At 56.2% G+C, this 57,671-nt stretch carries 54 protein-coding genes, 1 tRNA gene and 1 pseudogene (1 of these 56 running past the window's edge); 20 read left to right on the top strand and 36 right to left on the bottom strand.

The features are described 5' to 3' along the window. The 3 genes from RLO149_RS00270 to RLO149_RS23905 all read left to right on the top strand — a co-directional run. Positions 1-53, top strand: the 3' end of a protein-coding gene (locus tag RLO149_RS00270) for an HlyD family type I secretion periplasmic adaptor subunit (protein ID WP_013960033.1). Its footprint begins 1,309 nt before the window's first position; only the last 53 of its 1,362 coding nucleotides appear in the window; its start codon lies beyond the left edge, outside the window; the stop codon is at positions 51-53. Positions 54-1,234: 1,181 nt separating this feature from the next. Continuing rightward, the gene (gene tnpB, locus RLO149_RS24450) at positions 1,235-1,459 is read left to right on the top strand and encodes an IS66 family insertion sequence element accessory protein TnpB (protein WP_013960031.1); all 225 of its coding nucleotides are present in this window, start codon (positions 1,235-1,237) and stop codon (positions 1,457-1,459) included. After that, a complete protein-coding gene (locus RLO149_RS23905) occupies positions 1,372-1,566 on the top strand; it encodes a hypothetical protein (protein WP_162470488.1) in 195 nt (64 codons plus the stop codon). Before tnpB ends, RLO149_RS23905 begins: the two co-directional genes overlap by 88 nt. Before the next feature lie 318 nt (positions 1,567-1,884). On the opposite strand, the pseudogene RLO149_RS24445 reads toward RLO149_RS23905, so the two are convergent. The 5 genes and pseudogenes from RLO149_RS24445 to fliF form a co-directional block, all read right to left on the bottom strand. Further along, a pseudogene (locus RLO149_RS24445) lies at positions 1,885-2,127 on the bottom strand (IS3 family transposase); the annotation flags it as partial. A 562-nt stretch (positions 2,128-2,689) separates the two neighbouring features. Next, positions 2,690-3,421, bottom strand: a complete 732-nt coding sequence (gene fliP, locus RLO149_RS00260; RefSeq protein ID WP_013960030.1) for a flagellar type III secretion system pore protein FliP — start codon at positions 3,419-3,421, stop codon at positions 2,690-2,692. Between the two features lies 1 nt (position 3,422). Beyond that, on the bottom strand, positions 3,423-3,716 hold the full coding sequence (locus tag RLO149_RS00255) for a FliM/FliN family flagellar motor switch protein (protein ID WP_013960029.1): 294 nt from the start codon (positions 3,714-3,716) through the stop codon (positions 3,423-3,425). Continuing rightward, positions 3,709-4,308: a FliH/SctL family protein gene (locus RLO149_RS00250; RefSeq protein ID WP_013960028.1), complete on the bottom strand. Its 600-nt coding sequence runs from the start codon at positions 4,306-4,308 to the stop codon at positions 3,709-3,711. Before RLO149_RS00250 ends, RLO149_RS00255 begins: the two co-directional genes overlap by 8 nt. Beyond that, positions 4,308-5,927, bottom strand: coding sequence for a flagellar basal-body MS-ring/collar protein FliF (gene fliF / locus RLO149_RS00245; protein WP_013960027.1), 1,620 nt, complete (start codon positions 5,925-5,927; stop codon positions 4,308-4,310). Before fliF ends, RLO149_RS00250 begins: the two co-directional genes overlap by 1 nt. A 122-nt stretch (positions 5,928-6,049) precedes the next feature. Here fliF and RLO149_RS00240 point away from each other — a divergent pair, with 122 nt between their 5' ends. From RLO149_RS00240 to RLO149_RS00220, 5 genes are all read left to right on the top strand, one after another. Then, the gene (locus tag RLO149_RS00240) at positions 6,050-6,541 is read left to right on the top strand and encodes a flagellar basal body-associated FliL family protein (RefSeq protein ID WP_013960026.1); all 492 of its coding nucleotides are present in this window, start codon (positions 6,050-6,052) and stop codon (positions 6,539-6,541) included. Between the two features lie 10 nt (positions 6,542-6,551). Further along, positions 6,552-6,920, top strand: a complete 369-nt coding sequence (locus RLO149_RS00235; RefSeq protein WP_013960025.1) for a hypothetical protein — start codon at positions 6,552-6,554, stop codon at positions 6,918-6,920. An 11-nt stretch (positions 6,921-6,931) separates the two neighbouring features. Then, the gene (locus RLO149_RS00230; RefSeq protein ID WP_013960024.1) at positions 6,932-7,525 is read left to right on the top strand and encodes a MotE family protein; all 594 of its coding nucleotides are present in this window, start codon (positions 6,932-6,934) and stop codon (positions 7,523-7,525) included. Between the two features lie 66 nt (positions 7,526-7,591). After that, positions 7,592-8,461, top strand: a complete 870-nt coding sequence (gene motA / locus RLO149_RS00225) for a flagellar motor stator protein MotA (RefSeq protein ID WP_013960023.1) — start codon at positions 7,592-7,594, stop codon at positions 8,459-8,461. Then, positions 8,458-10,716, top strand: a complete 2,259-nt coding sequence (locus RLO149_RS00220) for a hypothetical protein (RefSeq protein ID WP_013960022.1) — start codon at positions 8,458-8,460, stop codon at positions 10,714-10,716. The genes motA and RLO149_RS00220 overlap by 4 nt, the downstream gene beginning before the upstream one ends. Positions 10,717-11,333: 617 nt before the next feature. Here the strand turns inward: RLO149_RS00220 and RLO149_RS00215 are convergent. The 4 genes from RLO149_RS00215 to RLO149_RS00200 all read right to left on the bottom strand — a co-directional run bounded on the left by RLO149_RS00215 (position 11,334) and on the right by RLO149_RS00200 (position 15,708). After that, positions 11,334-12,059: an alpha/beta fold hydrolase gene (locus RLO149_RS00215; RefSeq protein WP_245538098.1), complete on the bottom strand. Its 726-nt coding sequence runs from the start codon at positions 12,057-12,059 to the stop codon at positions 11,334-11,336. Continuing rightward, a complete protein-coding gene (locus tag RLO149_RS00210; RefSeq protein ID WP_013960020.1) occupies positions 12,056-13,597 on the bottom strand; it encodes an ABC transporter permease in 1,542 nt (513 codons plus the stop codon). The genes RLO149_RS00215 and RLO149_RS00210 overlap by 4 nt, the downstream gene beginning before the upstream one ends. Next, on the bottom strand, positions 13,594-14,649 hold the full coding sequence (locus RLO149_RS00205; protein WP_013960019.1) for a quaternary amine ABC transporter ATP-binding protein: 1,056 nt from the start codon (positions 14,647-14,649) through the stop codon (positions 13,594-13,596). The genes RLO149_RS00210 and RLO149_RS00205 overlap by 4 nt, the downstream gene beginning before the upstream one ends. Positions 14,650-14,742: 93 nt before the next feature. Beyond that, entirely contained in the window at positions 14,743-15,708 is a 966-nt protein-coding gene (locus tag RLO149_RS00200) for an ABC transporter substrate-binding protein (RefSeq protein ID WP_013960018.1), read from the bottom strand. Between the two features lie 305 nt (positions 15,709-16,013). Here RLO149_RS00200 and RLO149_RS00195 point away from each other — a divergent pair, with 305 nt between their 5' ends. Beyond that, positions 16,014-16,907: a LysR family transcriptional regulator gene (locus tag RLO149_RS00195; protein WP_013960017.1), complete on the top strand. Its 894-nt coding sequence runs from the start codon at positions 16,014-16,016 to the stop codon at positions 16,905-16,907. Here RLO149_RS00195 and RLO149_RS00190 read toward each other — a convergent pair. Genes RLO149_RS00190 through RLO149_RS00155 form a run of 8 tightly spaced genes read right to left on the bottom strand, consistent with a single transcriptional unit; the run spans position 16,904 to position 24,524 of the window. Continuing rightward, on the bottom strand, positions 16,904-17,674 hold the full coding sequence (locus RLO149_RS00190; RefSeq protein ID WP_013960016.1) for a LamB/YcsF family protein: 771 nt from the start codon (positions 17,672-17,674) through the stop codon (positions 16,904-16,906). The genes RLO149_RS00195 and RLO149_RS00190 overlap by 4 nt on opposite strands. A 12-nt stretch (positions 17,675-17,686) precedes the next feature. After that, entirely contained in the window at positions 17,687-18,709 is a 1,023-nt protein-coding gene (locus RLO149_RS00185) for a 5-oxoprolinase subunit C family protein (RefSeq protein WP_044025143.1), read from the bottom strand. After that, entirely contained in the window at positions 18,706-19,443 is a 738-nt protein-coding gene (locus RLO149_RS00180; protein ID WP_013960014.1) for a 5-oxoprolinase subunit B family protein, read from the bottom strand. Before RLO149_RS00180 ends, RLO149_RS00185 begins: the two co-directional genes overlap by 4 nt. A gap of 1 nt (position 19,444) precedes the next feature. Beyond that, positions 19,445-20,374: a hypothetical protein gene (locus tag RLO149_RS00175; protein WP_013960013.1), complete on the bottom strand. Its 930-nt coding sequence runs from the start codon at positions 20,372-20,374 to the stop codon at positions 19,445-19,447. Continuing rightward, positions 20,374-21,684 (bottom strand): TRAP transporter large permease, encoded by a 1,311-nt coding sequence (locus RLO149_RS00170; protein ID WP_013960012.1) that lies wholly within the window; start codon positions 21,682-21,684, stop codon positions 20,374-20,376. Before RLO149_RS00170 ends, RLO149_RS00175 begins: the two co-directional genes overlap by 1 nt. A 4-nt stretch (positions 21,685-21,688) precedes the next feature. Next, entirely contained in the window at positions 21,689-22,213 is a 525-nt protein-coding gene (locus RLO149_RS00165) for a TRAP transporter small permease (RefSeq protein ID WP_013960011.1), read from the bottom strand. A gap of 59 nt (positions 22,214-22,272) precedes the next feature. Next, positions 22,273-23,262, bottom strand: coding sequence for a TRAP transporter substrate-binding protein (locus RLO149_RS00160; RefSeq protein ID WP_013960010.1), 990 nt, complete (start codon positions 23,260-23,262; stop codon positions 22,273-22,275). A 20-nt stretch (positions 23,263-23,282) separates the two neighbouring features. Next, positions 23,283-24,524, bottom strand: coding sequence for an NAD(P)/FAD-dependent oxidoreductase (locus RLO149_RS00155; protein ID WP_044025487.1), 1,242 nt, complete (start codon positions 24,522-24,524; stop codon positions 23,283-23,285). Between the two features lie 134 nt (positions 24,525-24,658). Between RLO149_RS00155 and RLO149_RS00150 the strand changes: the two genes are divergently transcribed. Both RLO149_RS00150 and RLO149_RS00145 read left to right on the top strand, forming a co-directional pair. After that, on the top strand, positions 24,659-25,174 hold the full coding sequence (locus tag RLO149_RS00150; protein WP_013960008.1) for a winged helix DNA-binding protein: 516 nt from the start codon (positions 24,659-24,661) through the stop codon (positions 25,172-25,174). 31 nt (positions 25,175-25,205) lie between these two features. After that, on the top strand, positions 25,206-25,907 hold the full coding sequence (locus tag RLO149_RS00145) for an aspartate/glutamate racemase family protein (protein ID WP_013960007.1): 702 nt from the start codon (positions 25,206-25,208) through the stop codon (positions 25,905-25,907). On the opposite strand, the gene RLO149_RS00140 is transcribed toward RLO149_RS00145, so the two are convergent. The 4 genes from RLO149_RS00140 to RLO149_RS00125 all read right to left on the bottom strand — a co-directional run bounded on the left by RLO149_RS00140 (position 25,904) and on the right by RLO149_RS00125 (position 29,910). Further along, positions 25,904-27,115 carry a winged helix-turn-helix domain-containing protein gene (locus tag RLO149_RS00140; RefSeq protein ID WP_013960006.1) on the bottom strand — a complete coding sequence of 404 codons (1,212 nt, stop codon included), beginning with the start codon at positions 27,113-27,115 and terminating at the stop codon, positions 25,904-25,906. The genes RLO149_RS00145 and RLO149_RS00140 overlap by 4 nt on opposite strands. After that, a complete protein-coding gene (locus RLO149_RS00135) occupies positions 27,112-28,155 on the bottom strand; it encodes a LacI family DNA-binding transcriptional regulator (protein ID WP_013960005.1) in 1,044 nt (347 codons plus the stop codon). The genes RLO149_RS00140 and RLO149_RS00135 overlap by 4 nt, the downstream gene beginning before the upstream one ends. A gap of 285 nt (positions 28,156-28,440) precedes the next feature. Then, a tRNA-Arg gene (locus RLO149_RS00130) sits at positions 28,441-28,517 on the bottom strand. Between the two features lie 181 nt (positions 28,518-28,698). Then, entirely contained in the window at positions 28,699-29,910 is a 1,212-nt protein-coding gene (locus RLO149_RS00125) for a HAMP domain-containing protein (RefSeq protein WP_148264291.1), read from the bottom strand. Positions 29,911-30,142: 232 nt separating this feature from the next. Between RLO149_RS00125 and RLO149_RS00120 the strand changes: the two genes are divergently transcribed. Both RLO149_RS00120 and RLO149_RS00115 read left to right on the top strand, forming a co-directional pair. Further along, positions 30,143-31,783: an ABC transporter substrate-binding protein gene (locus tag RLO149_RS00120; RefSeq protein ID WP_044025142.1), complete on the top strand. Its 1,641-nt coding sequence runs from the start codon at positions 30,143-30,145 to the stop codon at positions 31,781-31,783. Positions 31,784-31,992: 209 nt separating this feature from the next. Further along, the gene (locus tag RLO149_RS00115) at positions 31,993-32,307 is read left to right on the top strand and encodes a hypothetical protein (RefSeq protein ID WP_013960002.1); all 315 of its coding nucleotides are present in this window, start codon (positions 31,993-31,995) and stop codon (positions 32,305-32,307) included. A 77-nt stretch (positions 32,308-32,384) separates the two neighbouring features. Here RLO149_RS00115 and RLO149_RS00110 read toward each other — a convergent pair whose 3' ends face one another. From RLO149_RS00110 to RLO149_RS00075, 8 genes are all read right to left on the bottom strand, one after another. Further along, positions 32,385-33,389, bottom strand: coding sequence for a DMT family transporter (locus tag RLO149_RS00110; protein WP_013960001.1), 1,005 nt, complete (start codon positions 33,387-33,389; stop codon positions 32,385-32,387). A gap of 111 nt (positions 33,390-33,500) precedes the next feature. After that, positions 33,501-34,607 carry a 3-isopropylmalate dehydrogenase gene (leuB, locus tag RLO149_RS00105; RefSeq protein WP_013960000.1) on the bottom strand — a complete coding sequence of 369 codons (1,107 nt, stop codon included), beginning with the start codon at positions 34,605-34,607 and terminating at the stop codon, positions 33,501-33,503. A 73-nt stretch (positions 34,608-34,680) separates the two neighbouring features. After that, a complete protein-coding gene (locus RLO149_RS00100) occupies positions 34,681-35,925 on the bottom strand; it encodes an endonuclease/exonuclease/phosphatase family protein (protein WP_013959999.1) in 1,245 nt (414 codons plus the stop codon). A gap of 65 nt (positions 35,926-35,990) precedes the next feature. After that, a complete protein-coding gene (gene leuD / locus RLO149_RS00095; RefSeq protein ID WP_013959998.1) occupies positions 35,991-36,596 on the bottom strand; it encodes a 3-isopropylmalate dehydratase small subunit in 606 nt (201 codons plus the stop codon). 205 nt (positions 36,597-36,801) lie between these two features. Next, the gene (locus tag RLO149_RS00090; protein WP_148264290.1) at positions 36,802-37,461 is read right to left on the bottom strand and encodes a Crp/Fnr family transcriptional regulator; all 660 of its coding nucleotides are present in this window, start codon (positions 37,459-37,461) and stop codon (positions 36,802-36,804) included. Positions 37,462-37,667: 206 nt separating this feature from the next. Then, positions 37,668-38,801, bottom strand: a complete 1,134-nt coding sequence (locus RLO149_RS00085) for a Gfo/Idh/MocA family protein (RefSeq protein ID WP_013959996.1) — start codon at positions 38,799-38,801, stop codon at positions 37,668-37,670. Positions 38,802-38,814: 13 nt separating this feature from the next. Beyond that, on the bottom strand, positions 38,815-39,711 hold the full coding sequence (locus tag RLO149_RS00080; protein ID WP_013959995.1) for a TIM barrel protein: 897 nt from the start codon (positions 39,709-39,711) through the stop codon (positions 38,815-38,817). Between the two features lie 19 nt (positions 39,712-39,730). Then, on the bottom strand, positions 39,731-40,834 hold the full coding sequence (locus tag RLO149_RS00075; protein ID WP_044025140.1) for a Gfo/Idh/MocA family protein: 1,104 nt from the start codon (positions 40,832-40,834) through the stop codon (positions 39,731-39,733). Positions 40,835-40,952: 118 nt separating this feature from the next. Here RLO149_RS00075 and iolD point away from each other — a divergent pair, with 118 nt between their 5' ends. The 5 genes from iolD to iolG are packed head-to-tail and all read left to right on the top strand — an operon-like array spanning position 40,953 to position 46,507. Next, a complete protein-coding gene (iolD, locus tag RLO149_RS00070) occupies positions 40,953-42,818 on the top strand; it encodes a 3D-(3,5/4)-trihydroxycyclohexane-1,2-dione acylhydrolase (decyclizing) (protein WP_013959993.1) in 1,866 nt (621 codons plus the stop codon). After that, on the top strand, positions 42,818-43,816 hold the full coding sequence (iolC, locus tag RLO149_RS00065) for a 5-dehydro-2-deoxygluconokinase (RefSeq protein WP_013959992.1): 999 nt from the start codon (positions 42,818-42,820) through the stop codon (positions 43,814-43,816). The genes iolD and iolC overlap by 1 nt, the downstream gene beginning before the upstream one ends. A gap of 4 nt (positions 43,817-43,820) precedes the next feature. Further along, a complete protein-coding gene (locus tag RLO149_RS00060; RefSeq protein WP_013959991.1) occupies positions 43,821-44,663 on the top strand; it encodes a 5-deoxy-glucuronate isomerase in 843 nt (280 codons plus the stop codon). Then, positions 44,660-45,490 (top strand): class II fructose-bisphosphate aldolase, encoded by an 831-nt coding sequence (locus tag RLO149_RS00055; RefSeq protein WP_013959990.1) that lies wholly within the window; start codon positions 44,660-44,662, stop codon positions 45,488-45,490. The genes RLO149_RS00060 and RLO149_RS00055 overlap by 4 nt, the downstream gene beginning before the upstream one ends. Positions 45,491-45,511: 21 nt before the next feature. Then, positions 45,512-46,507: an inositol 2-dehydrogenase gene (gene iolG, locus RLO149_RS00050; protein WP_013959989.1), complete on the top strand. Its 996-nt coding sequence runs from the start codon at positions 45,512-45,514 to the stop codon at positions 46,505-46,507. 45 nt (positions 46,508-46,552) lie between these two features. Here the strand turns inward: iolG and RLO149_RS00045 are convergent, their stop codons facing one another. Beyond that, entirely contained in the window at positions 46,553-47,986 is a 1,434-nt protein-coding gene (locus tag RLO149_RS00045) for a UdgX family uracil-DNA binding protein (RefSeq protein WP_013959988.1), read from the bottom strand. 1 nt (position 47,987) lies between these two features. After that, entirely contained in the window at positions 47,988-49,223 is a 1,236-nt protein-coding gene (locus RLO149_RS00040) for a putative DNA modification/repair radical SAM protein (protein ID WP_013959987.1), read from the bottom strand. 210 nt (positions 49,224-49,433) lie between these two features. On the opposite strand from RLO149_RS00040, the gene RLO149_RS00035 reads away from it, so the two are divergent. Further along, a complete protein-coding gene (locus tag RLO149_RS00035; protein ID WP_013959986.1) occupies positions 49,434-50,147 on the top strand; it encodes a cytochrome c biogenesis CcdA family protein in 714 nt (237 codons plus the stop codon). 21 nt (positions 50,148-50,168) lie between these two features. Beyond that, on the top strand, positions 50,169-50,579 hold the full coding sequence (locus tag RLO149_RS00030) for a thioredoxin family protein (protein WP_013959985.1): 411 nt from the start codon (positions 50,169-50,171) through the stop codon (positions 50,577-50,579). 98 nt (positions 50,580-50,677) lie between these two features. Here RLO149_RS00030 and gyrB read toward each other — a convergent pair whose 3' ends face one another. The 5 genes from gyrB to dnaA form a co-directional block, all read right to left on the bottom strand. After that, a complete protein-coding gene (gyrB, locus tag RLO149_RS00025) occupies positions 50,678-53,092 on the bottom strand; it encodes a DNA topoisomerase (ATP-hydrolyzing) subunit B (protein WP_013959984.1) in 2,415 nt (804 codons plus the stop codon). Between the two features lie 78 nt (positions 53,093-53,170). Then, complete coding sequence (locus tag RLO149_RS00020) at positions 53,171-53,791, bottom strand: LysE family translocator (RefSeq protein ID WP_013959983.1); 621 nt, start codon at positions 53,789-53,791, stop codon at positions 53,171-53,173. Continuing rightward, the gene (recF, locus tag RLO149_RS00015; RefSeq protein WP_013959982.1) at positions 53,788-54,888 is read right to left on the bottom strand and encodes a DNA replication/repair protein RecF; all 1,101 of its coding nucleotides are present in this window, start codon (positions 54,886-54,888) and stop codon (positions 53,788-53,790) included. Before recF ends, RLO149_RS00020 begins: the two co-directional genes overlap by 4 nt. A 57-nt stretch (positions 54,889-54,945) precedes the next feature. Continuing rightward, the gene (gene dnaN, locus RLO149_RS00010; RefSeq protein ID WP_013959981.1) at positions 54,946-56,064 is read right to left on the bottom strand and encodes a DNA polymerase III subunit beta; all 1,119 of its coding nucleotides are present in this window, start codon (positions 56,062-56,064) and stop codon (positions 54,946-54,948) included. A gap of 142 nt (positions 56,065-56,206) precedes the next feature. Next, positions 56,207-57,571 (bottom strand): chromosomal replication initiator protein DnaA, encoded by a 1,365-nt coding sequence (dnaA, locus tag RLO149_RS00005; protein ID WP_013959980.1) that lies wholly within the window; start codon positions 57,569-57,571, stop codon positions 56,207-56,209. Positions 57,572-57,671 lie beyond the last annotated feature (100 nt).

Below are 57,671 nucleotides of genomic sequence, written 5' to 3'. Positions count from 1 at the left end.
TCCTGCTCAAACCTTTACGTATAATTTCGGATCGCGCTTTGACCGAGGCATAAAAAGCCAGCACTAAAAATGGAACAGAATTCAATACAGTAGAGCGCAGCGCTCGGCACTTGACCTTCAGTCACAAACACCAAAGTAAATCACGTGTCTAAAGCGGCACCCAACCTCTTCAGTGACTAATCTTGCAGCACGCAGAAACTTCTCGCCTCGAACGAATTCAAGCTGGCCGCTGGGTGATTGCTCCGAAATTTGGGTATACTTACATATCGAATTTTCTCGAATGATTTCGGAGAAGTTACTCGTAAAGAGGTCAAACTACGGCAATGTGCGGATGGCGAAGATACTAAGCGAGGCTGAAAGCGGCGTCTCAGTTGCTGATTTGTACCGTGAACACAACATAAGCTGTAAACGCTTTCACAAATGTCGGTTCATATACAGTAGGATAGGTGCGAGCCCGATAACGCCGGCGAAAGCACTCAATGAAGAAAGCAAGCGGCTCAAAAAAATTTACCTAGAAGAGCCGGCAACGCTCTTTTCGCAAGGAAGCGCTTTGAAAAAAGCAGTGAGGCCATCCATCATCAATAGGACTCGCAACCAAAGTGTAAGCCATTATTCAAGTTAACACGGCTAAAAACTAAGGCTACCTCTATCTGCGCGACACAGCGGTTCCAATTGAGTGTAACCACCCGAATGAGATCGCTTGCCTGACTGCCGATTAGAAATGTAAGAGACATGCATAACGACGGGGTTATGATGCGTTTTGAGCGGAGGGTGTAACGCGACGCAGAGTTCTGGGGAGCTAAAGACGGTGGCAATGGAGTGATACAAGACGCCGTTGATTATATCATTCGTCGGGTTTGATGGGCAGCAGCAATTAGGCTTGCTCAAAGGAGCGACGTGACGCGCCAGCAAATTTACGCATCGCGGCGTGGTCCGAAGCAGTAGGGACTTTGGTCGCCGGAGCAAGCACGGCATCCGCGCCAGTCGATTTCCAGCTTGCCGACATGGCGCCACCTGATCCGAAAGCAGAGCGGCCTACTCCGGTCAAGCTTTGCTTGTCAAAACGGGCGCGGTCTTGGGTTTGACAGGGCCACGGACAAGATTGTGTTGAAGCGGCTGATGCACGCGGTGAAAAGAGCATAATCGGGCAAGACACCGGGGTTCAACAACATTTGACCTCTCGCGTGACGGCCATCGTCCAAAAGAACTGTGGTGTTGGCGACATTGACTCAGCATGCCCTGCACCGGAAGACCGACCATCGGGGCGGTATTTGCGTTCTCGGGCCAACGCGACGATCGGACCAAACTGCTAGATTGGGATGGCCAAGGCTTCTGCCTGATTTACAAAGTTTTACAACGGAGCCGGTTTTCATGGCCGAGCGCCAAAGATTGCTTTGCCCATCTGTCCTGCCCGCAGCTTTTGATGCTGTGGGAGAGGATCGATCGACGTTGTCTTTAATGGGGCGTATCGCCTGCACGTGTTGGGTGGTTTCGCGTCCGTATTTACGTTTTTTACATGGCGATCTGACCTTGCTTTTTGGTACTGAAACGTATGTAGAAGCCTGATAAAACCTCTCCTCCTCGGGAAAATGGCTTCGCTCAATGCCCTGCCGGGTAAACGGGTAACCCACAGAATGGAGCGCGATGAGCGCTGCATTGCAGGTTAAAATTGCCCGGATTGCACCTCAAACCGCCAAAATATCGGCGACTTCGCGAGTCCATGTTTCAATGGTTCAGGCGCTTGTCTTGTGGTGAGCGAAGATGTCAGCGAACTTCGCGATATGATCGCTGCCTTTCTTTGGCGTTCGTGGTTACTCGGTGAGTAGAGGGCTGAGTAACACCAGCCCCGGCCAATGATCTCGAAGTCGGTAAAATCTGTGTGCCAAACCGATAAAACGTGCTGCACTGTATGCCCAACATGTCGAGCGTCTGTTTGACCGGAAAATGCGATCCCTCAACCGTTCGGACGATCTTCAGTTTCTCGGACGCGGTGTATCTCAGTCTTCGAACTCCCCAGCCCCTGTCATGCTTTTTTTGGAGTAGGCGGTTCTCAGCCGTCAGGTCCGCCTCACGCTCATTCAATACCAGCGAGTCTGAACGAAGGTCTTTCACTTCCGGCGATGCGCTCTTCGCCACGCAATTTCGCTAAATCAATACAGAACCTCTCTCCCGCAGAATGGGTTTGCCGCGTCCTACGGTGAATGTTCTTGACCACTTTCTTGGCGGCGTCAGGGGTCTCCTGCCCATTCCCGTTTCGCAATCGATAGGATGAGCCCAAAAAACCTGCGTCGTCCAAACCCGCAAACCTACCACACAGGTGTTGACGGCAGATACACTAACCCAAGCTGCTGCGTTCTGGGTAGCCAGTCTTCTCAAAGTAAACCAGCGGCGAAGAAGGACACAACACGTATTGGATTGATCATTGTCGCCACGTTGTCAGGTTGACGTTGTTTCAACAGTCTCGCGACGGCTATTCGAACGGTGAAATTCCGTTCGAGTTGACAGAGTTGCAGCATCACATTTGGTTGTGTGGGATTGAACGTTTCAGTTCTGGCGAAAGGGTGCAGTCGTTGCTCAGGCTATTCAGCATACCTTGAGTGAGCTACCAACCTGTGATTTGCGCGTTCGGGCAAAGGCTGATCCGTTTCGCAGGAGAGATCAAAGCCTACGCCTTTGGCTTTTCAGCCACTTAAAAGTAGCTTTGAACCAGACTTCCGGCAATCAAATTCCATCCGTCGGCCAGCACGAAAAAGGCGAGTTTGAAAGGTAAAGATACAATGACAGGCGGGACCATCATCATACCCATCGACATAAGAACAGCAGCGACAACAAGGTCAATTATCAGGAATGGCAAAAACACCAAAAAACCGATCTGAAAAGCCCTTGAAATTTCGGAAAGCAGAAAACTCGGAACGAGCACAGACAAAGGCGCCTCTGCCGTCGGGGTCGCGTCAATTGTTTCTGATCTCAGTTCAGCCATTGCAAAGAATGTATCAGGGTCCAGACGAGCTGCCATAAAGCTCCGAAAAGGCTCAAGCGTACGGACGAATGCAGTTTCTGCGTCAATTGCATTGTCAGTTAACGGTTGAATACCGTTTTGCCATGCGGCCTGAAAAACAGGTTCCATTATAAAATACGTCAGAAACAATGCGAGACTGACGATCAGCATGTTGGGCGGCGATTGCTGCAATCCGATTGCCTGGCGCAATATCGACAGCACCGTCACCAAGAAAGGAAAACAGGTGATCATTATCGCCAGCCCCGGCGCCAGACTCAGCACAGTAATCAGAATAAACAGCTGAATGGTTCGCGCACTTAACGAACCATCATCGCCAAGAGAGATCGAGAGGTCTTGCGCAAAACTTACCGACGGGATGAATACTCCGGTCAGAAAAACTGCCAGTAGAACTACACGTGTCATTTCAGAGGCCAGATTTGAGATCAATCACTTCCGTCAATCGGACAATGAGCTGACCACTTTGATCTCCTTCTTTTTCTTCAAGCATACCGCGGGCAATGAGCCGGTCGCCGATATAGAGATCGACGGGATCGTCAACCGATTTATCCAAGGACAACACCGCGTTTTCACCAAGCGTCACCAAATCGCGGATGAGTGGCCGCGCTTTGCCAACGCAAACAGTCACCTCAATAGGAACTGATGTAAAAGGATTATTGGCGTCAAGACCGCCGACACTATCCATAGGACCTTCATCCATTTTCGATCTCCCTATGCGCTTCGTGGAAGAAGGCTTCTACAGCTTTGGACACACCTTCTATCAACGTATTAAGATCGATTTGTCGTTCCGTCGTGCCCAAACGAACAAATGCTTGCCCTTCACCCAAAGACGCCTCTGCGACAACATTTATTGAATCTTGAGAGGTCGTCTCGATAAGACTTGTAACGCGCTCGACGTTATCCGTGCTCACAACCACCTCAATCGGCCGGTCCGTTTGCGCGTCAACCAACGATGCCACCTGATCAAGAATATGCGCACTCAGAGCGGCGCGCATAGCTTCCGGTAATAGCTTTTCGACGATGACCTTCATAATCGGCTCAATGGACACCGTTAGTTCAGATAGCGCTTCCTGATATGTAAACTTCATATCGATCAGGTTCTGTCCCAACTCTGCCGTGATCCGCTCCTTTTCATCGGTCTGCGCTTTTGTCGCATCGTCCCAGCCAGCTTGATACCCGGTCTCAAACGCCTGCAGCTTTTGATCTTCGGTCGCCTCTGAATGTGAGTTCGATTTTTCGGTTGATGTTTGTTTGGTACCGGCAAAATTCTTGTATCGATGTGAAACGGCCATTACACGCTCTCCTCTTTGTCTTCCAACCAGCTGCGCAAAATCTCAACGGTCTCATCTTGCCGCTCACCGATCATTGTTCTGAGCCGGTCTACTGGATCATCCGACATTCCTGAGCCGATGTTTAAATCAGGCAACTCGCCGCCTGCGTCTCCGAAATCAGAAATGACGGGGAGATCCGGCAGTTGAAAATCATCGCCGTCAATTTCCCCATCAAGGCCCTGGCCGTCCGTTTGGCCCTCAGCAGCAGGTAAAGCAGCGATAGCAGGCGCGTCGTTCAAACCATTGCGGGAGAGCAAAGGTCGCACGACAAAGAGGCCGAGTATAAGCGTAACCAGAGCCAAAATCGCCATCTGCACGGCCGACATAACATCAATGTTGAAATTGCTCATCAAGGATGTTCCCGCAGCAGTTCCTTGCAGCGGCACGCTTTGCAATCCCATTGATTTGATTGTAATAATATCCCCACGCGCCTCGTCAAAACCTACGGCCGAGGCAACAAGATCGCGTAGCGCTTCCAACTCATTTTCGTCTCTTGGCGCAACAGTTTGCTCTCCGGCTTCATCCGTAAGTGTCATCTCGTTTACAAGAACGGCGACAGTGACGCGTTTTATGGCCCCAGGCTCACGTAGAACTTCCCTCTCAGTCTCAGAAACTTCGTAGTTAACGCGCTCTCGTGTTTCATTATTTTGAGACGAGCTGTTTTCTCCACCAGCGCCATCTTCATCTGGCAAATTGGACGCGACCGTTACATCGCCGCCACCCGCTTCGGATGAAGATGTGTTTCGTTCCTCTGTGTCAGTGCTGATCGCCACGCGGCTCTCGGGGTCAAATGTTCGTTCTCGAATCGATTCACTTTCAGTCACCGTATCGACGCTCACTTCGACGACCGAATTGCCGAAGCCAACCCGGGCTTCCAGCAAACGCTGAACCCTCGCTTTTAGAACATCGGCCTTATCTTCACCACCAATCGTCGGCGCAACTTCGTCCGCATTACCAATCAAAGCGCCGTTGGCATCAATCACTGCGACATCTTCAGACGCCAGACCTGCTACGGCTGAGGAAACAAGAAACCGAATTGCCTTGCCCTGCTGCGGCGTTATCGCTGCACCACTTGGGGTGACTGAAATGGATGCCTTGGGTGTAACCCCACGTTGGAAAGGGTTGGATCCTGTACTTGCAATATGCACGCGAGCCATCGCGATATGGGGGCTGGACACGATGGTACGTGCCAACTCACCCTCTTTTGCACGCCAATATGCTGCATCAAACATTTGTGATGTCGTGCCGAAACCGGACAACGTATCAAGCAACTCATACCCACGTGTCGAATTCGCAGGTAAGCCTTCGCTTGCGAGGGTCATGCGCAATTCATCTCTTTGGCTCGAATCAACAAATATTGAGCCGCCGCGCACTTCAAACACCGCACCGCGCTGTTCCAACGCTGTCACAACATCGCCTGCCGCGCCATTTTCCAACCCGGCATACAGCAATGTCATATTTGGCGCGGTCGCCATTCTGGACATGGCCAGAATGGCAAAAAACATCGCACCAGTTGCCAAGGCAACAATCACTTGTCGCCGCAATGGCAAGCCTGTCCAAGCCGTCACAATTTGCTGCACTTTCGCCTCCGGTCAGATGAACTTTCTGTTCAACGGTGACATCAGCAATGAACCATCTGCCTTAACAATCGGTTAGTGCAAATGCGTCTATAACAAGTTTCGTAAACATTGACGGGACGAGTATGACTGACGCAACCAATGAAGAAAGCACTGAACCACCAAAATCGGGCAAGCTGCCTTTAATCATTGGTGCTGTTCTGGCGTTAATTGGCGGCGGTGGTGGGTTTTACGCTGCCAGCAGCGGCATGATCTTCGCTACCGAATCAAAGGAAGAAGTGGTGGAAGAGGAAAAGAAATCTTCCAGCGAATTCAGCGATATTTCGTTTTTGCCACTCGAGCCAATGACGATCTCCATGCCGCGTGGCAGCGCGTACAAACACCTTCGGTTTCGCGGCGAATTGGAAGTACCCAAGGAGTACGCCGAAGATGTTAAAAAGGTAACGCCGCGCGTCATAGACGTGTTGAACGGGTATCTACGCGCCCTGCAGGTCTCAGACATTGAGGAGCCAGCATCGCTGACAAGACTGCGATCGCAAATGCTTCGTCGCATACAGATAGTTGCAGGTCCCGGACGCGTTAACGACCTGCTGATCATGGAATTTGTTTTAAACTAAGGAGAGCGATATGGACATTATTGCTGACATTCTTCTAGCCGCCGGAGCTTTTGGCGCCGGAATTTACTGTTATATTTTGGGCCGGCGTCTCAATAGGTTTAACGATCTGGAAAAAGGTGTCGGCGGGGCGGTCGCGGTCCTGTCTGCGCAGGTTGACGATTTAACCAAAACGCTTGCAGCGGCTCAAAGTACAGCATCAGTTTCGGCAGAAACGCTCACCCAACTCACGGTTCGAGCGGAGGCAATGTCACAGCGGCTCGAGCTTCAGATGGCATCGTTGCATGATATTCCACCTCAGGAGAGTACAGTGGCTGCTGTTGAGACTGGCAAAGCGCAGCAAACTGCAAGCGAACCAATGTTCATCAGACACCGCGCTTAAGGATTGGCCTCATGAAGATTCCTATGTTCCGCCGCAATGGGCGCGGCTCTATACTTTTGATTTGTTGTTTGCTGATCGGCTCGGCAGCAATACGGATTGGCAGCGAGGCGGGGAAAGCGGTCGCAACAGAGAGTCCTTTTCCCGTGCCTGCAAGCTCGGAAGCAACGGGTGAACCGGCCGTTTCAGAAGGAAGCAAGGCTGACTTTGCTCAGATGTTGCTCGCATTTCAAGAGCGTGAAGCACGTATTGAACGGCTCGAAGGTCAAATCGACATGAGACAGAAGGCCCTGGAGGTCGCAGATGCTGAGATTGAGAAACGGTTGCAAGTGCTTCAAGACGCGGAAAACGCTTTGAGGTCGATGCTGGCCATTGCCGACACGGCTGCAGAAGATGACGTCGTCAGACTCACTTCAGTTTATGAGAACATGAAACCAAAGGTTGCGGCCGCATTGTTCGAAGAAATGGAGCCAGCTTTCGCCGCGGGTTTTTTGGGGCGCATGCGTCCTGATGCAGCGGCAGGGATAATGTCCGGTTTGACTCCAAACAAAGCCTACACAATCAGCGTAATCCTCGCAGGAAGAAACGCAGACGCGCCAAAAGGCTGACTCTCGTGAAGGTTTTTTAACCTCCTTTTGCAAATATACCGAAGTAACGATTTTTTGGGGAACGGCATGATCGGAATCATCGGCATAATCACCGTATTTGCAATGGTCTTTGGGGGCTACCTCGCCGCTGGCGGCAAGATGGGCATCATCTTTAAAGCACTACCATTCGAGATGACAATGATTGGAGGCGCAGCCGTAGGTGCTTTTCTGATAAGCAACGATATGTCAGCGATCAAGCACACGATGCGCGATCTTGGTAGGGTCTTCAAAGGACCGAAATGGTCACATTCAGACTACAAAGACCTCCTCTGTTTACTGTTCGAACTGATCAGATTGGCGCGTCAAAACCCGGTTGCAATCGAAGAGCATATTGAATCCCCCGAAGAGTCATCGATCTTTTCGAAGTACGAGAAAATCGTAAAAGACAAGGAAGCAGTGGCTCTGATTTGTGACACCCTTCGGTCTGCTTCTATGAATTACGATGATCCTCACCAAGTCGAAGAAGTTCTTGAAAAGCGCATGGAGGCAAACATGCACCATGCAATGCACTCCAGCCACGCGCTGCAAACCGTAGCCGACGGGCTTCCTGCACTCGGTATTGTTGCTGCTGTTCTGGGCATCATCAAGACGATGGGCTCGATTGATCAACCGCCTGAAGTATTGGGTAAACTCATCGGCGGCGCTCTGGTCGGTACTTTCTTAGGAGTGTTCCTGGCATATGGCTTCGTGGGCCCATTCGCTGCGAAAGTAAAAAGCGTCACAGAAGAAGATGGTCACTTTTATCAGCTTATTAGAGAAGTTCTGGTGGCGAACTTGCATGCACATGCAACGAATATCTGTATTGAAGTTGGCCGGCAGAATACACCATCACACCATCGCCCCAGCTTTGCGGAACTGGAAGAAGCTCTGAAATCAGTCAAGCAGAATGCTGCATGAAAAAGCTAAAGTTACTGTCCATAGTTTTTGCGATTTTACTTCCGATGCCTTTGGCCGCGGAACCAATCGTAGTCCGTTCGGGCGAACACGCTTCCTTTACCAGATTGGTAATGCAACTGCCGGCCGGCGTTCAATGGAGCATGGAACAAGAAACTAACACCCCAGTTCTCCGTTTGATAAATCATAACGAGGGCTTTGATCTAAGCGTCGCTTTTGAAATTATCCCCAGAACGCGCTTGCAGGCTTTGGTGGCGAAAGCCTCACAATTGGAGCTTCAACTGGCGTGCAATTGCACTGTGAATGCTTTCCTAGAACAAAACAGTTTTTTGGTCATTGATATCACGAACTCAGAGGCACCTGTGTCCGAAGTTCTAACGGACGTTGACAACAGACCGGAGGCCCTTGGGGTTCCAGTATCCGGCTTTACTTATGGTGAATTGCTTTGGTCGCAAGCTGATCGGCAAAGTGATCAAGACTCTGCAGACCTCATGCAGGAAGGATCAAGCGAAGCGGTCAATTCGAACGGCGAACAAACGAACCGGACGGAAAACGAACTTGTTTCAGAGACTCAAGAAAGGCTCTTGGCAGCGTTTTCGTCTGCGGCGTCCAGAGGAATATTGAGGCCGAAGCCTGATATTTCGATAGCCAGTTCAGCAGAAAGTTCTGAAGCACCGCCTGTGGAAATATTCGATACGTCAGAGCAGATACCAGTTGCTGCTATTCCTTCAACTGGAAACATGAGGATTTCCAATAGCAGTGACATACCCGAAAGCGGGCGAGAGCAGGACATTGTTGCGTCCAGCCCTGTTTGTGCGGATCCGTCGATAGTTGACTTTGCATCTTGGGGCGCTGAAGAGGACATGGGAAAGCAGATTGGTGCTTCGGTTCTTGATCTCTATGATCCGTCAGGTCGTTTGGTGCCGGAAAAAGTTCTGCATCACGCGCGCTTGCAACTTTTCTTCGGACTAGGTCAAGAAGCGAAACAGACACTGGAAATGGCTCCAAACCTGAAGGCCGAGTATCCGGAATTGTTGGACATAGCTAACATTTTAGAGTTTGGCCACGCTCACAACCCCCGCAGTTTGCACCGCTTTGCAGATTGTGACTCAGATTTAGCGCTTTGGGCCCTTTTGGCAGCGTCGGAAATTCCAATGGACCGAACAGTCAATGCGCTCGCAGCTTTACGCGGGTTAGAAAAATTGCCAAACCACCTCAAGCCTCATTTTGCTCAAAAAGTAAGTGAGCGTTTGTCAGCGCGCGGCGATGTGGCAAATGCCAGCATCGCAATTCGGAGCTTTCAAAGGCTAGCTGACAACGATGCGCAGCCCAAAATGGTTCAAGCAGAGTTGTCGGACCTTCGTAACGAGTCCACGAAAGCCGACGCGATCATAAACGAAATAGTAAATAGCGAAACGAACGAAACGCCTGAGGCCATCATTGAGCTCATAGAACGACAAGTGGCTACAAGAAAGCCGGTGCAAGCAGACTTAGCTTTGCTCGCTGAAACCTATGCATTCGAACTAAGGAACTCAGAACAAGGACCAAAAATGTTTCGTTCCTTCGTTTTAGCGGCTGCCAGTTCAGGGCAATATGGCAAAGCGTTCGCATCTATAGAAGAACAGAAATCAAAACTTAATGCTGAGACTGTAACCGAACTTACGAGTTTTGCTTTCACCGAATTTGCCAATGGCGCAAGGGATGTGGACTTTTTGGCAGGCTACTTCGAGCAGTTTCCGACTAGTAAAGAAGCTTTGAACCAAAAAGCAATACTAGCGACGGCCGAAAGACTGTTCGACCTGGGCTTTCAAAATGAGGCTGAATCAGTGCTTTTAAACCTTCCTGGTCAGCTTCTTTCACAAGACGTGAGAATGCTAAGATCAAGAATCTCGCTTTTTCAGAACAACTATCAGCGAAGCTACGACCTGATCAGTGACTTAGACGGTCCGGAAGCAGCACTCATTAAGGGGCAGGCGATGCAGGGTCTGGGCAAGCCCGAAATCGCCGCTCAGTACTTTTCATTGGCGGAAGCTGAAACAGTCGCCAGAGATATGGCTTGGCTGTCAGACGATTGGAACAACCTTTTGACCGAGGAAGATCAGACGTTTGGGCAAGTGCGTGCGCTGGCAAACGAAGCCGTCGACACAATACCACAAGACAATAGAATGATAGACAACAGCAACCGAGCGTTAGCTGCGAGTGCAAATGCAAGATTGGCTTTGGAAGGACTTCTGACCGAGCTTGAATTCAATAATTAAGACTAAAGCGTCATGCGAAAAACCTGAATCACGTAACGCTGCCTGAAACCAAATATTTCAACGCGTTACGTGATACTCGATGTTTCAGGTATTTCGTCAGACGCTCTAGTCGTGTCATTCTTGGTTGGACCGCCTTGGACAACAGCTTCTGCTACGCAGCAGATGAGATTTGGCAAAAAAAGCCTCCATGGATATGGAGCGCATTGAGCTGATTACTTGACTGAAGCAGGGGCAGAGTATTGAGCACATCAAGTGACGCAACGAATTGGTCACACCTGAAGAGGCCGGTTCGAAAGCTTGCGTAGAACTGCTAGGAGTTCCATTGGAATGTTTGCGTTTTGAGCAGGTGGCCGTTGGTGTAATATGCTAAGACTGGACTCGGCGGTTTAAGCGCCTTGTTGGAGCAGCTGATTTGACAAGATGGCCGGTGAAACCTTCAGTGACCCTCAACCCTATGGCTCTCGATCAAGGCTATGAGGCTTGCTTAGCCAGCCCAGACAGTCTGAGGAACTGAGTTTCGACAATCGCCGTAGCCCTCAGTGAAGGGTGTTTTCAATCCCGGTCCCGGAAAACAGGACCGCTATTGATGTTCGGACGCCATCAAAGCGAAACGCGCTTTACGCTTCGAGGAAGTCTTTCAATGTTGCGTTGAACAACGCAGGTTTCTCCATGTGGACGGCATGGGCGCAACCGGGTACCACAGCAAGGTGGACATGCGGAATGGATTGCCACAAAATTTCGGTTTGTGACCATGGATAGGTGCGATCACGGTCCCCCCACAGGATCAGGGTTTCTGATCGAATCGATGGCAAATCCGGTTGCCCCGACCAGCTTTGCATCGCCTCAAGCCCTGCGTGAAAGGCATCCGGTGAGGTTTGCGCAGCGATATCGGCGCAAGGTCCATAACAACGCGCCGCCTCACCATGCAGAAACCAGGTCGCTGCAATACGCCTTGCTGTTGATTGAATGCCGTCACAGTGCCCGCGTGCCTTGCTTTCTTCGATGGTCTCGAACCGGCCGGGCAGCACACCAATTGACCCGGTGGCATATAGGATCAGACGCCTGACACGATCCGGCGCAAGTCTAATGACTTCTTGCACGATCATGCCGCCCATGGAATGACCCATCAGGTCAAACTGCATAATCCCTTGCGCATCAACAGCCGCCAGCACCCGTTTTGCCAGACCATTGATCGTGCTGATCGCAGGTTCGCCGTTCAGATCACCAAACCCCGGGAGCGCCACGAGAACGAGGGAACGTTCAGCACCCAAAGCTTCCTCTTGCAAATGCCACTGCTTTTGGCCGCCCATGAACCCATGTACACAAACCAGCGGAAGGCTCACTTGCGCTGACCCTGTACAATCCGATCAAGGATCATCGCGCAGAACAGGATCGCGAAACCGGCGAGAATACCCTGCCCCACATTCGCATATTGCAGCGCTTCAAGGACATCTTCGCCCAGTCCTTTTGCGCCAATCAGCGAGGCCACAACCACCATCGCAAGCGACAGCATAATCGTCTGATTGATCCCTGCCCGGATGGACGGCGCGGCCAAAGGCAGATCAACGCGGGTCAGCAGATACCATTTGTTTGCCCCGAATGAGATGGCCGCTTCGCGCACGCTTTCCGGCACCCCACGCAACCCAAGAACCGTCAGACGCACAACTGGTGTGCCACCAAAAATCATCGTCGTTACAACGGCTGCCGGTTTGCCGGTGCCAAAAAACGCGATTACCGGGATCATGAAGACAAAGGCGGGCATAGTTTGCATGAAGTCCATGATCGGCTGGATGAACGAATAGAACTTTGGTCGCCGGGCGCAGAACATACCCAATGGAATGCCGATCAATATCGACAGACAGGCGGCAGTGCCCAACAGGGCCAGCGTGGTCATGGCCTTTTCCCAAAAGCCCAATAGCCCCATGTAAGACAGGAATGCCGCCGACCAGACCGCCGTGCGTACACCAGCGGTCAGCCACGTTAGCAGCACGATCAGGCTGGCAATCACGATCCATGGTGTGCTGACAAAAATCAGCTCCAGCGCATCCAGTATCATGCGGATACCATAGGTGATAAAATCAAACAGCACTTCGCCGTTCGCCACGCACCAGGCAAAGAAAGCCTCAACCTCATTGATCGCGGTTAGTCGGTATTCCGGGTTGGTTGGGAATTCCGTGAGGATCGTGAATCGTCCGGGAAAGCTGTAGTGGATCATCGCTGCCAAAACGATCAACGCCATAAAAACCGCACTGCAGATGATATTGGACATCGGCAGACCTGACCTGACCGTACGGTCAGAGAGCCATTCTGAAAAGCGAGCTTCCAGCGCCCAATTGGCGACAGCAGCCTGCACGGCTTTGACCACCAAAAGGATCGCCAAACCGGACAAGGCTATGGACAGACCCTGTTCTGCCAGCGCATCTGCATCCGCCCTGATACCGCCAATCGCGGCCTGCAAGGAGTCGACGGTGCGCTGATACACATCCACCCTGTCAGACCCGCTTTCTATGGCCGCAGCCAATTGCTGTTGGCGAAGTTCCAGCGTGCCTTCGATCGAGGCGATGCGCGCGCGCGCGTCTGCTGCAAGATCACCGAAAAGACCACGTGAAATCTGGACGAGAGCCAGCGTTTCAATAATCAAAAACGGCAAGGCCCAAGACCAAAGACCACGCGCGCCGAACCAGACGGGTCCGAAAAGACCGGCCATGAGATTAAAGGTCGCCGTGAATTTCGCGCTTGCGCCGATCGTATCAAATTGCGCGATATAATAGTCAGGATTTGTGCGCACGAAGGTGCGAATGTTTGCCTGTCGCTCCGCGGCATAGGCCCGCGCGCCTTCGGTGTCTTTTGCATCGAGCGGATTTTCGGGTGTGTCTTTCATGACATTTCGGTCCCTTCAATAACTGTGCGCAAGATATCTGCCCGCGTAATGACGCCAACATCTGCCCCGTTATCCTCGACCAGAATGGGGCTCTCTTTGTCTATGGCGAGGTTGATAAGCGTACTCAGCGTTTCGCCTTCGTTCACGCGAGGTGCATCCGCAGGGATCGGCCCCATATTTTGGACAAACTGTTCAATGGGTTGCATGACCGCATGTGCACGGACGACCTTGAGACGCGAAATACCTGCCACGAAATCAGAGACGTAGTCATCTGCAGGGTTCATCACGATTTCTTCGGCTGTGCCGGTTTGGACCAGTTTTCCGTCCCGCATAATGGCAATGCGGTCACCGATGCGCACCGCTTCGTCCAGATCATGAGTGATAAAGATTGTTGTCTTTTTGAGGATTTTCGACAGGCGGATAAACTCGTCCTGCAACTGACGACGGATCAGTGGGTCAAGCGCGCTGAAGGGCTCGTCCATCAACAAGACATCCGGGTTCGCCGCAAGCGCGCGGGCAAGGCCGACCCGCTGCTGCATCCCACCAGAAAGCTCATGTGCGAATTTGGCGCCCCACGCACCGAGTTCAACGATGTCGAGAATGGCCGCGGCTTGACGCATACGGTCGTTCTTGCTGACCTGCCGAATTTCGAGCGGCATCGCGACATTATCCAGAACGGACCGGTGTGGCATCAGCGCAAAATTCTGAAACACCATACCTATTTTGAGATTGCGAAAAGTCTGCAGTTCTTTCGGTCCAAGGCCCATGACATCAGTGCCTTCGATCAGGATTTGCCCGGCAGTCGGCTCAAGTAGCCGGTTAAAGTGCCGCACCAACGTGGATTTGCCGCTGCCCGACAGGCCCATGATGCAAAAAATCTCGCCCCTGTTCACAGAGAGGCTGACATCCGCAACGCCGACCACCGCATTGTACTGTGCAAGCACCTCTGCCTTGGTCAGACCTTCATCATGGATCGCTTTGAGCGCGGCCTCGGGGTGCGCGCCAAAAATCTTCCACACGTTTGAGATTTCGATGACTGTATCCTGGTTCATGACGGACCTTTTCGTGTGTTGCATGCATGGCAAAGGCGTCGGGTATCCGGCCCCGGTAAACCCGGAACCGGATCGTTCAAAAAGCGTTCCGCCTCAGAGCCCGAGCCAGCCATCCACACGCTCTGGGTTTGCTTCGACCCATTCCCGTGCGACTTCCGCCGGATCGCGGCCCTGCCCACTGATTTCATACGCAAATCCTGACACATCATCCGCTGTCAGGGAAAAGCGCTCAAAGAACTCCGCAATCGCGGGCGAGCGCTCTGGCAAAGAATTCGACCATGCGATCTGCACATCCTTCAGGGCATCTTTTGAGGCAACTGTTGATTTTTCATACCAATCCGCATCGTCAGATGGTTGGAACATCACATATTTTTCGGGATCAAACGCGGGCTCCGAAACCATTTCAACATCGAACATGAACCAGACGGCATGCGGCTTATAGCAATAGAACGCATAGCCTTCGCCTTTCGTGATCGAGTCCTTGATCCGGGCTGTCTTTACACTTTCTTCCGCGCGGATCGGTTCAATGAAATCCAGCAGACCGTAGTCGCGGACCTTGACTTCATTCACGTTTGCAGAGGCCCATCCGGGCGCGCCGATCCACATTTCTCCCTTGCCGTCGCCATCGCTGTCCATGAGCGCCGCGACATCAGGACGACCGAGGTCTGCGATGTCAGAGATGTCATTCGCCTTGGCAAAGTCCTGCGAGACGCAGAACCCCTGATTTCCCTCATAGGGGTTAGAGGACAGCGTCACCGTGCCGGCTTCATCGACATATTTCTTGGTAAAACTCTCCTGGTTGGGCAACCAGACATCCGGGTGTACATCAATGTCGCCCTTACCCTGATCCATCGCCTGGAAAATCGTCGCATTATTGCCCGGAACATATTCGACCGTGCCGCCGATGCGCATTTCGACAACGGCGCCCAGCAGATGGGCAATGGCTTGCGCGCCGGTCCAGCTCGGTACGCCGATCTTGACCTCTTCAGCCGCGAGGGCTGGTGTTGAGCACAGCGCGAGGGCTGCTGTGGCGGATATAAGTACCCGTTTCATTGACATAGTGGTCTCTCCTTGTTGAACGTTTTTTGTGTTACTTCGTGTGGCCCGGTAAACGGATTGTACCCTGATAGCGAAACAGCGCAACGTATGCGCATGTCACCAGCGCCATAGAAGGGTCTGTGCAGCGGCTGCCTGTCAGATCTGGCCTTTCGGCGACGGCCCTTTTGGATAAGACCTGATTGTCTGGCACGCGCAGAGCCTTCTAGTTTTTCATATCGCTCATACTCTGCGCTATGGCATGCGCAAAAAATAGTGCAATTTTGTATGGGCGCCCATATATTTGGTATGGGCAATGGGGCGATTTTATGGACGTACAATGGTTGGATGACGTGCTGGTACTGTTGGAAGAGGGGAATATGACCCGTGCGGCGGCGCGGCGGAACATTACGCAGCCTGCGTTCTCGCGGCGGATCAGAAACTTCGAAGACTGGCTTGGTATGGCGGTTCTGGACCGTCAGTCAAACGCCATCAAGATCAGCCCGGCGCTGACCGGAAGTGAAGCCGAAATCCGAGCGCTCCTCGCGCGTTTGAAGGATTTGAAAGACAAGATACGGAACTTCGATCCCGGCAGTTCAACCGTATCAATCTCGGCCCAGCACGCTCCTATATTTTCGAGCTTTCCCGATATGGTCCTACATGCAAAACAGCGATATCCGGGGCTGAAATTCAGGTTGCGGGCCGGGAACTTGCGCGACTGTGTAACGATGTTCCTGCGGGGGGATACCCGTGTGCTGCTGTGCTACGAATCCCCCAAGTCGCGGCCGATGCCCTTCGATGAAACGATCCGGCGCGTGGTCTGGGGGGATGACTATCTGATCCCGGTCGTTGGGGGCGGGCTGCGGGCTGGGGTGCGCGATGATGGCACGGTTCCGCTGGAAATGCCCGCCATCGTCTACCCTCAAAGCAGCTACTTTGGGGAGGTGTTGCAAAGCTCGGGGCGGGCATTTGCGACACACATCCTCAGTGCAAACCCGGTCTGCGAAACGGCGTTGTCGAGCGGCATCAAGGAGCTGGTTCTGAACGGCATGGGTGTCGGATGGTTGCCCGTCGGCATGTGCCACAAGGAAGTTGAAAGTGGCGCGATGATCTCTCTGGCGCACCAGCTTGGCCGAGAACCATTGGAGATCGCGCTATATGCAGATTTGCAGGATGCAACCGCCAGTGCCCTCGTTGAGCACTGGAGCGTGCACAAAAATTAGGCAATGCGACCGTCAAATTGTTTGACTACAATATCAGCACCTTCAAGCGCTGCCCGCACGGAACGCGCAATTTCCACAGCAGTTGGCGTATCGCCATGCAGACAAATCGTGTCGATGGATGTTTCGATCCGTTTGCCTGATTCCGTGATGATGGCCCCTGCCTGCACCATCTCGACCATACGCGGGCCTGCAATCTGCGGATCATGAATGACCGCACCCGGCAGGCTGCGGTCGACCAGTGTAGCGTCATCATTGTAGGCGCGGTCGGCAAAGATTTCACCTGCGAAGGAACAGCCCAGTGCACGTACGGCCTCTTCCTGTGCCGTGGCGCAGAGCACCATGACGATCAGGTCGGGATCGACAGACAGTGCCGCCTCAAAGAGATCGCGGGCAAGCGCGTCGTCTTCGGAGGCCATATTGGCCAAAGCGCCATGTAGCTTGAGGTGCCTTACCTTCGCGCCGATGGATTTCGCAACCCCGACAGAGGCTGCCACCTGGTACCGGACTGAGTTTTGCAGACTGGCGCGGGGGACAGACATGCGCCGCCGCCCAAAGCCCTGCAAATCCGCAAATCCGGGATGCGTGCCGATCCCCACGCCGTTTTCATGGGCCGTGCGCATCGTGGCAATCATGACGTCGGGATCACCGGCATGCGCACCGCAGGCGATATTCGCCGATGACACGGTTTTCAGCAGGGTCGCATCGTCGCCCATTTTCCACGGGCCAAAGCTTTCGCCCATATCGGCATTCAGATCTACGCGTTTCATTTGGCTCTCCTGTTATTCGGCAAAAGGGTCTGTTGTTGCAGAAACCGCACCGCTGACCAGCTGATAGCTCAGCAGATCCGATATATCGTGAGGATCGCGCACCAGAGGCTTTGCGCGCCCGGCAAGGGCTTTGATTTCTGCACGAGATTTGATTTCGACTTCTCGGGCCTCGTCTACTGTCACAAAACGAAACCGCAGAGGCGCGCCCACGGGGGCCTGCGCCACGCGTGCGAGATCGCATGGCAGTACGGTGCCGATCCTCGGGTAGCCGCCGGTCGTCTGGCATTCGCACATCAGCACGTAAGGCGCACCGTCGCCTGTGACCTGAATATCACCTTCGGTGATCACTTCGGACACAATGCTCAAACCGCCATCCACGAAAAAGCCATCCGTTTCCGCATCCATGCGCACGCCCTGGCGGTTCCCGCGGGCATCGCGACGGAACGTCGTCTGCGCAAACCGGGTCAGCGTTTCTGGCGAAAACTGGTCCGTCTGAACCGAAGGAACAATGCGAATATCGCCGCCTGCAAACCGATCACTGGCTGCAATCAAAAACCCCGGCCGCTGCGTCGTGGCCGCCCCGAGCGGCAGGGTTTGACCTGGCTCTAGAACGCTACCAATCCCTGCTTTGAAGTGGGTGGAGCGCGCGCCCATGATCTGCGGCGTGTCTATGCCACCCGCGACACTGAGATAGCCATAGGTCCCTTTCAGCACCCCGCCGATTTTCAGCTTGGCGCCTTTGGGCAGGCTATGGCTGGCGTGCCAAACCACGGCAGAGCCGTCAATGCTGGCCGACATTTCCGCACCGGTCAGCGCAATGACTGTGTCCACGCTGCTTTCGAACGTGCCCCCGACCCCAACCATCTCAATCGCCGCATGCGTTGGACTTTGGCCCAGCAGAGCCGCCGCTTCGTGCAGGGCTATCTGATCTGCCGCCCCGCCGCGTGTCAGACCATAGGCAAGAAAACCCGCCCGACCCATGTCCTGCACAGATGATCCCGGACCTGCGGTATGTATGATGAGATGTCCGCTCACGGCAATGTCTCCCGCTCTGCGCCACCGTTGCCGGATGCGTCGGTCGCCATGATGTCCTGAAGGGTTTGCCGCGATACCTGTGGAAACAGCAGCTCATCGCCGGGGGTCAGGGCAAAGGGCTGTTGAGCTTTCTGGCGAAAGTTGTGGAATGCGGTTTGCCCGACGTGTCGCCAGCCTGTCGGCGTGGGGGCCGTGAAAACGACCAACTGCCGGATTGCCGCAACCAGTGCGCCCGCCGGCACACTTTTGGTCAGATCCTGCTGGCGCGGGATGTTCCAGTTTTCGCCCAACTCGCCCATATAGGGCTGACCGGGAGCAAAGCCGATGGTCAAAACGCGCATGCGGGTCGTTGAAAGCTGTTGGATGGCGGTATCGGGATCGACACCTGCAAGTTCCGCGGCCTCTGCCAGTTGGGGGGCAAGGTCGGTGCCATAAACTGTCGGGACATGCCAAAGCGTGCGCCCTTTTGGTAACGGTGCGGCGTACCAATCGGTTTGTGCCAACAGGCCCTCCAGCTTTGAGATCAGCTTTGGGATATCTTCACTGACCAAATCCGCGACCACATATACGGACACAAGCGACATGCTGGTTTCGCGCACTTCAGGCCAGTCTGCTGCGACGACAGCGGCGCGAAACGCGAGGGCTGCACGGTTTGCAGGGCTGCTCATTTTTTCGGCGAAGGTGACCAGCAAGCCGGACAGGCCGACCGTTTTGATTTGCGGGTAAGATATCATGTCAGCCCTCTGCTTTGTACAGCCAGCGCAGCAGCATAGGAGTGAGGTACATGGGCAACTGCCAGCAGCCGATAAACACCATCAATGGGGCCATGACCTGTTCGGGCAATGCAACGAGAAACAGGGCGATGTTGCGGTTGCCCGCGCCAATCGCAAGGGGGCCTGCCACGTCTTTGAGCCGTGAGCGTCGCAGGAAAAGGTAGACGATGATTTGCGCGCCATAGCTGATGCTGAACGCGAGTATTGCCCAGATGGCGACATCTTGGACGTTGTTGCGCAACGCCGGATTGAGGGCGGCCATGAGCCCAACGACGATGGCCGAAAAAGCCAGAACCGACAACCCATCGAGCGCTTTGATCTGGCCCTTGGTCGGTGCGGGAAAAACCACCGCGCGCAGGCCAAACCCCAGACAGGTAGCGGCGATTATGACCCCCAGCAGCGACAGCGCAGCGCGCAAAACCAACTGCGGATCGCCAAACTGCGGCGTGAGCCAAAGCAAAGGAAGGACGGTGATCGGGAATAATGCTGTGCCCAGAACGAGGATCTGCATCATCCGGCCTGCGTTCTGGCCAAGCATCAGCGCGAGGTTTGGCGCGCCGGAAATAGCTGGTGCTGCCGTTGCCAGCATGACGGCCAACGCAACGGGCGTGCCCGCTATGCCGATGCTCCAGCACAGTGCGAACAGGCACAGTGGCAAAAGGAACTGCAACACCAGAACCGATGCGATGCCCCAGCGCAAATCGCCCAAAGCACCCGAGGCTGCACGATGTCCGATCCGCAAAGCCGTGATCGTCAGCAGTGCGGCCACCATCTGCGGCAACCACGGCTGCAACGCCGCGGCAAGCCCCGGCAGCGTAAGCCCAGCGATCAGCCCGGCAATCAATGTCAGCCGTCCATTTTCCGAAATGCGCCATAAGAGAGCTCCGAGCACTAATTGGCGTTTTGTCTGAGGTTTTCAGGCAGCCATGTGGCAATCTGCGGGAACCAGATCAGAACAAAGACCATCAAAACCATGATCAGGAACATCGGCAAGGCCGCTTTGGTAATGTACCCCATTTCGTGTCGCGTCATGCCTTGCAACACAAAGAGGTTGAACCCGATGGGTGGGGTAATCTGCGCCATTTCGACGACGACCACCACAAAGATGCCAAACCAGATCAGATCGATGCCAGCTTCACGGACCATTGGTTCAACAATGGCCATGGTCAGCACGACGGCTGAAATCCCATCCAGAAACATACCCAAGATGATGTAAAACACCAAAAGTGCCATGAGCAGTTGAAAGCGTCCAAGCTCCATCGCCGCGATGCCATCGGCCAGCGCGCGCGGCAGACCAGTAAAGCCCATCGACAGTTTCAGAAACGCCGCGCCCGCAAGGATCAGGGCGATCATGGCAGACGTGCGCATCGCGCCCATCAAACTGGCCTGAAACGATGCCATGGTCAGCGAGCCTTGGGTCAGCGCCAGCAGCAGGGAGCCGATGACCCCGATGGCGGCGGCTTCGGTTGCGGTGGCATATCCCAGATACATCGACCCGATGACCACGGCGATCAGCGCAAAGACGGGGGCGAGGAATTTCGAATTGCGCACTTTTTCGCCAAAGCTCATGCCCCGTTCAATGGTCGGGTTCCAGTCCTTGGACGTGAAGGAGACAATCGCTACATAGGCCATGAACATACTGGCGAGGATCAGGCCCGGAAAGACACCGGCAAAGAACAGCTTGGTGATGCTTTCATTCACCGTCACGCCATAGACGATCAGCGCGAGGGACGGCGGGATCATGAGGCCAAGCGTGGCCGCTCCGGCCAGCGTGCCAATAACCATTTTCTCAGGGTAATTACGCGCCCTTAACTCCGGGATCGCCATCTTGCCCACGGTGGTCAGCGTGGCCGCAGACGAGCCGGAAACGGCAGCAAACACCGTGCAGGACACGATATTGGTATGGACAAGCCCTCCCGGCAGTCGCGCCAGCCATGGGGAAAGACCTTTGAACATGTCTTCGCTCAGGCGGGTACGATAGAGGATTTCGCCCATCCAGATAAACAGGGGCAGTGCCGTCAGCGTCCAACTGCTGGAGGACGCCCAGATCGTTGTGATCATCGTGTCCCCAACAGGCCGCGTGGTGAAAAGCTCCATCCCGACCCAAGCCACGCCCATGAGCGCCAGACCCACCCAGACGCCCGTGCCGAGAAGTAAAAAGAGGACCGCGAGGAAAATCCCGATTGCGTAAAGTTCAGTCATCTGTTCACACCTCGAAATGATCATCGAGGGTGTCGCGCACGATCCGATGATCCCCTTTGAAAATGACATGGAATAGATTGTCGGTGAGCGCGATCGCCAAAAGTCCGCCGCCAATCACCATGACGGACTGTGGAATCCACAGCGCAGTTGCGTCCTGTCCCTGACTGACTTCGTTGAATTTCCACGACCAGTAGACGAACCAATAGGCGTAATAGGTGAAATACCACGCAATGGCCGCGCCGATGCCGAAACACCAGACTTCCAACACCCGTTTGGGCCCTGTGGGGACGGCGTTTAACAAGATGGAAACGCGAATATGCGCGCCGTGGTTCAGCGCGTTGGCAAAGGCAAAAAAGCTGGCGGCTGCCATGGCATAGCCCGCGTAGTCAGGCGCGCCGGGAAAAATCTCGCCCGTCCAGCGGGCCACCATCTGCGCCACGATCAGCAGCAGAATTGAAATCAGACAGATGGCTGCCAGAACACCGGCGGCAAGGTAGAGGAAATCCAGCGTCTTGCGCAGGGCTGTCATGGCGGGCTCCTGAGTTGAGATAGAGACGAGCGGCCCCCTTGCAGGGGCCGCCGCCGCGTTTACTGAGCTGCCTTGAAGGCGTCGACGAGCGCCGCGCCCTCGTTGCCCGCAGCATCGAGCCATTCAGTTGTCATTGTCTCACCAATCGCGCGCAATTCGGCCATCAGCGCATCACCTGCAGGCTGCACGGTCATCCCACCAGCCGCCAAGCCGTCCATCGTGAACTGCGTATAGGCCTTGGACGCCTCAAGGCCACGGGCTGCGGCCTCGTCTGCGCAGGCACGGATCGCGTCTTTGTTGGCATCCGAAACATCCGCCCAGACGTCCTGATTGACCATCACGTAGTTGCGCGGCAGCCATGCGTCGACTTCATAGAAATGCGTCAGGCTTTCCCAGACCTTGCGATCATAGCCCGTCGCACCCGACGACACCATGGATTCCGCGACGCCAGTGGCAAAGGCCTGACTGATTTCTGCGGCCTCAACAGTCACAGGCAACATGCCCGTCAACTCGGCAAGTCGGCTGGTCGTGTTGTTGTATGACCGAAATTTCACACCTGCCATATCGGCAACGCTGTTCACTTCTTTCTTGAAATACAGCCCCTGCGGTGGCCATGGCACGGCATAGAGCAGTTCGAGATTTTGTTCATCCAGCAGTGCTTCGATGGATGGTTTGGCCGCCTCATACAGTTTGTCGCTGGCGTCAAATGACGGTGCGAGGAACGGAATACTGTCAAATCCGAAGACCGCGCTTTCGTTCTGGTGGCCCGATAGCAAACGCTCGCCAATCTGAACCTGCCCGGTCTGGATCGCGCGTTTGATGTCGGCACCCGCAAAAAGCGACCCGCCCGCATGTACTTCGATCGTGATCTCACCATTGGTGCCAGCACCTACGCATTCGGCAAAGGCGACACCATTTTCAGAATGGAAGTTGGACGCAGAATAGGCCATCGGCATATCCCATTTTTCCGCCGCAAAGGCCGGGGCGGCAGATGTAACAGCCAAGGCAACTGTCGCGGCACTTGCCATCAGTTTTTTTGTTATTTTCATTGTACTCTCCATGTTGGTTTTTAGGTTTCGAATCTTTGCGGTGCATAGGCGGTGAGGTCCTGATTGGCAGGCTGCTCCATCACCAGTCCGGCCACAAGCCGCCCGGTCTTGGGGCCGCCGGTCAGGCCGATGTGGTGATGGCCAAAGGCCGTAAACACGCCGGTTTTGCCGATCTGCCCAATCAGCGGCAGACTGTCCGTTGGCGCGGGCCTGTGACCAAGCCACTCGATCTCAGCGGTGGCTTTCAAATTCGGAAAGGTTTCTTTCGCCTTTTTGCGCAGGAAATTCAGTGGCGCATCCGAGGGTCCGGCATCAAGGCCACCCAGTTCAACGATACCAGCGCAGCGCACACCCTGTGCCATTGGCGTTGCCACAAACTTGCCCGATGCGATCATGGTGGGGCGCGCGGGGCCGCCTGTCGCGTCTTCATATACGATGTGATACCCACGCTCGGATTCCAGTGGGATATTCAGGCCGAGCTTTTTCATCATGGGTTTCGACCAGACACCTGTTGCAAGTACCGCATCGTCACAATCAACCCGCCCAATGGTGGTTTCCAACCCGCTGATGCGTCCCCCGCTGAGGTCAAAATCCTTGACTTCAGCCTCGATAATTTTGCCGCCCATGCTCTCAAAGGCCTTTGCCAGCGCCTGCACATATCCGCCGGGATCACGAATGAACCCATGGTCTTTCAACGCAGCGATCAGACCCACGTTTGGGCTGATGTTGGGCTCATAATCCTGAACATCCCCGCCCCGGATCAGTTCGGGTTCAAAACCAGCATCACGCCGCAGCGCCCAAACATAGGCCTCGCTCTGGAAAGCGGCCTCATCCGTATAGGCAAAGCAATAGTCACTTTCGGTGACCCAGGCATCCAGCCCGAGTTCGCTGACCAGAGATTTATGCTGGCTTACACTGTCGGTCACAATCGGCGCCAGATCCCGCGCAATGCGCCGTGTGTCAGCATCATTTGCGTTCGACAGGTATTTCACCAACCAAGGTGCGATTTTCGGCAGGTACGACCAGCGCAGGTACAGCGGGAAATCGGGGTTGAACAACATGCCCGGTGCTTTTTTGATCAACCCCGGCGTAGTGACGGGAACCATGGCGGCAGCTGCCAGCACGCCCGCATTGCCATGTGAGGTGCCTTTTCCCGGCCCTGCCCGATCGATGATCGTCACGTCCGCCCCTGCGCGCTGTAGCCAAATCGCCGTGGAAACGCCCACGATGCCCGCACCTATGACCACCACATTTTTGGTCAATGCGAAATCTCTATGCTGACGCAGAAATAGAACAAGGCGCACCTCAAGACTGATTCTCGTGCCCATTAGGAGCAATCTTTTACCACACGTCAACAAATTGTTGACAAAATGTCAGCGATGGGCAGGCTGGTAATATGTCTGATAGCTTCCCCGGACCAGTTGTGTCTTCTGCTCACCTCGCCAGCGGCTCTTTTGCCGAAATCTCGGAATTGGAGTTTGGCCTGACGCTGGCGGGCAATGCTTTTCAGCGCTGGATGGTGCGCGCCATCGCGATGGCGGGCTATCCCGAACTTGGTGCGCTTGACGTTCTTGTTCTCCATTCAGTCTACCACCGGGAGCGCCCGAAAAAACTCGCCGATATCTGTTTGGTCCTCAACGTGGAAGACACGCACACGGTCAACTATGCGATTAAAAAACTGATCAAGGCAGGGCTTGTCAAAGATGGGCGTCAGGGCAAGGAAAAAACCGTTGTGGCGACTGCAAAAGGCGCGGAAACCTGTGAAAGATATCGCGAAATCCGCGAAGGCTTGCTATTGCGCGCTGTCGGAGAGTTGGGGCTGGAGCCCGGACAGGTCAGTCGTGCAGCAACCCTGTTGCGGCTGATGTCCGGGCAGTACGATCAGGCCGCGCGGGCCGCGACGACCTATTGATTGCGTTTTGCCGAACGGGCACAGAGATGGCATGAACAGCAAAGCTACGGATAAACTCGGCATCTTGATGCTTGATACGCGGTTTCCGCGCGTGCCGGGTGACATTGGCAACCCTCGGACATGGGGTTTCCCGGTGCAGTATGCGGTTGTGTCGGGGGCATCCCCACAAGCCATCGTGTGCGAAGACACGTCGCCATTCGTGCGCGCCTTTATCAGCGAGGGAAAGCGTCTTGTTGCACAAGGGTGCACCGGGGTTGCCACGACATGCGGCTTTCTCGCGTTGATCCGACCCCAGTTGGCGCAAGCCTTGGGTGTACCGGTCGCAGCCTCAGCCCTTGAACAGGCGGCACAAATTCAAGCGACACTGGCGCCCGACAAACATCTGGGCATTATCACGATCTCAAAAACCAGCCTCACGCAGCAGCATCTGGGAATTGCCGGCGTGCCAGAAGACTGCGCGATTGTGGGTATGGAGGGGACCGCCTTCGCGCGTTCGATCCTCGAAAACCGCGCTGATCTGGATGTGGAATGCGCGCGGCGTGAGCTGGTCGAGGTTGGGCGAAACCTTGTTGAGACTGCACCACAGACGGGTGCGATCTTGCTCGAATGCACCAATATGGTGCCCTATGCGGCGGACCTGAGACGAACGACGGGGCTGCCCGTGTATTCGATCTACACTTATCTCAACTGGTTTTACCAAAGCCTGAACCCGCAGGTTTTTCCGAGTTCTTAAAGCCGCAGCCAACCGTCATCGAATTCGACTTTGCTGACACCGGCAAGCCGGATCAGACGGGCCAATTCTGCTTCAAAATCCGCTTGCCGACCTTTGCCCCAACGCAGGCCCGGTTCGGGCCATAAAGCTTTGACCCTGAGGACATCCTCATTGCGAAATGCTTTCATATCAACGCGTGCCACCACCCTGTCGCCCTGTAGAATTGGGAAAACATAATAGCCGTATTTGCGTCTGGCTTCCGGCACAAACACCTCAATGCGATACTCAAATCCAAACAGCCGCTCGGCGCGTTTTCGGTCCCTGAGGGCCGGATCAAACGGGCTCAGCACGCGCAAACGTTTTGTAGGTTGGCGGTCAAGCGCGGGATCAGCAGCTATATCGGGACGCGCAAAGCTGTGCCGCGCGCTTCCATCCGCGCAGGTGATCTGCACAGGTTGCAGGTGCCCACTGGCCAGTTCTTGCGCGCACCACTCTTTGGCCTCCGCCAAGGTGATGTGGTCCCAGAATGCGGCCAGTTCGGTCGGAGTCGCAAATCCCAAACGCTCAAGTGCACCGGCACAACACCAGTCAATCGTGGCCCTTTGATGGTCCTCAGACAGGGGCGCGTTGCAAAGAGCTGCATCAACCACGCGTTCGGTCAGATCATAGCGTTTCCGGAAACCTTCCCGGCCGACAACGCAGAGCGCACCGCTGCGCCACAGGTATTCCAAAGCCGTTTTGGACGGGTGCCAGTCCCACCAGCCGCCTGATCCGCGTTTTTCCCCAGCACCAACATCGGATGAACAGACCGGGCCCTGATCGCGAATTTGATCCAATATGGTTTGAAACTGCGTTTCGAACCCGCCGCGCCGGCCACTTTTCCACTGTTTGCGCAGCTTTTCAGCGTCTCGTTGGCGTCGCAACTGCCACCACGCATAGTATTCCATGGGAATGACGGCGGCATCATGTGTCCAATGTTCGAAAAGCGCGCGGTCCTTTTCATAGAGCGACTTGAGCGCTTTGGGCCGGTAGCGGGGCCGTCGTGCAAAAAGGATCAGATCATGCGCACGCGCGACTGTATTTATGCTGTCCAATTGGACAAAACCAAGCCTGCCGATCAACTGAAGCAGGTCTGCTTTCCGAGCGTCGCCGACGGGTGCTTCAGAAAGCGCATGCCGGTCAAGAAACAACCGCCGAGCGTCTGAATTGCTCAGGGTGAGTGTATTCATCCTTGTCCGTGACGGCGCAGGGTCTGCCCAAAAGATATTTTTGGCGCAAGCGTGATGTGCTGCGGTTCAAAGCTGTCTTCTGTATCGAGTGCGGCACTGCGGTCCAGAATGATCTGTGCGGCTTTCTCGCCAATCTCTGAGCGGCAGGCATCCATCGTTGCCAGTTGGCGCGGCAGACCCTCAAGCAGTTCAACCCCGTTGAACCCGGCGAGGCCGACCTCTCCGGGAATATCAACGCCCTGATCCATGAGCCAAAGCATACCGCCCGCGCCGATCATGTCATTGGAATAATACAGGAAATCCAGATCAGGCGAACGTTCAAGCATCGCTTGTGTCATCTCGCGCCCCTTGGCCAGCGCAGAGCCGCCGTTATAAAACTCGCGGTCCTCGATTTCGATCCCGGCCTTGGTCAACCCTTCGGTAAACCCTTCAAACCTTTTGCGAGCGCGGTGGTCGAGCGGCATTTTCGTGCCCATAAACCCGATGCGGCTAAAACCTTGTTTCAGGATCGCCTCGGCCATTTTCCGCCCCGCCCGCCGGTGCGAAATGCCGACCATTGAATCCACGGGCGTGCCATCGGTATCCATGATCTCGACAACCGGAATACCGGCATTGGTGAGCATGGCACGCGTTGCGTCTGAATGCTCAAGCCCAGCGATGATCACCCCTGAAGGCCGCCATGACAGCATTTCATAGAGGACCTGCTCCTCTTTCTCCGGCAGATAATCCGTCACCCCAACGACAGGTTGCAGCGGTGTGTCATCAAGCGTTCGGTTGATGCCCGTCAGTACCTCGGGAAACACCATATTCGACAGCGACGGGATCACGACGGCCACAAGATTGACCCGTTGCGAGGCCAGCGACCCTGCAATCTGGTTTGGCACGTAGCCAAGCGCTTTTGCCGAGGCCAGCACCTTTTCGCGGGTGGCCGAAGAGACATCGCCGCGGTTACGCAGAACCCGGCTGACCGTCATCTCGGAAACCCCGCAGGCTTCGGAAACATCTCTGAGTGTCAGCGGTCGGTGTTTGGGTCTTGTCACTGTTATTTCCTGTTCTGTTGAGCATTGGTAGCCTACGATGGGGCTGCCTATCAAGCGCTGTCGGACGTGCTGTAGTTTGAGCGCTAACAGTACCGTGATGCAGCGCGCGACTGATCCCGGCGAGCGTGGCGGATAAATTCTACATCGATATGCAGAAACGGCCTGCAGCCAATGCGATTTGTTGGAATTCTGACATGCTGCACGGTGAGGGACCATCCCCAGCGTGGCGCCGCACGATTACTCGGCACCTCTGTTCGAGAAAGCAAGAACAGTTGATGCCCAAAGTGGTGACCCCGGCAGGAATTGAACCTGCGGCCCCCAGATTAGGAATCTGGTGCTCTATCCAGCTGAGCTACGGGGCCACACCGGTTAGAGCGATACCAAATGAGAAGTCGATGTAAAGGTTTTTTGCTGCCACCCCCCTGCGTACCAGAGAAGTTTGGGTTTATGTCACAGCTCAGGACGGGCGGCGCATGACCCCCAGTTTCGATCTTGGCCGGTTCAGCCGCATGCTCAGCCACCGGAACGTAGGGTCAAGAGGGGTCATTTCCCGTCCGGCTTCAATCTGCGCACCAACCCACCGCAGGTTTCAATGATGGATTTCAGGCGTTCTTCCAGCCGCGTCATTTCAAGGGTGGAAGACTTCAGCGTTTCGCTTTTATCGCCGAGATCCGCGAGGTTTGTATAGATTTTCTCACTCGTCGCTGTCTGACCTTCCGCATTCGCAACCACCTGTCTGAGTGCCTTCAGAAGGTCTGTCGCAACCGTCGCATCCTGTGCACCATCCAAAGCAGTGTCCAACTCGTTGATCGATCCTTTCACCGCGTCAAACCACTCATTCGACAGACGCGGCTCCCGTTTTGCGCTGAGCATTGCGTCGCGTTCCAAGCGCCTGATACCTGAAACAACGTCGTCCACAGTGTCGCGCAAGCTGCCCTGTACCGAAATGATGTCATCATTGGCTTTCACAACCTTAGCCAGCACCAGATCAAGTTCAGAAACAATGCCGGTGATCCGGTCCAGAAACAGATTCAGATCCCGCGCAAGCACACCAAATTCGTCGGAGGTTCTGATTTCGGCGCGATGGTCAAGCCGTCCGTAAGCGCGCGCAAGGTTGCTTATGACGGATCGCAATTCCATCAGCGGCTCCAACCGCGCGCGCAGGATCAGGAACAACAGTAGGGAATGCAGAACGATCTTGCCCGCAGACAGGATCGCGGTGAGTTGGACATCTTTGAACCAGATGCTGAAATCACGATAGAGATAATTGCGCACCGTCACCGTACCCAGCACGTCGCCCACCGACGCCTGCGTGTGACAGGCGAGGCAGAAATCTTCGGCCGTGATCTCGATCTGGTGAACCTGAAAACGCCCCTCTGGCCAGTTTTCCGCCGGGATGCCCTTGGGCGTGAAACCGAACCCTTCTTCGATGGATTCCACGGTGACCGGGGCGGGCTCGATCGCGATCACATAGCCCAGATCGGACCAGTTTTCTTCGAGGATCGGATACATCGTGCGGGCAGCAACCGGCCCCCCTTCATTGCGCATGATCGAGCGGACATTATCCGCAAGGTCTTCGGCGACAAGCTGTGCCTGCTCCACCCCATCCACATAGTAGCTGTAAAAAACCAACGCCGCCTTGAGGGAAAACTCGACCACGGTAACGATCACCAGAACGATGAAAAAGTCTCGGATCATGTGGACCAGAAACGACTTGTCGAACCGGCCAATCGAGGGGTTGTTTTGATCAATCACGGATGCGCCCCGCTGCTGCATAAAGTTTCAGTTAGCGCTGACACATATGATTTAAAGTAGAAACGCATATGTCCCCCGCGTGCCGCTCCGTCCGTTAAGAGCGGCGTTCAATTGCGGATGGGCTCTCACGCTCCCTTGACGGTGTCGCTTTTGAACTATCTGTTTGCGGTATACGTCCCGCTCGTGTTTGTTTCGTTTGGAATGTCCAAGACAGCCAGAGAGAGAGAGTTTTATGAAATTTTCCGACACCATCCATCCCGCCGCCCGCACCTATTCCAAGGAGGTGGCAGCGGGCACTTTGTCGCGCCGTGAGTTCCTGACCCGTGCGACATCTCTGGGTGTCAGCGCTGCTGCGGCCTATGGCTTGCTGGGTCTGTCAAAACCCGCTCAAGCCGCAAGTCCGGCACAGGCCGGCGGCACCCTGCGCATTGAATCACTTGTCAAAGCGCTGAAGGACCCGCGCACCTATGACTGGCCGCAGATGTCAAACTACACACGCGGGTATCTTGAATACCTCGTTGAATATCAAATCGACGGCAGTTTCGAACCCATGCTGCTTGAAGGGTGGGAGGTGAATGCGGATGCAACCGAATACACCTTGTCCGTCCGTCAGGGCGTGACGTGGAGCAATGGCGACGTATTCACCGCAGAGGATGTGGCATTCAACATCGCAAGGTGGTGCGACAAAGGCGTCGAGGGTAATTCAATGGCATCGCGCATGGACGCGCTTGTCGATCCGGATACAGGCGTCGCCCGCGAGGGCGCGATCGTCGTCGAGGACGCAGCAACCGTGCGTTTGGTGCTGGAAAAACCCGACATCACGTTAATCGCAGGCTTCTCGGACTATCCTGCAGCCATCGTGCACCAAAGCTTCAACGGTGATCCGCTGGACAACCCGATCGGCACCGGCCCCTACATGCCAGCAGAATTCGAAGTCGGCGTCAGAGCAGCCCTTGTCAGGAATGAGGCGCACAACTGGTGGGGCGAGGGCGCGTACCTCGACCGTATCGAATATCTGGACTTTGGCACCGATCAGGCGAGCATCGTGGCGGCCGTCGACGCGGATGAGGTCGATATGGTCTATGAATCCCTGGGCGATTTCATCTTTATCATGGATGACATCGGCTTGGCGAAATCCGAAGCTGTCACCGCCAACACCGTGGTCATCCGGCCCAATCAGGCGGCCGAAGTCGATGGTATCAAGCCTTATGCCGATGCACGCGTGCGCCGTGCTCTGGCGATGGCGGTAGACAACGCGGTGCTGCTGGAACTTGGGTTTTCAGACAACGGGCGTCTAGCGGAAAACCACCATGTCTCGCCCATCCATCCGGAATACGCGGAACTGCCTGCCCCGGTCTTTGACCCCGCCGCTGCCATGGCTTTGATGGAAGAAGCTGGCATGGCAGATTACGAACATGATCTGATTTCCATCGATGACACGTGGCGCAAGGATACAACCGACGCCGCGGCGGCCATGCTGCGAGATGCCGGCATGAACGTGAAACGTACCGTGTTGCCCGGATCGACGTTCTGGAATGACTGGTCCAAGTACCCGCTGTCCAGCACCGACTGGGCGCAGCGCCCCTTGGGCGTGCAGGTTCTGGCGCTGGCCTACCGATCCGGCGAGCCTTGGAACGAGAGTGCCTTTGCCAATGCGGAGTTTGATGCGCTGTTGTCGGATGCGATGGCGATTGCCGATGCGGACCAGCGCCGCGAGGTGATGGCCAAACTGCAAAAGATCATGCAGGACGAAGGCGTGATCATTCAACCTTACTGGCGCTCGATCTATCGCCATCACAAAGAAAGCATCGTCGGTGCCGAAATGCATCCGACCTTCGAAATCCACGTCACAAAACTGGGTTTCGCGGCTTAAGCCACCGATCAACACGACCCCTTCCGATCCGCACAACGCACATGCGGACCGGAAGGCGGACAGAGGCGAAGCAATGCGTCAGTGTTACAAGACGTCGCAATTCTGTGACGTCTGTTGAAGTCACCAGTCCTTATTCTTTCAACGCCCGCGCCTATCTTGAGAAGAAGACGACGCACCCTGCGCCGCCCGCTCAAGACAAGGATAGGGCCATGAACCGATTTACAAAGAAAGTCAGCCTCGCCGCAGTCGTGATCACCCTTGCCGGTGTCGCAGGTGCATCTCAATCCCATGCGCAAGGCGGGCCGGTGACAAACTCATCATGGTTCAATACCTATGCGGCGGATGCCATTGCCAACGCGCCGCGACCAGAGAAAACGGCGCAACAGAAGGTCGTCATCGTGCACAGCGCACCGCGCGTCAGGTTTCACGGCATTGGCAAAAAACGCTTGCGTGACGTCACCCATCACGGCGTCAAAACCCGCCGTAACAACGGGCAACTAGGTCGATTGGGTCATGCAAAGTAACCCAACGCAGGTGCCGAGGTCGCCCGGCTGACCAATGATGATCGCTGTTCAACGGATGTGCCAAACAACCAGAAATGCTACGGATTATCTGGCTTGGACGTATTCTTCTTGTTCGACCTGCCCCACTTGCGGTCGGGTGACAAAAACGCAGAGACCCTCGGTGACGTGCCGGTTTCGGCCCGTGATCGCGTGCGTTGAACGGGGCGTTCAGAACCCGGCGCGCTGCTTTCGCGCAGAACGATGAACAAGCCGCTGGCAATGATGACCGCTGAACCGGCAATCGTGGGCATGTCCGGCACCTCATCAAAGAACAAGACACCGTAGAATGTCGCCCACAGAATCTGCGAATACTGCATGGGGGCCACAATGACTGCCTCTCCCGAGTTATAGGCGGCGATCAGAAAACGCCCGGCGATCCATGCAAGCACCGCAATGACGCCCAGCTTTCCAAGATCGGCAAGCGGCATCGGCTGATACACAAGGGGCAGCAGGGCAGCCATCACGACAAAATTCGCCATCATCGGATAGAGCATGATCACGACTGTGCGCTCTTCACGCCCGATCTTGCGCACGATGATGGAGGCAAATGACCCGCAAATGGCCGATATCAGCGCGGCGAGATGCCCAAGTGCAAGCTCTTGTTGTCCGGGGCGCAGCACGATCAGCACGCCGCACAACCCGATAAAGACAGCGATCCAGCGTTGCCATCTGACCTGTTCGCCAAGGATAGGGATGGCGAGAATTGTGATCAGCAGCGGTGCCGCAAATAAAATGGCGTAAACCTGTGCGAGCGGCAGTACGGAAAAGGCGTAAAACGCACAAAACCCGGTGATGACTGCCGCGACCGTGCGCGCCGCCATCCACCATGGATGCACCGGGAGCAATGTGCCGGATGTCGTGTCACGCAACAGATAAAGCATCGCCAGAGGAAAGCTGAACACCACGCCGAAAAAGACGATCTGAATGGGGGAATAGCTGGCCCCCAGCACCTTGATGATCACGTCATGTGACGCAAAAACGGCGAAGGCGATGAGCGCAAAGGATGCGCCTTTCACATTGGGGTTCATTGGTCCGCGTGCCATTTCGGCGACCTCTTTGTACAAAACGACTCAGCCCGCGAAATGCGGGCTGTTTGGACGCTTTAGGCCGATGAACCCTTTCCAGCAAGAGCACTGGGTGCATAGCTGCTGTACTTAGAGGCTTGCGTCCAACGCCTTCAGGATCTCATCACCCATTTCGGTGGTGCTGATTGGTGTGCCACCTTCTTCGCCCATAAGGTCTGCGGTGCGCGCACCATTGGCAAGCACTGTTTCGATCGCTGCTTCGAGACGCGCGGCCTCATCGCCCTGGTCGAAGGAATAGCGCAGCGCCATCGCAAAGCTCAGAATACAGGCAATCGGATTTGCCTTGGCCTGACCGGTGATGTCGGGCGCAGACCCGTGCACCGGTTCATAAAGCGCCTTTGGCCGACCATTCGCCGCCGGCGCGCCAAGGCTCGCCGATGGCAACATGCCCAATGAGCCGGTCAGCATCGCGGCGCAGTCCGACAGAATATCGCCAAACAGGTTGTCCGTCAGAATGACGTCAAATTGCTTGGGCGCGCGCACCAGCTGCATCGCGCCATTGTCGGCGTACATATGGCTCAGTTCAACGTCCGGGTAGTCCTCGTCATGGACTTTCTGCACCACTTCGCGCCACAGGATGCCGCTTTCCATGACATTGGCTTTTTCCATGGAGCACACTTTGTTGCTCCGACGCCGGGCCAGTTCGAAAGCAGAACGGGCGACACGGTCGATCTCGGATTCGGTATAGCGCTGGGTATTGATGCCGACGCGCTCGTTGCCCTCTTCAAAAATACCGCGCGGCTCGCCAAAATAGACGCCGGACGTCAGTTCGCGCACAATCATGATATCGAGCCCGGCGACCAAGTCCTTCTTGAGGGATGAAAAGTCAGCCAGAGCGTCAAAGCACTGAGCAGGTCGCAAGTTGGAAAACAGGTCCATTTCCTTTCGAAGGCGCAGCAACCCACGCTCCGGCTTTACGCTGAAATCGAGGTCATCGTATTTCGGGCCGCCCACGGCACCCAGCAACACCGCATCAGCCTGAAGCGCGCGCGCCATGGTGTCATCATGCAAGGGCGTGCCATGCGCGTCATAGGCGGCCCCCCCCACGAGATCTTCGCTGACGTCAAAGGCAAGGCTGCGCTTGTCACCGAACCATGCGATCACGCGCTTGACCTCTTCCATCACTTCGGGGCCGATTCCGTCACCTGGAAGAATTAAAAGGGAAGGGTTGGCCATGGCGTTTCTCCTGAAAAATGGTCTGTAGCGCCCTACCGTGTGGGCGATGCAGGGTCAAGAAGGCGACGGCACCTCAACGCGCCAGATCAACCCAGACAAGGCGATGGCTGCTGGCCGTTTGCGCCACAACACCCTCCGGGCCCGAGGGCCAGTAGACCCCCGCCGCCTGAACACGCCAATCAGACGAGGGGAAAACATAATCCACCCGCATGTTTCCGGGCACAGGGTCATCCCAGTCAGCGGTATCGAACGGGTCGCCGGTTGCCTCAACACTGCCCGGGCTAGTCGGTTCGACATCCTGCAAGCGCGGATCACTGATGAGTCCGCGCATTGCCTTTTTGAGGCCCTCGCCGGCGACAGGGTCCTGATTGAACGCCCCCAGCACGACGAACTGGCTATCGGGGGCTGGACCAAAAACGCCATCCAGATAGCTTTGCCAAAAGACAATTTCGTCATGGTTGCGTTTGCCGTTGCGGTCCTCCGGACCGTCAAAAACGGGGGGGCTGGCATGCAAGGTCATCAGCGTCACCCGACCCGGTCCGGGCACATCCACGGGCACAACCCAGTGCCCGGTTGTCGACAGGCGCTGGATGGCCTGCGCTTGCTCGGACGGAAATGGTCCCGCCGCCGTTTCAGGGAGTAAGGCCCCGGGAAAGTCCCGCCAAAGCACTGCGGAGAAATCCTGAACCTCATCTATGACAATCGGGTATTTCGACAGGATCGCCATGCCCCCCTGACCAGAGAAAAAGCCATAGCCTTGCGCATCACGCGCCTCTGCGCGGCGCCGGTTGCCGTCCATATCGAGGTTGGTGCGCATGCCGGTATTTGGTAAGGTCGCAAATTGATACGGGTAATCGAGGCCCCCCGTGCGCAATATGTCTGTAAACGCCGAAAGCGCCGCCCCAGTCAGGTCATAATCAAAACTTTGCAAGGCGACGATATCAGGTGCAACCGTTGTCAGAACCGACGCCACCGCCTTAATTTGTGCATCCTCCCCCCGCAGGATGTCGCGCAGCAAAAGGCCCGGCCCTTTGCGTTCCAGTCCAGTGTGGAAAGTGGCGATACGAAGGGTTTCTGACCAAGCACAAGCGGCATTCAAGGTAAGCACGCCCGCCAACAGCAGACGGCATGCGCCAATTGCTTCGGGTCGGATTTTGCGGCGCCGGGGCAGCTGCGTTTTCTGAGCAAGATGTGGCGTGTTTTGCAACGCCGTCGCGTGCAGACGTGACCAGTTGTCGGTCGGACGCTCATCCGACAAACCAAAGGCCTTTTCGACCGAACAGGGAAAGGAACGGGCAGCGCGCCGCACGAGTATCATAGCGTTAACTATTAAGCCCTAGAACCTTTATCAGACGTTAACGCATTCAGGAAACCGGGCGTGGCTCAGACCCAAGGGCGGGATTGGGCCGCTTGTTGTTCAAACCCATCAATTGCGCCGATTTTTTCCATCGTGAGGCCGATATCATCGAGGCCTTCCATCAGGCAGCGCTTTTTGAACGGGTCCACTTCAAAGCTGAACACCTCGCCATCCGAGGTGGAAACGGTCTGCGCTTCAAGATCCACCGTGATCCGGGCATTGGCCCCATTTTCCGCATCCTTCATCAGGATATCGACCTGTTCCTGCGGCAGGGCGATGGGAAGGATGCCATTTTTAAAGCAGTTATTGTAAAAGATATCCGCAAAGGACGGCGCAATCACGCAACGGATGCCAAAGTCCTTGATGGCCCAGGGCGCGTGTTCCCGGCTGGACCCGCAGCCGAAGTTGTCGCCCGCAACAATGATCTCTGAATCTCTGTAAGCGTCTTTGTTCAGGATAAAATCAGCGATCTCATTCCCATCATCGTCATAGCGCATCTCGTCGAACAGATTGACCCCAAGACCCGACCGCTTGATCGTTTTGAGAAACTGCTTGGGGATGATCATGTCGGTATCGACGTTGATAAGCGGCAGAGGCGCCGCGATCCCGGTGAGTGTTGTGAACTTGTCCATCTGTTTCTCCTCGCTCCGCAGGCGGCTTTGGGTCATTGGCGCAGGATAGGCCATTCGTTTGATGGTGTGATGCCGTATTTTAAAGCGCTTTGCAATCACCACGCGGATGCGTTCAACCGCTATGAAACGAAAAATGATGCCATCGAGGGTCAGACATTACCCGGTTCCGTGCAAACTGATCGAAAGCAAGCGCACGACCTGCATTTCACATCGCCTCACTGGCTTGCGCCACATCCCCAGACGCAGTCTTTACGGTCTTGCCTACATTCTCAATCAGGCGATGCGTGATGATGCGCATAACGGCCATCCCAAAGCTGGGGTCTTCGAACTGGAGCCTCATGAACTGCTTTTCATCAATGCTGTAGACCTGCGTATCCTCGCTGCAACGCGCAGTGGCGATGCGTGTGGCCGAATTCGTGAAAAACGCAATCTCTCCGAAGATGTCGCCGGCACATAAATCGACGTTCATCTCTTCAATCGACACCCGGCCTTTCGCAATATAATACAACTGATCGACCGGATCCCCCCGTTCAAAAACAACTGCGCCGGTTTTAATTTTCTGTAGCTTTCCATAAGCCTTGATGATTGAAAAATCAGACTGTGTTGTTGCCGCAGCGCGGCCCAGCTTTCCGCGCAAGGCGAGGACCTGCCACAATCGATAGAGATTGATCGGAAGCAATATGAGTTCCATGGCCAAAAGTGGCCAGAGTTGCAGGGTAAAGGCATAGGCCGCAAAACAGACAGATGACGCAATCGCCAATAGCCGAAGTGGCAGCATTGTGGCCACCGAATAGGAGGCGACCGTGAGGATGGAGGCCAGCCAGCCGACCGCTTCGATCCAGTGAAAATTTGCAAAATGATCCATCGGCCCGCCTTCTGTACGCATCGGAGGTGCCAACGCATTGAATTTCGCTTACGCGCGTAGGTATGGCAAATTCGGTCATTCGCAAAAAGGTAAATAGCACCACGAATTATTCGTACGTATGCCAGCGGCGCACGAAAAGTATCCAGTGCTTTCGGGATACCCCGTTTAGGAAAACCATGAAGCTGGCAGCGATGTGCGTTCTTTCCTCAGCGAAAACTTGGTGGCCGCGCGTCAACCCACTTACCGTCCTGCACCGCTGAATCCACCGCCGCATAGACCGCCGCCATGGACCTCAAGCCATCCTCGGCCAAGGGCAGCCCATCGCGCTGCTCGCCGCGGATTGCGGCAGCAAGATCAACGTAGATATTCGCAACGGCCAGCGGGAACCCTTCAGGATGCGCGATGGCCACACGGCTCAGGCGCGTGGCTTCGTCCGATAGTCCACTCTCGCCCTTTTCCATGATCTGCGTGCGACCACCGACGGGGGTGTAGAAAACCTGGTTCGGCTGCTCTGACGCCCACCGCATGCCCCCGGTTTCGCCAAAAACCTGAATGTCGAAGCCATGTTGACGACCGATAGCAACCGAAGACGACCATAGTCGACCGACTGTGCCGCCTTCCATGCGAAAATTCACCATCGCATCGTCTTCGAGAACCCGGCTGTCGATGGTTGAGGCGAAATCCGCCGACAGGCTGCGCACCTCATCCCCGGCAATAAAACTGGCCATATGCAACGCATGAATGCCGCAATCCGCAAATTGCCCCGACACGCCCGCCATGGCCGGATCATAGCGCCAGCGCACGCGTGGGTTATCAGCATCCGTCGCATCGCCGTGATGCCCATGGCTGAAGTTGGTGACGATCAGACGCACCTTGCCGATCTCCCCACCGGCCACCATTTGACGCATCTGGCGCACCATCGGATAGGCTGAATAGCAGTAGTTCACGGCGCAGATCTTGCCGGATGCTTTGGCCACACGCACGATCTCTTCGCCCTGATCCACGGTCATGGTCATGGGCTTTTCGCACAGCACATTGAAACCGGCCTCAAGAAAGGCCTTTGTGATCTCAAAATGTGTGGAATTTGGCGTGGCCACTGTGATCAGGTCTAACCGATCCGGGTGGTTCTTTTCCCCCTCCAGCATGTCCTGCCAGTTGGCGTAGGCGCGGTCGGCTATAACGCCAAGGCTTTGCGCATAGGCCTTGCCTTTTTCCGCGTCCACATCCAGCGCCCCCGCCGCCAGAACGAAATTGCCGTCAGCCTGCGCGCCAAGACGGTGCGCCGGGCCAATCTGGCTCCCTTCGCCGCCGCCGAACATACCCCAATTCAATCGTGTCATATCCGCTTCTTTCTCAGCTAAAACCGATGGTTTCGAGATAGGCCCGGTTCAGCTTGGCATCCCGCAGCGAATCCGTATCGGGCAAGGTCGGGTCGCAATCCTGTTCGACGGTGCACCAGCCGTCAAATCCGCTCTCCAACAGGATTTCGCGGACCCTTGGGAAATCGACATCCCCGTCGCCAAGGTTGCAAAAGATACCCTGCCCGCAGGCGTCATAGAACCCGGTGTTCTTGGCTATGACATCGGCTTTTACAGCCGGGTCGATGTCCTTGAAATGCATATAACTGATGCGGCTGATGTGTTTTTCCATAAAGGCGACGGGGTCAAACCCCGCGTAGGAATGGTGGCCGGTATCAAAACAGATCTTGAGCGTATTCTCGTCGATCTCGTTCAAGAGACGCTCAAGTTCGGGTTCAAAATCGAGAAAGCCTGCTGCATGCGCATGCATGCCGACCGTCAGCCCGTAGTCTTCGGCACCGATGCGCGCGACGGCGGCAATACGATCCCGAAAAGCGGTCCATTCCGCCTTGTCCATCTGTACGGCATCATTCGCGCGGCCCGCAGTGCCAGCCCGACGGGGCGAGATGGAATCGATCAATACAAGATGCTCTGCCCCATGCGCCTTGAGCGCTTTGCAGGTGCGCACCGCGGCATCGAGTACCTCGTCCCATGCGTCCGGATCATGGAACGGACGGAACACCACGCCGCCGATCAGGCTCAGGTCATACTCCGCCAAAGCATCTGCCAGTATCGCCGGGTCCTCCGGGACGAATCCCACAGGGCCAAGTTCGATGCCCTTATACCCGGCTTCGGCATTTTCACGCAGAACATCGCGCCACGCGGGGTTGCGCGGGTCGTCCGCAAATTCCACACCCCATGAACAGGGGGCATTGCCTATTTTGATGGTCATTTGGTCTGCTCCCTCTGGGTTAAATCTGCTCGATGTCTTGCCATGCGCGGGCGGCATGAGACTGGCGCGCGGCCTCTACGATGCCCGAGACATCAAGCCCATCGCGAAACGTCGGCCAGCGCGATTCGCCTGCCTCGATCGCAGCAAGAAAATCACGCGCCTCAATGATGATCTGGTCCTGATACCCGGTGCCGTGCCCCGGTCCCTGACAGAAGGGTTCGTAGTCGGGATGCGCAGGGCCAGTCAGAATCTTGCGAAATCCGCGTTGCGCCTCTGGTCCTTCAGCCTTGTAGAGCCACAGCGCATTTTGATCCTCCTGATCAAAGCGGATGGCTCCCTTGGTCCCGGTGACCTCGTAGATATACCCCATCTTGCGACCCGTCGCAGTGCGGCTGAAAAACAGATGGCCCATCGCGCCATTCGTGAAACGGCACATGATCTGGCCCTGATCGTCATTCGTGACGGGCGCGCCGCCGCGGGTTTTGTGGACGGTTTCGATCTCGGCCATCACCGACCCAATTGGCCCGATCAGCGCGAGGGCGGCGTTAATCATATGCGGGGCAAGATCGCCCATACAGCCATTGGCATCCCCTTGCGCGCGCCAAGTCGCTGGCGCATCGGGCTCGGCGTAGAAATCCTCGGTATGTTCACCCCGAAACCATGTGACGTTACCAATTTCACCCTGCGCGATTAACGCGCGCGCGAATTGGGACGCTGGCGTGCGGATATAATTGAACCCGATCATGTTGATAGCACCCGCCGCCTCGACAGAATCGACCATCGCCTTGCCATCTTGTACGGAGCGACCGAGTGGCTTTTCACAAAACACTGGCTTGCCCAATGCGGCCGCTGCACGCGTAATATCAAGGTGTGTTTCAGGGGGGGATGCAATTACGATGGCATCCACATTGGCGTCCTTGACCAACACGCGCCAATCCCCCGTACTGCGCGCAAACCCATAGGATTTTGCGTATTTTGCAGCGGAGGTTTCGGATGAGGCTGCAACCATTTCCAAACGGGGGCGTAGGGTTGTGTCAAATACCGCCCCCACGGCGCTGAAAGCCACCGCATGAGCCTTGCCCATATAGCCACCGCCGATAATGCCTATTCCGATCTCGGCCATGACTGTCCCCAAAAAAGATATTGCAACCGGTTGCAACACGGGTATCTATAAATGACGCATCAGGTCAAGCGTCAATCAGCGCTGACCTGACAGAATGCACTCAAGGGGGGCTCGGACGATGACGGACAAGACCATTCGCCTGACAACGGCACAGGCGATCATTCGCTATCTGAACGCACAGTTCATTGAAATTGACGGTGCGCGTGTCCGGCTTTGCGGCGGCGGCTTTGGCATCTTCGGACATGGCAATGTGACCTGTCTGGGCGAAGCGCTCTTTGACGTGAAAGACACGCTGCCTCTTTATCGGGGCCAGAACGAGCAAAGCATGGGTTTTGCTGCCGCCGCCTATGCGAAATACCACCTGCGTCAGCGGTTCATGTTTTGCACCGCCTCGGCGGGTCCGGGCACGTCAAACCTGATGACTGCCGCCGCGCTGGCCCATACCAACCGTTTGCCTATGCTGATGCTGTGTGGGGACACGTTTCTGACCCGCCTGCCCGACCCGGTGCTCCAGCAGATCGAACACTATGGTAACCCTGCCTATGGGCTGAACGACGGGTTTCGTGCCGTTTCTCGGTACTGGGACAGGATCACCCACCCTGCACAGGTGATCCAATCGCTGCCTGCAGCCATCGCCACGATGCTGGACCCGGCAGATTGCGGCCCGGCCTTTATCGCGCTGCCGCAGGATGTTCAGGGCTGGGCCTATGATTATCCTGCCGCCCTTTTCGAAGAGAAGACGCACCGCATCCGCCGTCAGACCCCGGACCCCGACGAGATCGCAGATGCAGCGGCCCTGTTGCGCGCGGCTGAGCGCCCGGTAATAATCGCGGGCGGCGGCGTGCAATATTCGCGGGCCGTGGCAGAAGTCACCGCCTTTGCAGAGGTCCATAATATCCCCGTGATAGAGACAATCGCCGGTCGCGCAAACCTGCATGACACGCATCCGCTCAACATCGGGCCAGTGGGCGTCACCGGATCAGACAGCGCCAATGCCGTGGCCGAAGCGGCGGATGTCATCCTGTCCGTCGGCTCACGGTTGCAGGATTTCACCACCGGGTCATGGACCGCCTTTGCCAAGGACGCGCGCATCGTATCTGTGAACGCCGCACGCCATGATGCAGGCAAACATATGTCGCTGCCCGTGGTCGGTGATGCAAAGCTGGGGATTGCCGCACTCGGCAACGCATTGGCAGGCTACAAAGCGCCGGAAAGCTGGACCGGGTTTGCCAAGGCAGAACGTCAGAAATGGAACGCCTATGTAGCCGAAAATGTAAAGCCGGGCAATCGGCCAAACTCCTACGCGCAGGCAGTCGGCGTGGTCAATGCGCTCTGCGACAAACGTGACCGTGTGGTTGCCGCAGCGGGTGGTTTGCCTGCCGAAGTCACCGCAAACTGGCGCACGCTTGATATCGGCACAGTGGATGTGGAATTCGGATTTTCCTGCATGGGATACGAAGTTTCCGGCGGTTGGGGCGCGCGCATCGCCCAGTCCGAAAAGGAGCCGAATCAGGACACAATCGTCTTTTGCGGGGATGGGTCCTATCTGCTGATGAATTCGGACATTTATTCGTCCGTCCTGACGCAGAAAAAGATGATCGTGCTGGTGCTCGACAACGGCGGTTTTGCCGTCATCAACAAGTTGCAGAACAACACCGGCAATCAGAGTTTCAACAACCTGTTCGAGGACACGCCGACAATACCGGATGCCTTTGCCGTCGACTTTGTGGCGCATGCAGCATCCATGGGCGCGCATGCTGTGCGTGTCGATAACCCGGCAGAGCTGGGCGAGGCATTCAAGGCCGCCAAAGCGGCAGATAAGACAACGGTTATTGTCATGAACGTGGACGCCTATGAAGGTTGGACCACCCAGGGCCACACATGGTGGGAGGTCGGCACGCCCGAGGTTTCCGATCACGCTTCGGTCCGCGAAAAACATGCCGAAATCGAAGCCACCCGCGCAAAACAGCGTAGGGGCGTGTAATGACTGGCATCAGCCAAACCGAGTTGCGCGACGGCATCGCACAAAAGAACTTCGTCATTCTGGGGCGCGCAGGCATGGATTTGTTTGCCCATCCCCCCGGCGTCAAAAGCGAAGATGCCGAAACCTTCCACGCCGATCTCGGTGGGTCGTCGGCCAATATCGCGGCGGGCTTGTGTAAACTGGGCTGTGCCGCGTCACTGGTGACTTCGGTATCCGATGACGCTGTGGGGCGATTTTGCATCAACAAACTGAAACACTACGGGGTCGACACAAAATATGTCCGTTCCGTCGCGGGGGAGTTCCGCAATTCGCTGGCCGTTTATGAAAGCTGCATCGAAGACTTCCAGAACGTGATCTACCGCAACGGCGCGGCTGATTTTCAGGTCACGGCAGACGATATGGCGGCGGTCGATTTTTCGCCCTTTGGGGCCCTCGTCACCGCAGGCACTGTATTTGCGGCGGAACCTTCACGCTCGGCCACCTTTGCTGCGTTTGAGAGCGCGCGCGCCCGAAAGTTGCCGGTGATCTTTGACATCGACTATCGACCCTATTCCTGGCCCTCCCCCGAGGTTGCCGCGGATGTTTTGTCGCGCGCGGGTGCTGCCAGCGACATGATCGTGGGCAATGACGAAGAATTCGGCTTTATGGCAGGGGATATCGCCAAGGGTCTCGAAAAGGCGCAATCGCTGGCGGAAAACGGCGTGGCCATCGTGATCTACAAGATGGGCGAAAAGGGGGCCGTGACCTTTGCCGGCGGTCAGGAAACTCACACCGGCATATATCCGGTCACAGCGGTGAAACCCAATGGCGCGGGGGACAGCTTCATGGCCGGGTTGCTCTCCGGCATCGCTGAAGGGTTGGAATTAAAAGACGCCGTGCTGCGCGGATCGGCCTGCGCGTCCATCGTTGTCGCCAAACCCGGCTGCGCGCCAGCCATGCCGACGCACGATCAACTGGCCGCATTTCTGGCCGAACACCCCGGCCCAACGAAAGGCTAACCCCATGCATATCGCCCCTTTTGACAATCAAAACAAACCCATCGTGGATGCGGGCGACAGCCTTGTCCCGCTGAATTACTTCAATATCGTCAAGCTGAAAAAGGGCGAAAGCTTTGGCTATGCGGTGCCCGGTTTTGAAACCTGCATTGCCCCTGCCACGGGCCTGTTGGATGTCTCAACCGGCGGGTTCGAGGCGAAAAACCTTGGTGGCCGCGGTGTCGATGTCTGGGATGGCGAGCCCGAAGGCGTCTATGTCCCCAGCGGACAAGAGGCGCGTTTTACCTGCCTGTCAGACAGCGCCGAGGTCTTTGTCGCGGGCGCAAAGTTTGATGAGGTCTTGGAACCTTTTGCCGTGCGCGCTGATGAGATCGATCTGGTACAATACGGATCAGACGACACCAAGACACACCGCAAGATCAAACATATCCTCGGCGCCAATCAACACGAACGCGTGGGGCGCTTGCTGGTGTCTGAGCTGTTCACCGTCGGTGCGGGCGGGTGGTCCGGGTTTCCGAGCCACAAGCACGACACGGACCGCCTGCCGGATGAGACACGCCATGACGAAACCTACAACTTTCGCTTCAAACCCAACTATGGGTCCGGCCTCCAGATGCTGCAGCGGGAAGATAATGAACCGGGCGACGCGTATCATATCGTCGACGGCTCGACGATCTGCATCGACAAGGGCTACCACCCGTGCTGCGTGCTGCCGGGCTATGAAATGTACTATTTCACGATCCTTGGCGGCCTCAGCCAACGCAGCCTGAAACAGTATTTCCAGCCCACCCATGCAGAGCAATTGCACACGATCCCCGGCATCATGGATATGGTGGCAAAGTTCAAATGACACTCGCAACCCTTACGGATGTCCTGCGCCCAGCCTTGCGCGATGGCTATGCTGTCGGTGGCCTCGTGACCCTTGGCTGGGAAGACATGCGCGCCTACGTTCACGCCGCCGAAGCCGAGGGGCTGCCGGTGATCCTGCAGGCGGGACCATCTTGTCGCAAACACACACCGCTGCCCGTTTTGGGTAAGATGTTCCGCCATCTTGCCGATAGCGTGTCTGTTCCCGTTGTCGCCCATCTTGATCATGGCTACACCTTTGATGAGTGTCGCGAAGCGCTGGATAGTGGCTTTACCTCGCTGATGTTTGACGGCTCGCGACTGAGCCTGTCCGAAAACATCGACCAGACCGCGCGCATTGCTGAGATCGCCCATGCGGCGGATATCTCCTGCGAAGGGGAGATTGGTTTCGTGGGCTACGCGCAGGGCGAAAACTCGCAAGGCACCGACCCGGAGGAAGCCGCCAAATTTGCGAGGGACAGCGGTGTCGATGCGATGGCCATATCGGTGGGCAATGTGCATTTGCAGCAAAATCAGGAAGGCGGTCTTGATGAAGCGCGCATCCGCGCCATCGAAGCCGCAACTGACGTGCCATTGGTGATCCATGGTGGCTCAGGCGTGCCACCCGCACAGCGCAGCGCCTTGGCCCGGAACTCCAGCATCTGCAAATTCAACATCGGAACCGAGCTGCGGATGGTCTTTGGACAGGCGCTTCGAGACGCCGTTGCCAGCGATCCCGACCGTTTTGACCGGGTGCAGATCCTGAGCGATGTGGAGGCACCTATCGTGACCGCAGCACGCTCTGTTTTGCGTGCAATTGGGCCGGTTTGAAGCTCTAGTAAGGGGAAAAATATGATCTCAATCGGTTTATTGGGCTGTGGACGCATCGGTCAGGTCCATGCTGGCAGCATCGCGCGGATGGAGAATGCGCGCCTTGTTGCCGTGGCGGATGCACTGCCGGAGGCGGCGCAACAGCTTTGTAATAGTTCTGGCGCGGAAATACGGACAGCAGATGATATCATCGGGGCGAGTGATATTGATGCCGTCATCGTCGCCACACCGACCACGCTGCATTACGATCAGATTCATGCATTGGCATCCGCTGGCAAGGCCATTTTTTGCGAAAAGCCGATTGATTTGTCCTCGGACCGTGCCGCGGAATGTATGGCGATTGTTACCAAGGCCGGCGTGCCCTTCATGACCGCTTTCAACCGGCGGTTTGATCCGCATTTCGCGCATCTTCAGGCGCAGCTGGCGGACGGGGCGATTGGCGATGCGGAACTCCTCGTGATCACGTCGCGGGACCCGTCGCCCCCCCCTTTGTCCTACATCCGGCAATCCGGCGGGCTGTTCCGGGATATGATGATCCATGATTTTGACATGGCGCGCTTTATTCTTGGTGAGGACCCGGTCGAAATTTACGCCGCTGGCGCCTGCCTTGTTGATCCTGATATCGGGGCCAACGGTGATATTGACAGCGCCATGGTGACGCTCAAGACGGCGTCGGGCAAGCTGTGTCAGATCAACAATTCACGCCGCGCGACCTACGGCTATGATCAGCGGGTCGAAGTGCATGGATCAAAGGGCATGTTGCAGGTGTCAAATCAGGTTGAAAATCTGGTGACACGCGCCGGTCCTGCTGGCTTCGCCTCCGCCCCAAATCAGCTGTTTTTCCTTGAACGGTATGAAGCGGCTTACCTTGCCGAACTCAGCAGTTTTGTTGACTGCCTGAATGCTGGCACCGCACCCTTGCCCTCCATTGCAGACGGCGTTGCGGCGCAACGCATGGCGGATGCGGCAGCGCTGTCCTTTTCAACCGGGAAGCCTGTCAAACTGACGGTTTCATAGATCCGGTGATTTGACAGGGATTCCCCCGGCAAAAAACCCTTTTTTTCAGTTCTGTAGGTGAGTTTCATAGCGCAAAGCCGCGTGCAAATCGCCAGCCAATTCGAGCGTTGCAGCTTCACGCGCAGCATCATCTGTCAGACGTAACAGGTAAGAAGGGTGCCAGGTGATCAGCACCGAAATCCCCGCCTGACCGATTTCAATTCTGCCACGCCGCGCTGAAATCGCTTTGCCCGAACCGGTCAACGCAGCAGCCGCAGTAGCACCCATGGCCACCACCAGATCGGGCGCAACCTGCCGCAGTTCAGCGTCCAGCCACCACTTGCAATGGGCGACCTCGCCCTGATTGGGGCGCTGGTGGATACGTTTGCGCCCGCGCGGCACAAATTTGAAATGTTTCACGGCATTGGTGATGAAAACCTGCCCTCTGTCCAACCCGACATCAGCCGCGATCCGGTCAAAAAGCTGACCCGCAGGTCCTACAAAGGGCCGCCCGATCAGATCCTCTTGATCACCCGGCTGCTCACCGACAATCATCAGCCGCGCATCAATCGGACCCTCGCCGGGAACCGCTTGCGTCGCGGTTTTGTGCAACGGGCAACGCGTGCAACCAGCGATGGCCTGAGGCAGCGATCCCGGCGGGCCGTCCCAAACACTTTCGTAGCTTGCCTGCTGCGCCTGAATAGCCCCAATGCGCGCGGGCGGCAAAGTGGGCGCGGCCAAGGCCATCTGACGCGCCCTTTCCGGGGCGGTGGCGATCAGGTCCGGAATAGCCGCAGCCTCAGGCATGTTTTTCCAATATTTCTTGGGCATTTCTGATTGCATTGCCCGCACCTTGAGCCGGGCAGGGTTAAAGATGTTCCGAAAATACGTAACCCAGAGCGTTTCGCTTGCATCTGCGGGAAGCTCCGGTTTGGGCTGGTCTTCAGCAAAGCGCATATTCCCGTTCTCAAAAAAGACCGACACATCCGGTGTCAGAATGCGCCAATCCATATCCGCGAAACGTCTCGCAAAAAACTGCGCGGTGGGTTCAATGGTATGATGCGTTGGCTCAAACCAAGCGGCAAAGGACCGTCTGTTGTCCTCAGGCGCGCTGATTTCCCGGAACCGCACAAAGGCTTTCATCTTGTGCTGGCAGCGGCGCACGTTTTTTTCCATGGCTCTGAGCTTCGCCAGCTGCGCGTCACCCCGATCCGTCATCAGGTGCGGCGTGTCTTTCAACCGCCACAAAAACGCGTAAAGCCGCGCAAATCGGGATGGATCGCTATGCCAGACGATGGTATTGGCCATTGAGACAAAAGACCGCGGTACAGTCGCGGTTCCCGGCACAAAGGTCGGCACCAGCGTCTCGAAAAGGCCCGGTTCGGTTGTGCTGTCGCCCCATGTGATCTGCTCGGGCGGTATGTGCGCGTTTAAAAACCCGCGTGCAGCGTCGCGCCATGCCTGTGCTGTTCCAATGCGTGGCAAGGTGACATGGGGCACGTCAGAACAGGCTCATCTGCTGCGGTGGCGGCGTAAAACGCGCGCGTAGCGTGTCGCTCTCGAGCAATCCGTGCGGTGTCCACCCGAGTGCCGTGATGAAGGGCTGCGCCTTTTTCATCGACGCCCCCATCCGCGCCAGATCTTCGTAGCGCAGCGTGCGGTGGCGGCGGGTTGAGAGAATACGTCCAACGGTTTTCGTGCCAAAACCCGGAATGCGCAGCAGCAAGTCACGACTGGCCGTATTCACATCCAAGGGAAACAGCCCACGATGGGCCAGCGCCCAAGCCAGTTTAGGATCGATATCCAGATCCAGATTACCATCTTTGCGGTGACCCGTGATTTCCTCCAGATCAAACCCATAAAATCGTAACAGCCAATCGGCCTGATAAAGCCTGTGTTCGCGCTGCAGCGGAGGGCTGATCAGCGGCAGTTTGGCGGAGGCATCCGGGATCGGCGAAAAGGCGGAATAATAGACGCGTTTCAGCTTGTAGCTCGAATAAAGCCGCGTTGATTGGCCCAAAACAGTGCTGTCCGTGGCATCATCCGCGCCAATAATCATTTGTGTGGACTGCCCGGCGGGCGCGAATCGTGGCGGGCGCCGCCCTGTATGAGTGCGATCCTTGGCAGCCTCTTTGCGCAGGCGCACATCCGCCATGGCCCGCCTGATCTGCTCGGGGCTTTTTTCGGGCGCATGTTGTCTGACCGCGGCATCTGTGGGCATTTCGACGTTGATCGACAGGCGATCCGCCAGCAGGCCAGCCTCTTCAATCAGTTCCGGTGCGGCGTCGGGGATCGTCTTGAGATGGATGTAGCCGCGAAAGTTCTCTTCCTTGCGCAGCTTACGCGCGATTTGCACCATATCGGACATCGTCGCGTCGGGCGAGCGGATGATCCCGGAAGACAGGAACAACCCCTCAATATAATTGCGACGGTAAAATTCGATGGTCAGTTTCACCACCTCATCCACGGAAAACCGCGCGCGCGCGACATTGGATGAGGCGCGATTGATGCAATACGTGCAGTCGTAAATACAGAAATTGGTCATCAGTATTTTCAACAGGCTGATACACCGGCCATCCGGCGCATAGGCATGGCAGATACCGCTGCCTTCATTCGACCCAAGGCTTTTACCGCCCCGCGAATCGCGTTTGGTGGATCCGGATGACGCGCAGGACGCATCATATTTTGCCGCATCGCTGAGAATCGCCAGCTTTTGTTCCAGTGTCAACTTTGCCATTTGTTCTTTATATGTTCTCACTCCCCTCCCCGCAATGCGGTTTTCTCACCTGCGACAAACCGGCAGCCGGGCGGCATAGGTGAATCCCCTATCGCGCCGCCCTTTTGCGCAGGCCATGCGCGTCATGTGTCACAAACCCCACGACCATGTGAAACCATGTCACCGGATCGTTTGATGACAGCGCAGCATCGCACGCCTTAAGTGGCCGTCATGGAACTTTTATTTGCATATGGAGCGGGTCTGCTGACCCTGATCAACCCCTGCGTCGTGCCGGTCTTGCCCATCGTCATCGCCAGCGCCTTTCAGTCCAGCCGTTTTGGGCCGGTCGCCCTGTCAGGAGGGTTGAGCCTGTCGTTCGTGACCTTGGGCGTGGGCGTCACGGCCTTTGGACAGGCGCTTGGGGTCGACATCGATACGATCTCAAAGATCGGGGCTGGGTTGATGGTGCTATTCGGTCTTGCGCTGCTGGTGCCACAGGCCGGGGCGGTCATGGCTGGGGCCACGGCGGGCCTGTCGTCGCAGGCTGATGCACGCATCGACACGCTGGATCGCGGCGGACTGCGCGGGCAATTTCTCGGCGGGTTGCTGCTCGGCGCGGTGTGGAGCCCTTGCATCGGTCCAACGCTGGGGGGTGCCATCTCGCTTGCGTCACAGGGTGAAGGGTTGCTGCGCGCGACCACCATCATGGTGTTCTTTGCCGCCGGTGTTTCGACCCTGATCCTTGGCCTTGCCTACGGCACACGCGGTGCTGTTGGGCGCTATAATACACAACTGCGCGCCCTTGCGTTGCGCAGCCGACCCATTCTAGGCGTGGCATTCGTCGCCGTTGGACTGGGCCTTTTGTTCAACGTGCACCACATGATCGAAGCCTGGATGATCGGCGTTCTGCCAGCTTGGCTGATCGACCTTTCCGTTTCACTGTAAAAACAACCTTAGGAGACCAACATGGATCGTCGTCATTTTCTTTTTCTGACCGCAGGGGCCGTTGCGCTGCCGTTTGCCGCAAATGCTGCCCCGCTTGCCTATAAGCCGGGTCTCGTAGAAAAGCACCTGAAGGCCGGAGACACCGTATTTCTGGATTTCAAAGCCAGCTGGTGCAGCACCTGCGCGGCACAAGAGCGGGTCATCAATGCGCTGAAAGCGGAAAACCCCGAATACGAGGCCAAAATCACCTTCATCGACGTGGATTGGGATGACCACGGCAAATCGGATCTGGTCAAACGTATGAACATCCCGCGCCGCTCAACGCTTGTGGTGCTGAAAGGTGATCAGGAGGTGGGGCGCATCGTGGCGCAGACCGGCACATCACAGATCAAGGCCTTGATGGATTCCGCTTTGGGCGCAGCCACTGCCTGACCTGAACACACGGCACAAAAAAAGCCTCGGCCAGAGGGAAACGGTGAAACACAATTTCTCCTCTGGCCGAAGCTGTTGAAAACCAAACCTACAACTGGTTAGAAATCGAGGTTCTCGACGCTTAGTGCGTTTTGCTGAATGAACTCGCGGCGGGGTTCGACAACATCGCCCATGAGTTTGGTAAAGAGATCGTCCGCCTCGGCCATATCGTCGACCTTGACCTGCAACAGTGTGCGCGCGTCGGGGTCCAGTGTGGTTTCCCATAGCTGGTCCGGGTTCATTTCACCCAAACCCTTGTAGCGTTGCAGGGATAGCCCTTTTTCGCCTTCTTGCAGAATGGCATTCAACAGGTCCATCGGACCATGGATCAATTGTGTCCGATCCTTGCGCACCAATGTCGCGGGCAGGTTATAGACCTCCTGCAGGTGCTCTGTGAAGGAACCACTGCGGCTGGCTTCACCGCCGCGCAGGATGCGCCCGTCCAGTGTGCGAACTTCTTCAACTCCGCGCAGGATACGCGCCAGACGGATGCCGTGATCCTGCGTGATGCGCCCTTGCCAGCCCCGTTCGTATTCAAGCGCAATGAGGTTCAGCCGTGCCGCGACCTTGTCCGCCACGCCCTGCAGGTCTGCATCCACGGCACCGGGTGTAAAGGCACCCGCAATCGCGGCCTGTTCCAAAATGTGGCGCGGGTAATGTGTCGGGAAAGCGTCAAGCACACGGCGCATCTGGCGGGCCAGTTCAACCACGCGGGCGAGGTCTGCACCGGAGATTTCTTCGTTATTGCCCTGACGCAGCATCGCGCCATCAATCCCCTGCTGGACCAGGTATTCCTCCATCGCGGCCTCATCCTTGAGGTAGACCTCGGACTTGCCACGGCTGACTTTATAAAGCGGCGGCTGCGCGATATAGAGGTGCCCCTGTTCGATCAACTGCGGCATCTGCCGGTAAAAGAAGGTCAGCAGCAACGTCCGGATATGCGCGCCATCCACGTCAGCGTCCGTCATGATGACGATCTTGTGGTAGCGCAATTTGTCGATGTTGAACTCGTCGCGACCGATCCCTGTGCCAAGCGCCATCACGAGGTTGCCAATCTCCTGACTGCCCAGCATCCGGTCAAAGCGCGCACGTTCCACGTTCAGGATTTTACCCTTCAGCGGCAGGATCGCCTGCGTCTGGCGGTCGCGGCCTGTCTGCGCAGAACCTCCAGCTGAGTCCCCCTCAACAAGGAAAACTTCGGTTTTGGAGGGGTCCTTTTCGGAACAATCCTTGAGCTTTCCGGCCAGAAAGTTCACATCCATCGCCGTTTTGCGACGCGTGAGGTCACGTGCCTTGCGGGCCGCTTCGCGCGCGTGCGCCGCTTCAATGATCTTGCCCACGACGATCTTGGCCTCGCTGGGGTTCTCTTCGAACCATTCAGCCAGCTTTTCGTTGACCAGTCCCTCGACGGCGGGGCGCACTTCGGAGGACACAAGCTTGTCCTTGGTCTGCGACGAGAACTTGGGATCAGGCACCTTGACCGACAGCACGCAGGTCAACCCCTCGCGCGCATCATCGCCGGTAAAGCTGACCTTTTCCTTGCGCGCGATACCCGAGGACTGCGCATAATTGTTGATCGTGCGTGTCAGCGCCCCGCGAAAGCCCGCCATATGGGTGCCACCGTCGCGTTGCGGGATGTTGTTCGTAAACGGCAGGACGTTTTCGTGATAGCTGTCGTTCCACCACATGGCGACTTCGACGCCGATGTCGTCTTTTTCACCGGTGATGAAAATCGGCTCCGGCATGACCGAAGATTTCGAGCGATCGAGGTATTTGACGAATTCCTTGACGCCACCCTCGTAAAACAGCTCAGACCGCAGTTCTTCTGCAGGGCGTTCATCGATCAGAATAATCCGCACACCGGAATTCAGAAAGGCCAGTTCGCGCAGGCGCTTTTCCAGCGTCTCAAACGAATATTCGAGATTTGAAAACGTATCGGTCGAAGCCATGAACCGGACCTCGGTGCCTGTGCGGTCGGTGTCGCCGACAACCTTGAGGTGGTCGACGGTGAACCCCCCTTCAAAGCGGGCCACATGCTCTTTTCCCTCGCGCCAGATGCGCAGCTCCAGCCAGTCAGACAGCGCGTTCACAACCGACACGCCAACGCCATGCAGACCCCCGGATACTTTATACGAGTTGCTGTCAAACTTCCCGCCAGCATGCAGTTGCGTCATGATAACTTCGGCTGCGGAAACGCCTTCTTCTTCGTGGATACCCACGGGAATACCGCGCCCATTGTCAGAGACCGAAATCGAACTGTCCGCATGAATTTTAACGGTCACAGCGTCCGCATGCCCCGCCAAAGCTTCGTCGATCCCGTTATCAACGACCTCATAAACCATATGGTGCAAGCCGGAGCCATCGTCGGTATCCCCAATGTACATGCCGGGGCGTTTTCGGACGGCTTCTAACCCCTTGAGAACCTTGATGGAATTTGCACCATATTCTTCGGGGGCTTGCTCGTTTTCGGACATGTCATCATACCTTCGTATTTTAACAAAGGTATACGGTTTTTCTGACGGGTTGTCACGTCGCAGACACAATATTTTGTGTCATAATACCGGGATCAACACACCCACCAGAATAAGCAACACGCCAGAGATGATATTGATCCGTTCCAGTGTCCGAGGCCGTGTTATGATGCTGCGGATGCGCCCGACGCAGGCCGCCAATATCAGATTGCCAATCAGCGGAATACACACCGACGCGGCGATGATGACAGTGACATCAACAGCCGTTACATCGCGCAAATCAAAAAAACCGGGCAGTACGCCCATGTAGAACAAGACGGCCTTGGGATTGCCGAGGATGGCAATGACACCTGCGGCAAAGCCTGCCGGAACGCCGGGTTTGGTCAGTCGGCTGTCAGCGCTGATGGATTGCCGCGCGTGCCGGATCAGCGCGATGCCCATCACGATGAACACGCCGCAAGCTACCCACCGCAGCACCGCCATGAACACGTCGAAAACCGATAAGATCCATGAAATGCCCAGCACCGCCACCAAAGGCCAGAGGATGTCCCCCACGGCGACGCCAAATGCCAGCGGCCAGGCTGCTGCAAACCCGCCGGACAGTGCACGCGCCATGAGTGCCAGCCAAACCGGCCCCGGCGTGAGAAACAAAATGACCAGCGCGCCTGCGTATAGCAGCAGGTCGGGAATAGAGATCGTCATCCCGGCCTCACGGTAGAGGCGCCGTCGGTATCGATGATCTCAAAATACTGCGCATCATCGCCTAGCGTATCAAACAGGCTCTTTTCGGTGCCCGTCATCCAGGCCTGCGCGCCGAGTGCCGTGATTTCGTCATATAGGGCTGCGCGCCTGTCAGCGTCCAGATGGGCGGCAACCTCATCCAGCAACAGCAAAGGTGCTGCGCCGGACTCCTGTGCCAGCGCACGGGCATTTGCGAGGATCAGAGACACCAGCAAGGCTTTCTGTTCCCCTGTAGAGCAATCCTTGGCCGCCACGCCCTTGGCGCGGTATGTGCCAATCAGGTCTGCGCGATGCGGACCAATCAGCGTACGCCCTGCGGCAAGATCCCGACTGCGGCTGTCGGCAAAAGCGTCGCGTAACGTGGATTCTCCTTCCGGCAGGGGCGCTTCATTGTGGATCAGCTCAAGCTCAGCGGCAGGGAAAGCGGTTGTCGCATCCAGTTGCGCTGCCGCCAGTTGGCGAAGGGCCATCCGCCGGTTTTGGTCAATCACCACGCCTGCCTGCGCCATTTGGACCTCAAGCGCCTGATACCAGGACGGCTCCCGAACCATGTTCTTGAGCAAACGGTTGCGCTCCCGCATCGCCTTTTCATACGCCAGCGTTGCATCCGCATGGCCGGGTTCGAAACTCAGCGTCATGCGATCCAGAAAGCGCCTACGCCCCTCCGCCCCTTCGATCCAAAGCCGGTCCATGGAGGGGATCAGCCATAATACCCGCGACACGCGCCCCAAGGCGGTCTGTGCGGCGGTTTTGCTGTTGATTTTGACCTGACGTGCGGCCCCTTCTTCGGACCATGTCTCAATCTCTTGTGATTGGCCCAGCGACGTTACTTGCGCTGAGACCTTCCAGCCCAATGCCTCCGGCCGCCGGGTCATGTCCTGCGCACTGGCGCGGCGCAGACCTCTGCCGGGGGATAGAAGAGAAACCGCCTCAAGGACATTCGTCTTGCCCGCACCATTCGGCCCAAAGAGCGCGACAGGCCGCGCGTCTACCATCAGACGTGCCACCCGATGCGATCTGAAGTGCGAGATCATCAGTTCGGTCAGATGCAGGGCCACGAGACGCCCCCCAGCCTGTTCGTGGCTATCCCGGCCAAGGAGAACAAGGGCAAGACATCAGACGCGCATCGGCATGACGACATAAACGGCAGACAGATCGTTGCCCTCCCGCATCAATGTCGGATCACCTGATGAATTGAACAGAAAGACAGCATTTTCGCGATCAACCTGACTGGCAATTTCCAGCAGGTATTTCGCGTTAAACCCGATCTCCAGCCGTTCATCGGCGTAAGCCACGGCCAGTTCCTCTTCGGCGGCACCACTGTCTGGCGCGTTAACGGAAAGGACCAGCCGGTCTTCGTCCAACTGCAGCTTGACCGCCCGCGAGCGTTCAGAACTTACCGTCGCCACCCGGTCCACGGCACGGGCAAAATCCGCCGCATCCACTTCAAGCTTGCGCGTGTTGCCCTGCGGAATGACCCGCGTGTAATCAGGGAAGGTCCCGTCGATCACCTTGGACGTCAGGGTAATGTCGGGCGTTGCAAAGCGCACTTTGGTTTCCGACACAGAGACCGCAATCGTCATTTCGTCGTTGTCGAGCAGTTTGCGCAACTCTCCGACCGTTTTGCGCGGGACGATCACGCCCGGCATATCGTTGGCGTCCTCTGGCAGGTCCGCATCAATGCGCGCCAGCCTGTGTCCGTCGGTTGCCACGCAGCGCAAAACACGCCCGCCCTCCGCATCAGCTACATGCATGTAGACGCCATTCAGATAGTACCGCGTCTCTTCGGTAGAGATCGCAAACTTCGACTTGTCAAAAAGACGCCGCAGCACAGGTGCTTTTGCGGAAAAATTCGACTGATACTCAGACGTGGCCATCACTGGGAAGTCTTCTTTGGGCAGTGTCGCCAGCGAAAAGTTTGACCGTCCGGCCTCAACCGTCAGGCGGCCCGTTGCGCTATCGGCGGTCAACGTCACAAGTGCGCCATCCGGCAACTTGCGCACGATCTCGTGCAATGTCGTCGCGGAAACGGTCGTCGCGCCTGCGCGTTCCACCTGTGCGGGCGCCTTGTCGACAACTTCGATGTCAAGGTCGGTGGCGCGAAAGCTGACGTCGCTGCCTTCGGCTTCGATCAGCACATTGGCCAGAATCGGGATAGTGTTGCGCCGCTCCACAACCGACTGTGCCTGAGACACCGCTTTGAGCAGGGCCGCGCGTTCGATGCTGATTTTCATTGTGCCAGTTCCTAATCCACAGTCGGGACAGGTAAATTACCCTGTTTGGCCGACTTCACAAGCGTTTTGTGAATTTGTCGTAGGATAAGCACGGGGCGTCAAGGTCTGCAGGCCAGATGAGGGCGCGCAGACCTCTTTTTCGTCACTCTTCGAGGGCGCGGCGCAGCAATTCGAGGTCTTCGGCGATCTGACCGTCCTGAATCTTGAGCTCTTCGATGCGTTTTACGCCGTGCATGACCGTCGTGTGATCGCGCCCGCCAAAGCGGCGACCGATCTCAGGCAAGGACCGCGACGTCATCTTTTTGCTCAGATACATCGCAACCTGCCGGGGCCGCGCATAAGACCGCAACCGCTTGGGCCCGATCATGTCCGACAGGCGGATGTTGTAATGATCCGAGACTTTGCGCTGGATTTCCTCGACGGTGATCTTGCGCTCCGATGCGCGCAGCACGTCAGACAGGCAATCCTGCGTCAGTTCCATGTCGATCTCACGACCTACGAGCGATGCAAAGGCACAGAGCCGTGTCAGCGCGCCTTCAAGCACCCGCACATTCGTCGAAATCCGATGCGCAAGGAACTCCAGCACCCCATCCGATATATCAAGGCCGGGGTAGTTTTTGCGTTGCTGTTCCACCTTGCTTTGCAGAATGCCAAGCCGCAATTCGTAGTCTGTCGGGTGCAGATCGACCACAAGCCCACATTGAAGGCGTGATTTCACCCGCTCTTCCATGTCCTTGATTTCACCCGGCGCGCGGTCGCCCGAGATAATGATCTGTTTGTTCTGATCCACCAACGCGTTGAACGTGTGAAAGAACTCTTCCTGCGTGCTGCCTTTGCCCGCGATAAACTGGACATCATCCACCATCAGCACATCAACGGATCGGAATATTTCCTTGAAATCCATCATTTTACGGTCCCGCAGCGCTTGCACAAAGCGGTACATGAACTGTTCGGCGGACAGATAAAGCACGTTTATTTCGGGTCTGCGCAAACGCAAATCATGCGCAATAGCATGCATCAGGTGGGTTTTACCCAACCCAACGCCGCCATAAAGAAACAAAGGGTTGAACGTAACGGGCCCGCCTTCGGCAACGCGCTTTGCGGCGGCATGGGCCAATTCATTTGGCTTGCCGACAATGAAATTATCAAATGTGAACCGCGCATCCAGCGGCGCAGTGCTCAACCCGCTGCGCGGCGTTTTTGGAGCCGCACCACGGGGGGCGTTCGACTGTCCGGTCCGCGGAGGCGTTGCCGTGGAGTTCACATGCGAGGGCACCGCAAAGCGCAAGCGCCGCACAGTGGGGTTCTCCTGTCGCACTTCATGCAGGATCAAATCTGCGAAATTCTGGCTGACATAGTTTCCCAGAAAGTTTGTCGGCACATCGAAGGTTGCAACCCCGTCCTGCGTGTTCCCGAATTCAATCGGCTCGATCCAATTTTTATAATTGTTCTGACCCACCGTCTTGAGCAGTCTCTGCCTTAACTGACCCCATTGTTCTTTCGTCATCTTCGACCTGCGTTCCTTAAGCTTTGCTACACCACAGCCTTTCACCGAAAGACCGGTCCCCACACACCACTCGCCGCCCAAAGCTCCGCCATTCCCTTCC

Source organism: Roseobacter litoralis Och 149, from assembly GCF_000154785.2.
Classification (GTDB): domain Bacteria; phylum Pseudomonadota; class Alphaproteobacteria; order Rhodobacterales; family Rhodobacteraceae; genus Roseobacter; species Roseobacter litoralis.
Note: the sequence above shows the minus strand (reverse complement) of the source record. Positions and strands in the feature narration are given on the sequence as shown.

Excerpts from the sequence above, each read along its gene's own strand:
- gyrB (WP_013959984.1), bottom strand. The coding sequence starts at position 53,092 with ATGTCCGAAAACGAGCAAGCCCCCGAAGAATATGGTGCAAATTCCATC.
- RLO149_RS00060 (WP_013959991.1), top strand. The coding sequence starts at position 43,821 with ATGCATATCGCCCCTTTTGACAATCAAAACAAACCCATCGTGGATGCG.
- RLO149_RS00020 (WP_013959983.1), bottom strand. The coding sequence starts at position 53,791 with ATGACGATCTCTATTCCCGACCTGCTGCTATACGCAGGCGCGCTGGTC.
- iolC (WP_013959992.1), top strand. The coding sequence starts at position 42,818 with ATGACTGGCATCAGCCAAACCGAGTTGCGCGACGGCATCGCACAAAAG.
- RLO149_RS00180 (WP_013960014.1), bottom strand. The coding sequence starts at position 19,443 with ATGATATCTTACCCGCAAATCAAAACGGTCGGCCTGTCCGGCTTGCTG.
- RLO149_RS00075 (WP_044025140.1), bottom strand. The coding sequence starts at position 40,834 with ATGGCCGAGATCGGAATAGGCATTATCGGCGGTGGCTATATGGGCAAG.
- RLO149_RS00250 (WP_013960028.1), bottom strand. The coding sequence starts at position 4,308 with ATGGCCGTTTCACATCGATACAAGAATTTTGCCGGTACCAAACAAACA.
- RLO149_RS00145 (WP_013960007.1), top strand. The coding sequence starts at position 25,206 with ATGAACAGCAAAGCTACGGATAAACTCGGCATCTTGATGCTTGATACG.
- fliP (WP_013960030.1), bottom strand. The coding sequence starts at position 3,421 with ATGACACGTGTAGTTCTACTGGCAGTTTTTCTGACCGGAGTATTCATC.
- iolG (WP_013959989.1), top strand. The coding sequence starts at position 45,512 with ATGATCTCAATCGGTTTATTGGGCTGTGGACGCATCGGTCAGGTCCAT.
- RLO149_RS00035 (WP_013959986.1), top strand. The coding sequence starts at position 49,434 with ATGGAACTTTTATTTGCATATGGAGCGGGTCTGCTGACCCTGATCAAC.
- iolD (WP_013959993.1), top strand. The coding sequence starts at position 40,953 with ATGACGGACAAGACCATTCGCCTGACAACGGCACAGGCGATCATTCGC.
- RLO149_RS00150 (WP_013960008.1), top strand. The coding sequence starts at position 24,659 with ATGTCTGATAGCTTCCCCGGACCAGTTGTGTCTTCTGCTCACCTCGCC.
- RLO149_RS23905 (WP_162470488.1), top strand. The coding sequence starts at position 1,372 with ATGGCCGAGCGCCAAAGATTGCTTTGCCCATCTGTCCTGCCCGCAGCT.
- RLO149_RS00190 (WP_013960016.1), bottom strand. The coding sequence starts at position 17,674 with ATGAAACGCGTAGATCTGAATGCCGATATGGGCGAAAGCTTTGGCCCG.
- leuD (WP_013959998.1), bottom strand. The coding sequence starts at position 36,596 with ATGGACAAGTTCACAACACTCACCGGGATCGCGGCGCCTCTGCCGCTT.
- RLO149_RS00115 (WP_013960002.1), top strand. The coding sequence starts at position 31,993 with ATGAACCGATTTACAAAGAAAGTCAGCCTCGCCGCAGTCGTGATCACC.
- RLO149_RS00200 (WP_013960018.1), bottom strand. The coding sequence starts at position 15,708 with ATGTCAATGAAACGGGTACTTATATCCGCCACAGCAGCCCTCGCGCTG.
- RLO149_RS00165 (WP_013960011.1), bottom strand. The coding sequence starts at position 22,213 with ATGACAGCCCTGCGCAAGACGCTGGATTTCCTCTACCTTGCCGCCGGT.
- RLO149_RS00170 (WP_013960012.1), bottom strand. The coding sequence starts at position 21,684 with ATGACTGAACTTTACGCAATCGGGATTTTCCTCGCGGTCCTCTTTTTA.
- RLO149_RS00205 (WP_013960019.1), bottom strand. The coding sequence starts at position 14,649 with ATGAACCAGGATACAGTCATCGAAATCTCAAACGTGTGGAAGATTTTT.
- RLO149_RS00255 (WP_013960029.1), bottom strand. The coding sequence starts at position 3,716 with ATGGATGAAGGTCCTATGGATAGTGTCGGCGGTCTTGACGCCAATAAT.
- RLO149_RS00220 (WP_013960022.1), top strand. The coding sequence starts at position 8,458 with ATGAAAAAGCTAAAGTTACTGTCCATAGTTTTTGCGATTTTACTTCCG.
- dnaA (WP_013959980.1), bottom strand. The coding sequence starts at position 57,571 with ATGACGAAAGAACAATGGGGTCAGTTAAGGCAGAGACTGCTCAAGACG.
- RLO149_RS00030 (WP_013959985.1), top strand. The coding sequence starts at position 50,169 with ATGGATCGTCGTCATTTTCTTTTTCTGACCGCAGGGGCCGTTGCGCTG.
- RLO149_RS00230 (WP_013960024.1), top strand. The coding sequence starts at position 6,932 with ATGAAGATTCCTATGTTCCGCCGCAATGGGCGCGGCTCTATACTTTTG.
- RLO149_RS00110 (WP_013960001.1), bottom strand. The coding sequence starts at position 33,389 with ATGGCACGCGGACCAATGAACCCCAATGTGAAAGGCGCATCCTTTGCG.
- dnaN (WP_013959981.1), bottom strand. The coding sequence starts at position 56,064 with ATGAAAATCAGCATCGAACGCGCGGCCCTGCTCAAAGCGGTGTCTCAG.
- RLO149_RS00100 (WP_013959999.1), bottom strand. The coding sequence starts at position 35,925 with ATGATACTCGTGCGGCGCGCTGCCCGTTCCTTTCCCTGTTCGGTCGAA.
- RLO149_RS00210 (WP_013960020.1), bottom strand. The coding sequence starts at position 13,597 with ATGAAAGACACACCCGAAAATCCGCTCGATGCAAAAGACACCGAAGGC.
- RLO149_RS00140 (WP_013960006.1), bottom strand. The coding sequence starts at position 27,115 with ATGAATACACTCACCCTGAGCAATTCAGACGCTCGGCGGTTGTTTCTT.
- RLO149_RS00160 (WP_013960010.1), bottom strand. The coding sequence starts at position 23,262 with ATGAAAATAACAAAAAAACTGATGGCAAGTGCCGCGACAGTTGCCTTG.
- RLO149_RS00055 (WP_013959990.1), top strand. The coding sequence starts at position 44,660 with ATGACACTCGCAACCCTTACGGATGTCCTGCGCCCAGCCTTGCGCGAT.
- RLO149_RS00235 (WP_013960025.1), top strand. The coding sequence starts at position 6,552 with ATGGACATTATTGCTGACATTCTTCTAGCCGCCGGAGCTTTTGGCGCC.
- RLO149_RS00120 (WP_044025142.1), top strand. The coding sequence starts at position 30,143 with ATGAAATTTTCCGACACCATCCATCCCGCCGCCCGCACCTATTCCAAG.
- RLO149_RS00040 (WP_013959987.1), bottom strand. The coding sequence starts at position 49,223 with ATGGCAAAGTTGACACTGGAACAAAAGCTGGCGATTCTCAGCGATGCG.
- RLO149_RS00195 (WP_013960017.1), top strand. The coding sequence starts at position 16,014 with ATGGACGTACAATGGTTGGATGACGTGCTGGTACTGTTGGAAGAGGGG.
- RLO149_RS00080 (WP_013959995.1), bottom strand. The coding sequence starts at position 39,711 with ATGACCATCAAAATAGGCAATGCCCCCTGTTCATGGGGTGTGGAATTT.
- tnpB (WP_013960031.1), top strand. The coding sequence starts at position 1,235 with ATGCCCTGCACCGGAAGACCGACCATCGGGGCGGTATTTGCGTTCTCG.
- RLO149_RS00090 (WP_148264290.1), bottom strand. The coding sequence starts at position 37,461 with ATGGATCATTTTGCAAATTTTCACTGGATCGAAGCGGTCGGCTGGCTG.
- RLO149_RS00240 (WP_013960026.1), top strand. The coding sequence starts at position 6,050 with ATGACTGACGCAACCAATGAAGAAAGCACTGAACCACCAAAATCGGGC.
- RLO149_RS00085 (WP_013959996.1), bottom strand. The coding sequence starts at position 38,801 with ATGACACGATTGAATTGGGGTATGTTCGGCGGCGGCGAAGGGAGCCAG.
- motA (WP_013960023.1), top strand. The coding sequence starts at position 7,592 with ATGATCGGAATCATCGGCATAATCACCGTATTTGCAATGGTCTTTGGG.
- leuB (WP_013960000.1), bottom strand. The coding sequence starts at position 34,607 with ATGGCCAACCCTTCCCTTTTAATTCTTCCAGGTGACGGAATCGGCCCC.